Source organism: Devosia sp., assembly GCF_028290625.1.
In the GTDB taxonomy this organism is placed as follows: Bacteria; Pseudomonadota; Alphaproteobacteria; order Rhizobiales; family Devosiaceae; genus Devosia.
Window position 1 is genome coordinate 1 of sequence record NZ_JAQGJM010000025.1, and the last position, 56454, is coordinate 56454.

At 62.9% G+C, this 56454-nt stretch carries 55 protein-coding genes (1 of these 55 only partly in view); 32 read left to right on the forward strand and 23 right to left on the reverse strand.

Annotated features, from left to right (window positions below; all coding sequences use genetic code 11):
- The first annotated feature begins 648 nt into the window (after positions 1-648).
- Positions 649-2130 carry a DEAD/DEAH box helicase gene (locus JWR51_RS13880; protein ID WP_299748546.1) on the forward strand — a complete coding sequence of 494 codons (1482 nt, stop codon included), beginning with the start codon at positions 649-651 and terminating at the stop codon, positions 2128-2130.
- Positions 2131-2193: 63 nt separating this feature from the next.
- Positions 2194-3087, forward strand: coding sequence for a 2-dehydropantoate 2-reductase (locus JWR51_RS13885; protein WP_299748383.1), 894 nt, complete (start codon positions 2194-2196; stop codon positions 3085-3087).
- A gap of 173 nt (positions 3088-3260) precedes the next feature.
- Here the strand turns inward: JWR51_RS13885 and JWR51_RS13890 are convergent, their stop codons facing one another.
- Positions 3261-4676: a trehalose-6-phosphate synthase gene (locus JWR51_RS13890; RefSeq protein ID WP_299748385.1), complete on the reverse strand. Its 1416-nt coding sequence runs from the start codon at positions 4674-4676 to the stop codon at positions 3261-3263.
- 18 nt (positions 4677-4694) lie between these two features.
- Positions 4695-5477: a trehalose-phosphatase gene (gene otsB, locus JWR51_RS13895; RefSeq protein ID WP_299748387.1), complete on the reverse strand. Its 783-nt coding sequence runs from the start codon at positions 5475-5477 to the stop codon at positions 4695-4697.
- A 181-nt stretch (positions 5478-5658) separates the two neighbouring features.
- Between otsB and JWR51_RS13900 the strand changes: the two genes are divergently transcribed.
- The gene (locus tag JWR51_RS13900; protein ID WP_299748390.1) at positions 5659-5793 is read left to right on the forward strand and encodes a hypothetical protein; all 135 of its coding nucleotides are present in this window, start codon (positions 5659-5661) and stop codon (positions 5791-5793) included.
- A 324-nt stretch (positions 5794-6117) separates the two neighbouring features.
- Here the strand turns inward: JWR51_RS13900 and JWR51_RS13905 are convergent, their stop codons facing one another.
- The 5 genes from JWR51_RS13905 to JWR51_RS13925 form a co-directional block, all read right to left on the reverse strand.
- Positions 6118-6741, reverse strand: a complete 624-nt coding sequence (locus JWR51_RS13905) for a nucleoside deaminase (RefSeq protein ID WP_299748393.1) — start codon at positions 6739-6741, stop codon at positions 6118-6120.
- Positions 6742-6789: 48 nt separating this feature from the next.
- Complete coding sequence (locus JWR51_RS13910; protein WP_299748396.1) at positions 6790-7581, reverse strand: META domain-containing protein; 792 nt, start codon at positions 7579-7581, stop codon at positions 6790-6792.
- Positions 7582-7687: 106 nt separating this feature from the next.
- Positions 7688-8179, reverse strand: coding sequence for an ureidoglycolate lyase (locus JWR51_RS13915; protein ID WP_299748398.1), 492 nt, complete (start codon positions 8177-8179; stop codon positions 7688-7690).
- Positions 8176-9009: a bifunctional allantoicase/(S)-ureidoglycine aminohydrolase gene (locus tag JWR51_RS13920; protein ID WP_299748401.1), complete on the reverse strand. Its 834-nt coding sequence runs from the start codon at positions 9007-9009 to the stop codon at positions 8176-8178. The genes JWR51_RS13915 and JWR51_RS13920 overlap by 4 nt, the downstream gene beginning before the upstream one ends.
- Before the next feature lie 68 nt (positions 9010-9077).
- Entirely contained in the window at positions 9078-9410 is a 333-nt protein-coding gene (locus JWR51_RS13925) for a metalloregulator ArsR/SmtB family transcription factor (RefSeq protein WP_299748404.1), read from the reverse strand.
- A gap of 51 nt (positions 9411-9461) precedes the next feature.
- On the opposite strand from JWR51_RS13925, the gene JWR51_RS13930 reads away from it, so the two are divergent.
- Together JWR51_RS13930 and JWR51_RS13935 are read left to right on the forward strand one after the other, a co-directional pair.
- The gene (locus tag JWR51_RS13930; RefSeq protein ID WP_299748407.1) at positions 9462-9914 is read left to right on the forward strand and encodes an SRPBCC family protein; all 453 of its coding nucleotides are present in this window, start codon (positions 9462-9464) and stop codon (positions 9912-9914) included.
- 67 nt (positions 9915-9981) lie between these two features.
- Entirely contained in the window at positions 9982-10131 is a 150-nt protein-coding gene (locus tag JWR51_RS13935; protein WP_299748410.1) for a hypothetical protein, read from the forward strand.
- Positions 10132-10191: 60 nt separating this feature from the next.
- Here the strand turns inward: JWR51_RS13935 and puuE are convergent, their stop codons facing one another.
- Positions 10192-11607, reverse strand: coding sequence for an allantoinase PuuE (gene puuE / locus JWR51_RS13940; protein WP_299748413.1), 1416 nt, complete (start codon positions 11605-11607; stop codon positions 10192-10194).
- A 162-nt stretch (positions 11608-11769) separates the two neighbouring features.
- On the opposite strand from puuE, the gene uraH reads away from it, so the two are divergent.
- The 12 genes from uraH (at position 11770) to JWR51_RS14000 (ending at position 27506) form a co-directional block, all read left to right on the forward strand.
- Positions 11770-12126 carry a hydroxyisourate hydrolase gene (uraH, locus tag JWR51_RS13945; RefSeq protein WP_299748415.1) on the forward strand — a complete coding sequence of 119 codons (357 nt, stop codon included), beginning with the start codon at positions 11770-11772 and terminating at the stop codon, positions 12124-12126.
- The gene (gene xdhA, locus JWR51_RS13950; protein ID WP_299748418.1) at positions 12127-13584 is read left to right on the forward strand and encodes a xanthine dehydrogenase small subunit; all 1458 of its coding nucleotides are present in this window, start codon (positions 12127-12129) and stop codon (positions 13582-13584) included.
- A gap of 205 nt (positions 13585-13789) precedes the next feature.
- Complete coding sequence (gene xdhB / locus JWR51_RS13955) at positions 13790-16117, forward strand: xanthine dehydrogenase molybdopterin binding subunit (RefSeq protein ID WP_299748420.1); 2328 nt, start codon at positions 13790-13792, stop codon at positions 16115-16117.
- Positions 16118-16274: 157 nt separating this feature from the next.
- A complete protein-coding gene (gene xdhC / locus JWR51_RS13960) occupies positions 16275-17138 on the forward strand; it encodes a xanthine dehydrogenase accessory protein XdhC (RefSeq protein WP_299748423.1) in 864 nt (287 codons plus the stop codon).
- The gene (locus tag JWR51_RS13965) at positions 17128-18672 is read left to right on the forward strand and encodes an ABC transporter ATP-binding protein (protein WP_299748426.1); all 1545 of its coding nucleotides are present in this window, start codon (positions 17128-17130) and stop codon (positions 18670-18672) included. The genes xdhC and JWR51_RS13965 overlap by 11 nt, the downstream gene beginning before the upstream one ends.
- Positions 18656-19735 carry an ABC transporter permease gene (locus JWR51_RS13970; RefSeq protein WP_299748429.1) on the forward strand — a complete coding sequence of 360 codons (1080 nt, stop codon included), beginning with the start codon at positions 18656-18658 and terminating at the stop codon, positions 19733-19735. The genes JWR51_RS13965 and JWR51_RS13970 overlap by 17 nt, the downstream gene beginning before the upstream one ends.
- Positions 19732-20658 (forward strand): ABC transporter permease, encoded by a 927-nt coding sequence (locus tag JWR51_RS13975; protein ID WP_299748432.1) that lies wholly within the window; start codon positions 19732-19734, stop codon positions 20656-20658. Before JWR51_RS13970 ends, JWR51_RS13975 begins: the two co-directional genes overlap by 4 nt.
- A gap of 50 nt (positions 20659-20708) precedes the next feature.
- Positions 20709-21791, forward strand: coding sequence for a BMP family ABC transporter substrate-binding protein (locus JWR51_RS13980; protein ID WP_299748436.1), 1083 nt, complete (start codon positions 20709-20711; stop codon positions 21789-21791).
- A 206-nt stretch (positions 21792-21997) separates the two neighbouring features.
- Positions 21998-23224, forward strand: coding sequence for a urate hydroxylase PuuD (locus tag JWR51_RS13985; RefSeq protein ID WP_299748439.1), 1227 nt, complete (start codon positions 21998-22000; stop codon positions 23222-23224).
- A complete protein-coding gene (guaD, locus tag JWR51_RS13990) occupies positions 23221-24522 on the forward strand; it encodes a guanine deaminase (protein WP_299748441.1) in 1302 nt (433 codons plus the stop codon). Before JWR51_RS13985 ends, guaD begins: the two co-directional genes overlap by 4 nt.
- Positions 24523-24574: 52 nt before the next feature.
- The gene (locus JWR51_RS13995) at positions 24575-26743 is read left to right on the forward strand and encodes a malate synthase G (RefSeq protein WP_299748444.1); all 2169 of its coding nucleotides are present in this window, start codon (positions 24575-24577) and stop codon (positions 26741-26743) included.
- Between the two features lie 40 nt (positions 26744-26783).
- Positions 26784-27506, forward strand: coding sequence for a DUF930 domain-containing protein (locus JWR51_RS14000; protein WP_299748446.1), 723 nt, complete (start codon positions 26784-26786; stop codon positions 27504-27506).
- Here the strand turns inward: JWR51_RS14000 and JWR51_RS14005 are convergent.
- Positions 27503-29140 (reverse strand): CocE/NonD family hydrolase, encoded by a 1638-nt coding sequence (locus JWR51_RS14005; RefSeq protein WP_299748449.1) that lies wholly within the window; start codon positions 29138-29140, stop codon positions 27503-27505. The two genes, JWR51_RS14000 and JWR51_RS14005, sit on opposite strands and share 4 nt — an antisense overlap.
- Positions 29141-29143: 3 nt before the next feature.
- Entirely contained in the window at positions 29144-30853 is a 1710-nt protein-coding gene (gene ade, locus JWR51_RS14010) for an adenine deaminase (RefSeq protein ID WP_299748452.1), read from the reverse strand.
- Between the two features lie 119 nt (positions 30854-30972).
- Here ade and JWR51_RS14015 point away from each other — a divergent pair, with 119 nt between their 5' ends.
- Together JWR51_RS14015 and JWR51_RS14020 are read left to right on the forward strand one after the other, a co-directional pair.
- Entirely contained in the window at positions 30973-31131 is a 159-nt protein-coding gene (locus JWR51_RS14015; protein WP_299748455.1) for a hypothetical protein, read from the forward strand.
- A gap of 6 nt (positions 31132-31137) precedes the next feature.
- The gene (locus JWR51_RS14020) at positions 31138-32136 is read left to right on the forward strand and encodes a DNA topoisomerase IB (protein ID WP_299748458.1); all 999 of its coding nucleotides are present in this window, start codon (positions 31138-31140) and stop codon (positions 32134-32136) included.
- Here the strand turns inward: JWR51_RS14020 and JWR51_RS14025 are convergent.
- Both JWR51_RS14025 and JWR51_RS14030 read right to left on the reverse strand, forming a co-directional pair.
- Positions 32133-34370, reverse strand: coding sequence for an EAL domain-containing protein (locus JWR51_RS14025; RefSeq protein ID WP_299748461.1), 2238 nt, complete (start codon positions 34368-34370; stop codon positions 32133-32135). The two genes, JWR51_RS14020 and JWR51_RS14025, sit on opposite strands and share 4 nt — an antisense overlap.
- Positions 34371-34466: 96 nt before the next feature.
- Positions 34467-35696: an ROK family transcriptional regulator gene (locus JWR51_RS14030; RefSeq protein ID WP_299748463.1), complete on the reverse strand. Its 1230-nt coding sequence runs from the start codon at positions 35694-35696 to the stop codon at positions 34467-34469.
- 335 nt (positions 35697-36031) lie between these two features.
- On the opposite strand from JWR51_RS14030, the gene JWR51_RS14035 reads away from it, so the two are divergent.
- The 6 genes from JWR51_RS14035 to JWR51_RS14060 all read left to right on the forward strand — a co-directional run bounded on the left by JWR51_RS14035 (position 36032) and on the right by JWR51_RS14060 (position 41519).
- Entirely contained in the window at positions 36032-37024 is a 993-nt protein-coding gene (locus JWR51_RS14035) for a substrate-binding domain-containing protein (RefSeq protein ID WP_299748549.1), read from the forward strand.
- 87 nt (positions 37025-37111) lie between these two features.
- Complete coding sequence (locus JWR51_RS14040) at positions 37112-38188, forward strand: ABC transporter permease (protein ID WP_299748466.1); 1077 nt, start codon at positions 37112-37114, stop codon at positions 38186-38188.
- A complete protein-coding gene (locus JWR51_RS14045; RefSeq protein WP_299748469.1) occupies positions 38185-39003 on the forward strand; it encodes an ATP-binding cassette domain-containing protein in 819 nt (272 codons plus the stop codon). The genes JWR51_RS14040 and JWR51_RS14045 overlap by 4 nt, the downstream gene beginning before the upstream one ends.
- Positions 39004-39125: 122 nt before the next feature.
- Positions 39126-40172 (forward strand): NAD(P)-dependent alcohol dehydrogenase, encoded by a 1047-nt coding sequence (locus JWR51_RS14050; protein ID WP_299748472.1) that lies wholly within the window; start codon positions 39126-39128, stop codon positions 40170-40172.
- Entirely contained in the window at positions 40173-40958 is a 786-nt protein-coding gene (locus tag JWR51_RS14055; RefSeq protein ID WP_299748475.1) for an SDR family oxidoreductase, read from the forward strand.
- 63 nt (positions 40959-41021) lie between these two features.
- Positions 41022-41519, forward strand: coding sequence for an MgtC/SapB family protein (locus tag JWR51_RS14060; protein ID WP_299748477.1), 498 nt, complete (start codon positions 41022-41024; stop codon positions 41517-41519).
- A gap of 272 nt (positions 41520-41791) precedes the next feature.
- Here the strand turns inward: JWR51_RS14060 and JWR51_RS14065 are convergent, their stop codons facing one another.
- On the reverse strand, positions 41792-42232 hold the full coding sequence (locus JWR51_RS14065) for a response regulator (protein WP_299748480.1): 441 nt from the start codon (positions 42230-42232) through the stop codon (positions 41792-41794).
- A gap of 268 nt (positions 42233-42500) precedes the next feature.
- On the opposite strand from JWR51_RS14065, the gene JWR51_RS14070 reads away from it, so the two are divergent.
- Positions 42501-44228 (forward strand): hypothetical protein, encoded by a 1728-nt coding sequence (locus JWR51_RS14070; RefSeq protein ID WP_299748483.1) that lies wholly within the window; start codon positions 42501-42503, stop codon positions 44226-44228.
- Here the strand turns inward: JWR51_RS14070 and JWR51_RS14075 are convergent.
- The 4 genes from JWR51_RS14075 to JWR51_RS14090 form a co-directional block, all read right to left on the reverse strand.
- Positions 44225-44554: a multidrug efflux SMR transporter gene (locus JWR51_RS14075; protein ID WP_299748486.1), complete on the reverse strand. Its 330-nt coding sequence runs from the start codon at positions 44552-44554 to the stop codon at positions 44225-44227. The two genes, JWR51_RS14070 and JWR51_RS14075, sit on opposite strands and share 4 nt — an antisense overlap.
- Positions 44554-45855 carry a UDP-N-acetylmuramoyl-L-alanine--D-glutamate ligase gene (gene murD, locus JWR51_RS14080; RefSeq protein ID WP_299748489.1) on the reverse strand — a complete coding sequence of 434 codons (1302 nt, stop codon included), beginning with the start codon at positions 45853-45855 and terminating at the stop codon, positions 44554-44556. The genes JWR51_RS14075 and murD overlap by 1 nt, the downstream gene beginning before the upstream one ends.
- Positions 45845-47173, reverse strand: a complete 1329-nt coding sequence (locus JWR51_RS14085; RefSeq protein ID WP_299748491.1) for a hypothetical protein — start codon at positions 47171-47173, stop codon at positions 45845-45847. Before JWR51_RS14085 ends, murD begins: the two co-directional genes overlap by 11 nt.
- 90 nt (positions 47174-47263) lie before the next feature.
- Positions 47264-48154: a metallophosphoesterase gene (locus JWR51_RS14090; RefSeq protein WP_299748494.1), complete on the reverse strand. Its 891-nt coding sequence runs from the start codon at positions 48152-48154 to the stop codon at positions 47264-47266.
- 110 nt (positions 48155-48264) lie between these two features.
- Here JWR51_RS14090 and JWR51_RS14095 point away from each other — a divergent pair, with 110 nt between their 5' ends.
- On the forward strand, positions 48265-48738 hold the full coding sequence (locus JWR51_RS14095) for an NUDIX domain-containing protein (protein ID WP_299748496.1): 474 nt from the start codon (positions 48265-48267) through the stop codon (positions 48736-48738).
- Between the two features lie 9 nt (positions 48739-48747).
- On the opposite strand, the gene JWR51_RS14100 is transcribed toward JWR51_RS14095, so the two are convergent.
- Together JWR51_RS14100 and JWR51_RS14105 are read right to left on the reverse strand one after the other, a co-directional pair.
- Positions 48748-49707 carry a glutathione S-transferase family protein gene (locus tag JWR51_RS14100; protein ID WP_299748499.1) on the reverse strand — a complete coding sequence of 320 codons (960 nt, stop codon included), beginning with the start codon at positions 49705-49707 and terminating at the stop codon, positions 48748-48750.
- Positions 49708-49878: 171 nt separating this feature from the next.
- Positions 49879-50040: a hypothetical protein gene (locus JWR51_RS14105; protein ID WP_299748502.1), complete on the reverse strand. Its 162-nt coding sequence runs from the start codon at positions 50038-50040 to the stop codon at positions 49879-49881.
- Between the two features lie 20 nt (positions 50041-50060).
- Between JWR51_RS14105 and JWR51_RS14110 the strand changes: the two genes are divergently transcribed.
- From JWR51_RS14110 to JWR51_RS14120, 3 genes are all read left to right on the forward strand, one after another.
- Positions 50061-50612 (forward strand): N-acetyltransferase, encoded by a 552-nt coding sequence (locus tag JWR51_RS14110; protein ID WP_299748505.1) that lies wholly within the window; start codon positions 50061-50063, stop codon positions 50610-50612.
- A gap of 101 nt (positions 50613-50713) precedes the next feature.
- Positions 50714-51340: a CoA pyrophosphatase gene (locus tag JWR51_RS14115; RefSeq protein ID WP_299748508.1), complete on the forward strand. Its 627-nt coding sequence runs from the start codon at positions 50714-50716 to the stop codon at positions 51338-51340.
- Complete coding sequence (locus tag JWR51_RS14120; RefSeq protein ID WP_299748511.1) at positions 51337-52533, forward strand: CCA tRNA nucleotidyltransferase; 1197 nt, start codon at positions 51337-51339, stop codon at positions 52531-52533. The genes JWR51_RS14115 and JWR51_RS14120 overlap by 4 nt, the downstream gene beginning before the upstream one ends.
- On the opposite strand, the gene JWR51_RS14125 is transcribed toward JWR51_RS14120, so the two are convergent.
- Genes JWR51_RS14125 through JWR51_RS14140 form a run of 4 tightly spaced genes read right to left on the reverse strand, consistent with a single transcriptional unit; the run spans position 52534 to position 55306 of the window.
- Positions 52534-52728 carry a DUF1059 domain-containing protein gene (locus JWR51_RS14125; protein ID WP_299748514.1) on the reverse strand — a complete coding sequence of 65 codons (195 nt, stop codon included), beginning with the start codon at positions 52726-52728 and terminating at the stop codon, positions 52534-52536.
- A 58-nt stretch (positions 52729-52786) separates the two neighbouring features.
- Positions 52787-53962 (reverse strand): AAA family ATPase, encoded by a 1176-nt coding sequence (locus JWR51_RS14130; RefSeq protein WP_299748517.1) that lies wholly within the window; start codon positions 53960-53962, stop codon positions 52787-52789.
- 1 nt (position 53963) lies between these two features.
- Positions 53964-54839, reverse strand: a complete 876-nt coding sequence (hemF, locus tag JWR51_RS14135) for an oxygen-dependent coproporphyrinogen oxidase (protein WP_299748520.1) — start codon at positions 54837-54839, stop codon at positions 53964-53966.
- Complete coding sequence (locus JWR51_RS14140; RefSeq protein ID WP_299748523.1) at positions 54836-55306, reverse strand: TrmH family RNA methyltransferase; 471 nt, start codon at positions 55304-55306, stop codon at positions 54836-54838. Before JWR51_RS14140 ends, hemF begins: the two co-directional genes overlap by 4 nt.
- Before the next feature lie 242 nt (positions 55307-55548).
- Here JWR51_RS14140 and petA point away from each other — a divergent pair, with 242 nt between their 5' ends.
- Together petA and JWR51_RS14150 are read left to right on the forward strand one after the other, a co-directional pair.
- The gene (petA, locus tag JWR51_RS14145) at positions 55549-56073 is read left to right on the forward strand and encodes a ubiquinol-cytochrome c reductase iron-sulfur subunit (RefSeq protein WP_299748526.1); all 525 of its coding nucleotides are present in this window, start codon (positions 55549-55551) and stop codon (positions 56071-56073) included.
- Positions 56074-56084: 11 nt separating this feature from the next.
- Positions 56085-56454, forward strand: the start of a protein-coding gene (locus JWR51_RS14150; RefSeq protein WP_299748529.1) for a cytochrome b N-terminal domain-containing protein. The gene runs 881 nt beyond the window's last position; the window shows 370 of its 1251 coding nt (coding positions 1-370); the start codon lies at positions 56085-56087; the stop codon falls past the right edge of the window.

Genomic DNA, 56454 nt, shown 5'->3' on the forward strand with positions numbered 1-56454 from the left:
ATATCTCCACAATGGCTGCGGGTTCGCGACGAACGGCCGTGGGGAGTTTGGTGGGAGGGGAATGCGGTCGCGCGATCCCTGGGCCAGCGCGACGTTCGTCATCCCACTCAAAGGATGGCCACGTTCGAGCGGCCAGAAACCCCATCGCATGCGGCGAGACGTTGTCTCGCTTACTACCAAAACCCATGAGGCACGTCTCGCCGCATGCCGCAGTCCTTGTAAAACCGTGAGCCCGTCGGGCCGTGCGGGCGTTTTAACGTGCCCAAACCCTCTCCACGCACACCTCCCATGCGCCGCCCGATCTCGATTAGACTTGCTATTTCAACCGTCTTCCCTCATATCAGCCGCATCGTCACCGGCGCATGGGACCATAATGGGTCCCGATGGCACCACGAATTTGTGACGGACTTCTCTTCTTATCGACCTAAGCGGTGAGCGGCGAAGTCAACCTGAAGCATGCTTCAGGCTTGAGCCAGCACCCGCGCGATATCTCCCTTTTTATCGCCGATGCCCCTGTTGTAACCGCCACCGGCTCAGCCGCTGGCGTTCTGTGCGCTGCTTTGGTTCTGCGCGCAGGACACGCGTCATGTGACGCACGAACCGAAAGAATTCATTTTGTCCGATTTTATCTCCCTCGGCCTGCCGTCAATGCTCACCGATAGCCTCACGGCAAACGGCTTCACCGAGCCTACCAAGATCCAGTTGCAGGCCATTCCGCATTTGCTGGCCGGCAAGGATCTCATGGGCATTGCCCAAACCGGCTCCGGCAAGACCGCAGCCTTCGGCCTGCCGATCCTGGCTGGCCTCCTCACCCTCACCGGCCGTCCGCGGCCGATGACGACCCGTGCCCTCATTCTCGCCCCGACCCGCGAACTGGCCGTCCAGATCGACGAAGCCATCCGCAAGTTCGCCGGCTCCAAGATGGGCCTGTCGACCGTGCTCGTGCTCGGCGGCGTGTCGCGCTACCATCAGGTGCAGCGCATCGCCAAGGGCGTCGACGTCGTCGTTGCGACCCCCGGCCGCCTCAAGGATTTGATGGACGACGGCAAGATCAAGCTCGGCGAAACCCGCTGGCTGGTGCTCGACGAAGCCGACCGCATGCTCGACATGGGCTTCATCGCCCCGGTGCGCCACATCGTCAAGGCGATCGGCATGAAGCGCCAGACCATGCTGTTCTCGGCCACCATGGCCCCCGAAGTTGCCGATCTCGCCAAGACCCTTTTGAGCGATCCGGTCCGCGTCGATGCGCAGGTTGCCGGCTCCACCGTGGTCAAGATCGACCAGCGTGTTATCCTCTCCGGTGCCAAGGCCAAGCGTGGCGTGCTCAACGAGCTGCTGGCCGACGAGAAGGAAGGCATGGAGCGCGTGATCATTTTCGCTCGCACCAAGCACGGCGCCGATCGTGTCGCCAAGAACCTCGAGATCGATGGTCACAAGGCCTCGGCCATCCACGGCAACAAGTCCCAGAACGCCCGTCAGGGCGCGCTCAAGGGCTTTGCGTCGGGTGACGTGCGCATTCTGGTTGCCACCGATATCGCAGCGCGCGGCATCGACGTGCCCGGCATCACCCATGTGGTGAACTACGAGCTGCCCGACGATCCGGAAAACTATGTCCACCGCATCGGCCGGACCGGCCGGAACGGGGCTTCGGGCATTGCCATCACCCTGTGTGACGGCACCGAGCGCGGCAAGCTGCGCGACGTGGAACGCCTGATCCGCCGCACCTTGCCCTATACGGGTGACCTCAGCCTCGCCAACAGCACCGGCGTGGTCGAGGCACCGCGTTCGGCCTACAAGCCGGCATCGGGCCGCCCGGGCCCGCGCAATGCACGCAACCCCAAGGCTGCGCCGCAGGCCGACCGCCGCGCGCCGGCCGAGCGTCGTCCGTTCGCCGAATTCGGCAAGGAAGCTCCGCCGAAGCCAGCGCGCACGCGTCCTGCCGCCGAGGCGCCGCGCGCTCCGCTGCCTGATTCTCAGGTCAATCGCGTTCGCCGCGACATGGAAACTGGCAAGCCTCTCGGCGCCAAGCCGGCCGCCAAGCCGAAGCAGCGCTGGGGCAAGACCCAGAAGGACGCGGCCCGCGACAATGGCCGGTCCAACGCCGATCGCCAGCGCGGTCGCGTAGCGTAAGTTATCCTCATCGACTATGGAGGGCGGCATAATAGCCGCCCTTTTTGTTTTCGGAGAAGCGTGATGACGTCGATTGCGGTGATCGGACCCGGTGCCATCGGTGGTGCGCTGGCAGCTTGGTTGGCGCAAGGTTCGGGCTTCGACATTACCCTGTGCGCTCGCACGCCCCTCGGTGACCTGCGCGTCGAGACGCCCAGCGACGGTACGATCACTGCGTCACCGCTGGTGTTGACTGATCCGGCCAGTGCGAAGCCGGTTGACTGGGTGCTGGTGTGCACCAAGACCTACGATGTCGACTCGATAAAGCCGTGGCTCGATCACCTGGTCGGCAGCCAGACGCGGGTCGCCATTGTCCAGAACGGCGTCGAGCACGTCAAATTGTTCGCCCATCTCGTGGCACCGGAGCGGATCGTGCCGGTGATGATCAACCTGCCGGCGGCCCGCACTGCACCGGGCCGGATCGTCCAGCACCGGGAGGGTGTCATCGCTGTTCCCGCCGGGCGCGATGGTGAGGATTTTGTGGCGCTGTTCGCCAAGACGAAGATCAGGGCGGTGGCCGATCCCGATTTCGTCTCGCAGATCTGGGTCAAGCTGGCCGGCAATTGCGCGGCGATCGTTCCTAGCCTGACCTTGCGGGCCACGGGACCGGTTTGGGGCGAAGGGCTGGAAGCCATCGTGCGCGGATTGGTTGAGGAATGCGCCGCTGTAGGCCGCGCCGAGGGCGCCCAAATTCCCTCCAGCATAGTCGAAGAGGTGCTCGAGCGCTTCCGCACTATGCCCGAGGGGGCATCGGGCGGTTCTCTTCATGCCGACCGGCTGGCAGGGAACCCAATGGAAATCGATGCCCGCAACGGCGTCATCGTCCGGCTTGGCCGCCAGCGTGGCATCCCGACCCCGATGAACGCATTGCTGGTGACTTTGCTCGGGGCCTCGGGCAGTCCGTGGGTGACGGCGTAGGGATTAGGCAGCGATATGCCACACCCACCGGCCTTCCCGCGGGCTGGACCCGCGGGCCTCTCATCGCTTGTGCCGTGTGGAGAGTGGCCCGCGGGTCAAGCCCGCGGGAAGGGCGGTGGTCCATCCTCTCCCTATCTCCCTTCCGGGAAGGGCCGTTTGGTTTTGTGTGCAGCCTAGCCCACCGAAGCCAGATACAAAACATCCCGCAACGGTCCGTTGCCTTGCTGCGTATCCGGGCTCAATCGCGCCAGATAGCTGTTGGCCCAATTGTCCACGCTGTAGAGCCGCGCCGCGTCCATCAGCGCATGCCAGCGCTCCTGGCGCTCATCCAGCCCCATCTCCAGCGCCAGCCGCAAGGCTTCCGCCGTCTCGTCGGTGTCGAACGGATTGACCAGCAGCGCATCGGGGAAAATCTCGGCCGCGCCGGCGAAGCGCGACAGCACCAGTACGCCGGGATCGGCCGGGTTCTGCGAGGCGACATATTCATGTGCCACCAGGTTCATGCCATCGCGCAAAGGCGTCACCAGTCCAACCCGCGCCAGCCGATACAGGCCCGCGAGACTCGGTTGCCCATAGGCGCGTTTGACATAGGTCAGCGGCGCCCAGTCCGGTTCGGCAAAGCGCCCCATGACGTGACCGCACATGGCGTCCAGCGTGTCGCTGGTTTCCTGGTATTCCTTGATGCTGTCGCGCGACGGCGGCGCCACCTGCAGCAGATGAACCAGCCGGCGGAACTGCGGATTGTTAGCCAACAGCTTCTCATAGGCCTCGACGCGCTGCGGCAGGCCCTTGGAATAATCCAGCCGGTCGACCCCCAGGATCAGCCGCTGATCGTCCATCGCGCGCTGCATGCGCTTGATCATCTTGTTCGCCGCCGGGCTGGTGGACAGCTTGGCAAAAGCGTCGGGGTCCGAACCGATCGGGAAGACCGCGATTTCGGTCTGCGAGAAATCCACCGCCTCGAGCGGCCCATCCGACAACGACGACGGCGATTGGTGATCGGCAAAATCGTTGAACGCCGCCACGTCGCGCTGCGCCTGCAGGCCGACCAAGTTATAGCGCGACAGGTCGCGCATCAGTTCATTGTGGTGCGGAATGGCATAAAGCGCATCGGTGGTGGGGAAGGGGATGTGGAGGTAAAAACCGATCCGGTTGCGGGCGCCGAGATGGCGCAATTCGGTCGCCAGCGGGATCAGGTGATAATCATGCACCCAGATCACGTCGTCGGGCTGCAAATGCGGCAACAGCGCCTTGGCGAACTGGGTATTGACCCGTCGATAGGCCTCATACCAAGGCGCCTCGATGGTGGCGAGGTCCAGCCGCAGGTGAAAACTCGGCCACAGGATCGAATTGGAAAACCCCGCATAGTAGCCGCGGTGGTCCTCCTTGGTCAGGTCCAGCTTGCCGACACTGAGCCCGTCGATATCCTCGAATACGGCATCAGCCGACGGTTTTTCCGTCAGCTTGCCGGACCAGCCAAACCAGAAGCCTTCGCGTTCGGCCAAGGTCTTGCGCAGGGCGACGGCCAAGCCCCCCGCCGCCGGGTCGCGTCCCGGCGTGCGGTTCGAAACGATGATCAGCCTACTCATGCTTGCCCCCAAGCGAACCTAATGCATCTGTTCTTCGGCGAGCCGGTCACGTTCGGCGATGTCGCCAAGCCCGCGCAGCAGCGCCAGCACCGAGGCGACGTTGGCTATGCGCATCCGTGCGGAGGTCTCGCCATCACCCAGTTTGATGCCGACGCCACCCAGTTCCTGGGCGGCGATGAAGCCGTCCTCGTCGGTGGTATCGTCGCCAATAAAGATCGGCGTGCGGCCAATAAACGGCTCCTCGGTCATGAAGGCGCGCAGCGCCGAGCCCTTGCTCACGCCACGCGGACGGGCCTCGAACACCATTTTGCCGGGTACCAGGGTGAACTCGGGAACGCCGCCAATGGCTTCTTCCATCGCCACGCGGCACATGGCTTCAAGCTCGGGCGCCTGGCGGAAATGCAGCGCCACCGCGCCATCCTTGGCTTCCATCAGCAGGCCCGAATGGGCCATCACCAGCGGCTCGACCGCATGGGCGATTTCCTCGGCGCCAATGGTGGACGCAGCGTCAGGCCCCTCCACCGTGCCATCGGCTCGGCGGCGCTGGGTGCCATGCGCGCCCGCCACCGGCAGGATCAGCGGCGACAGGTATCGGTCGATGTCGTCGATTTCGCGCCCGGTCAGCACCGCAAAGGCGCTGTCGAGTTCGCGGGCAGCGCGTTCCAGCGCCTGGGGCAGGGTATCGGGGACGTCGATTTCGTCGGGGGTATCGGCGATTTCCACCAGCGTGCCGTCGAAGTCGGTGAAAATTGCCAGGCGGGTGGCCGCAATATGGGCTGCGGCGTGATTGATCTCGGACATGGACTGGGCCTTTGGTTAGCCGAACTCTGCACGCTCAACGTTCCAGCAGCGCAATGGTTCGGCTATGGCAGCCATGCGCCAGGCGGGAAGAGATGAACGAAAGATAAATGCGGCATTCGAGGGCCATTCAAATGGCGGGCGCTATCAAGGCGCCAACACCGCAATTCGAGACCGAAATCAAATGCCGCCGATGCTGTTCACCGCCCTGATCGGGCTGATCTTCAACCTGTTCTTCGCCGGCGTCCTGCCGGAGCAGAGCCAGGCTGGCGCCTTCAAGCTGAAGACCGCCATCAGCATCGACGTCGCTAACCGCTAAACTGGGGGATATCCAAATGACACAAGTTTTTCTCACCGTCCTGTTCGTCCTGGCCATGAGCATGCTGACCTTCGCCGCCTCGCTCGCCGAAAGCCCTGGCAATGCCTTGACCGCGCCGATCACGCTGCATGAATGACGATCACGCTGCACGGCTGAAGTATTCGGCTTTTAGCTATGCATCCCCACCCACCGCACTTCCCGCGGACTTGATCCGCGGGCCACTGGCCGCTTGTGCCATGCCGATAGAGGCCCGCGGATCAAGTCCGCGGGAAGGATAGTGGAAGGGCAGGCTCAGCTAAACGGTTACTGCAAAACACGGCTTGTTTATGCGAGCGGAATGCCCTTGCTTCCCTTGTCCTGCTGATAGGCGGCGGACAGGTCGGCATAAAGCGCATTGAGATCATCGACGCGGGCCACCAGTTCCTCCTTGTGACCCCGATCCAGGCTGGCAATCATCTGCACGATATTATGGCTGGTCCAATATTGATTGGTCCGGTTGTAGAGCGGGCGATCCGGCGGAACCGCGTCGGTCTCGGGGTCAGCCACCGCGTAGACCGCCTTCAAGATCTGGATGTCATACGGGATCGCGAAGCTGTCGCGGCTGTCCTCGTGGCTGAACAAATAGTAGAAGTTGTCGAACCCCGACCAGGTGATCCCCGACAGGCACAGCGAGCAGGGCTCGTGCGTGGCGAGGAACAGACAGTCCTTCACCTCGGGCCGTTTATCCCCGGGCAGTTCAAAGAAGCGCTTAATGGCATGCATTTCGCCATGCCAGAGGGGGTTTTCGATTTCGTTGTTTGTTTCCGCCACCACCACCGACAGGTCGGATTTATGCAGGATCGCGGCGCCAAACAGCTTGTTGCCGCGCGCCACGCCCTTGCGAGTCACCGGCGCTATATCGGTTTCGATGACGTCGAGCAGGCGCGAAATCAGTTCAGGCCTATCCATGCGGTCCCCTTGTGCCATGCACAGGTTAGCAAGACCGCTCCGGTTTGCCTATTGCCGCATCAGCCGCACCAGCGGGTTGCCATCGACATCGAGCAGGTAGAGCGTGTGGTCGGCCAGCTCATAGCTGGAGGTGGCTTCCAGCGCGGCGAAATAGTCGGCCTCCTGCTGCATCACCGGCAAATCGCAGGCCATGCGGGTGCCCGCAACGGGGCCGAAACGCAATGCGGGCCCGTCGAACATGGCCTCGGTGAAATAGCTGTTGCAACCGCCATTGCCACCGGCGCGGCGATCGGGCGCGATGGAGAGCGACACCTCGGTGGCTTCATGCACCGCATGGCCATTGATATTGCGGACCTGCCAGATGGTGTCGAACAAAGCTGCGGTGACTTCGAGTTCGCCAATGGCCGGCACCGGTTCGGGCTCGGGCGATGGCGGCGGTGGATCGAAATTGACCAGGATCATCGTGGGCAGCGGCAGCGCCGGATCGACCGGCACGGGAGTGCGGTTGCGGAACAGCGGCACGCCGCCGGACCGAATTTCGGCTATCAGGCCATAGGCCTGGTCATCCTGGATGGCATCGCTGCGCAAGTCGAGCACGAATTGCAGCGGCACCTGGCCGGGCGCCTCGATCAGCGCTGTGGCGCCGATGGCATGCGGCGCGCCATTGGCGTCGAGCGAGACCAGCGTGACGGTCAGGTCGGCGTCAGGGGGCAGGGCGATGCGCTCGCGATAGGTGACTTCGCCGGTGAAGGTGATCTGGTCGACCGCCAAGGCTGGCCCCAGCGAGAGGGCCGTAGCCAGTAGTATCGCGCCAACCGTCCAGATTTTACGCGAAAACATCGCTCACTCCTGCCGCCGTCCGTCGTCAGAGAACGCATAAACTAGAGTAAAGTGCCCAGATTTTCGAGAGACGCGGCCGAATATTCGCGGGGCAAGGTAAAGACGCTCAGGCGTGCCGGACCAGATAGGGCGTGGCAAAACTGTGTTCTTCGAGGTTATTGCCATCGCCGCCGCGATCAATAACGATGAAATCGGAAGCCGCTCCCAGCGGCGTCAAAACTCCGTGCCACGTATTCATTGCGATATTGACGCCCTGGCCCGGCACCGTGAGAAACGCCCGTGGCGTCGTTGGCACACCGGACAAATCCTCTGCCACAACGACCAAGAATGGGCGATCCGACAGCGGATAAAATGCCTGGCTGCCGAGCGGATGGCGTTCGACCAGCTTCAGGGTCAGCGGCAATTCATAAGGCTGGCCGCGAAAGATCGAGATCAGCGGTCGCGCATGCACCCCGCCAAGCTCGACCCGGGCGAGATCGTGATAGCGCTCGGTCATGCCGCCATTGATCGGATAGTGGTTGGCGCCCGCCATTTCGATGACCTGTCCGAATGGCGAAAACGCCTCGGCGGTCAGCGGCTCGATCAGGATGGTGCTCACTTGAGGACGCCGCCCAGCTTCATGTGGCGGTTGACGTCCTTATAGAGCAGGTAGCGGAACCGGCCCGGCCCGCCCGCGTAACAGGCCTGCGGGCAGAAGGCGCGCAGCCACATGAAATCGCCGGCCTCGACTTCGACCCAGTCGCGATTGAGCCGATAGACCGCCTTGCCTTCCAGCACATAGAGCCCGTGCTCCATGACATGGGTTTCCTCGAACGGGATCGAGGCGCCCGGCTCCAGGGTCACGATATTGACGTGCATGTCGTGGCGCAGATCCTGCGGATCGACGAAACGGGTTGTGCCCCAAGTGTTGGCCGTATCGGGCATCCAGATGATCGGCTCGTCCTGCTCGTTGGCGACGAAGGCGGGCGGGGTCTCGATGCCCTCGACCGCCTCATAGCGCTTGCGCACCCAATGAAACCGCACCGGCTCAGTACCCTTGTTGAACAGCGTCCAGACGCAACTGGGCGGCAGGAAAGCGTAACCGCCGGGCTTGAGCAGATGCGCCTTGCCGTCGATCGTCAGGTTGGCTTGCCCGGTGACCACGAACAGTACGCCTTCGGCAGTCTTGTCCGGCTCCGGCTGCGCACTGCCCCCACCAGGAAAAACCTCCATGATGTATTGCGAGAAGGTCTCGGAAAATCCCGACATCGGCCGGGCGATGACCCAGGCCCGGGTCTCGGTCCAATGCGGCAGATAGCTGGTGACGATATCGCGCATGACGCCATGCGGAATGACCGCATAGGCCTCGGTGAACACGGCGCGCCCTGCATGCAGGGCAGTCTGCGGTGGAAGGCCGGCGCTGGGGGAGGCGTAGGGAGGGTTGGCCATTAGCTCTTCGGGGTCCAGGAATCTTGCCCCAACACTAGAACCTTCAATGGCTTGAGGCCAAGACAGAATTAGTCCGCTGGCGTCTCCACCAAGCGCTTGAGCTTGCTCAACATGGAACTCGCATAGGCGGCATAAGGGCCGATCCAGCGCTCGTGAATGGCGTGGATCGGTAGCGCGTCGAGATGGTTCCAGCGCTCGCGGCCCCGGCGTTCCGCCACGATCAGCCCGGCCTCTTCCAGTACCTTAAGATGCTGCATCACGGTGCAGCGGTCCAGCTCCGGCATCAGCTCGCATAGCATCCCGGTGGTGCGCGGTTCGCTCTTGAGCAGATCGAGCAGATGGCGGCGCGAGCGATGGCTCAGTGCCTTGAAAATCGCATCGTTTTCGTCTTCGGTTGACATGTTATAAATCTATAACATATGCTAGTTGCAGTCAAGCAAGAGGAGATGACAATGGCCTATGAATTCAGCGTAAGCGGCCGCATCGCCAAGCCGGTTTCCGAGGTGTTCGAGGCGGTGGCCGATCCCAAGCAGCTATCAGGTTACTTCACTACCGCCGGTGCAGTCGGGCGGCTGGAAACCGGCGCTACGGTCACTTGGGACTTCGCCGATTTCCCCGGCGCCTTCCCGGTGACGATCGAGCGCGTGGTCAAAGACAAGGAAATCGTGCTGCATTGGGATGCAGCGTCGGATGGCGGGCCGGCCTACCAGACCACTGTCACCATGAGTTTCGAGGCGCTGGACGACGGGCGTACCCTGGTGCGCATTTCGGAAGCCGGCTGGCACGAAAACGCCGCCTCGCTCAAAGCCTCCTTCGGCAATTGCGAAGGCTGGACCGGCATGTTGTGCGCGCTCAAAATCTACATCGAGCACGGCATCAATCTGCGCGATGGATTCTACAAATAACGGAGTGACGCGTTAAGTACCCGTTAGCGTTACCGAATCCGTAAGATTTGGCTGGCATGATAAAGGCATGTATGAGTACCAGACCCATCATGAGTTCGCGCCGCACGGCTGGGTGAAACACCACCTGCCATGGCTCGCCATCTTTGCCTTCGTCTTCGGCCTGATCCAGGACGGGGACGAACACGAAGCCAAGGACAGCGACGCGTTTTTCGGCTGAGGCCGCCGAGGCCTCAGCTGCCACCTCGGCTCGCGCCGGGATGAGTGCGCGTGGGCGTAACTACCCCAATAAACCCTCTACCCGCAGCAATGCGATCCGTTCCACCTGCGCACAGGCCGTGGCAAACTCCTCCTCCGCATCATTGCTCAGCCGCGTCTCGAACGCCGCCAGTATCGACGCCTTGGTGTTGTCCTTGACCGCGATGATGAACGGGAAGCCGAATTTCTCCACATAGGCGGTGTTGAGCCGGGTAAATGCCTCGCGCTCGTCGTCGGTCAGCGCATCCAGCCCCGCCGAAGCCTGTTCGGCGGCAGAGGCCTCGGTCAGCCGCTTGGCGGCGGCCAGCTTGCTGGCCAAATCCGGATGGGCGCGCAGTACAGCGAAGCGTTCCTCGATGCTGGCCATGCGGAACTGCGTGCGCAGCGCAAAATGCAGGCCGATGGCGGTGTCGTTGGATGGCCCCAGCTCACCGCTCCAGGCGCGCTCGGCGATCCAGTGCGAATGCTCGAAGATCGAGCCGAACTTGTTCACGAACTCAGCTTTTTCGAGCTGCGAGGGGATCAGCGTCGGCGCCTGATACGGATGCTCCCTGGCCCAGTGGCGCGCGATATCGATGCGAGTGGGCACCCACACCTTGTCGTGGCCGGCAATGTAATCGAGGAATTTCTGCAGCCCCATGACGCGGCCCGGCTGCCCGACCAGGCGGCAATGCAGCCCGATCGACATCATCTTCGGGCTGCCCGCCTTGCCCTCGGCATAGAGGCAATCGAAACTGTCCTTGAGGAACTGGAAATATTCCTCGCCATTGTCGAAGCCCGACGCGGTGACGAAGCGCATGTCGTTAGCACTGAGCGTATAGGGGATGATCAGTTGTGGGCGGCCCTGATGGACACGCCAATAGGGCAGGTCATCGTCATAGGTGTCCGACACATATTCGAAGCCGCCTTCCTCCGACACCAGGTCGACGGTGTTCAGCGAACAGCGGCCCGTATACCAGCCGGTGGGCCGCGATCCCGTGGCGATAGTGTGCAGCCGGACCGCCTCGGCGATCTGCTCGCGCTCCACTTCGGGCGGCATGTCCTTGTGCTCGACCCATTTATAGCCGTGGCTGGCAATCTCCCAGCCGGCCTCCTGCATGGCCGCTAACTGGTTGGGCGCACGCATCAGCGCCGTGGCGACGCCATAAATGGTCAGCGGCAGGTTCCGCTCGGTGAACAGCCGGTGCAGCCGCCAAAATCCGGCGCGGGCCCCGTATTCGTACATCGACTCGATGTTCCAGTGCCGCAGCCCTGGCCAGGGCGCCGCCCCCACCACATCGGCCAGGAACGCCTCGGACCCCGAATCGCCATGCAGGATATTGTTTTCCCCGCCCTCTTCGTAGTTCAGCACGAATTGCACGGCCACATGGGCGCCGTCGGGCCAGTTGGCCTGCGGTGGGTTAGGACCATAGCCGACCATGTCGCGGGGATAACGCATTTTTTGTCTCGCTTGCAGTTCGCTCCGAGTCTACCCGTTGCGGCCGCCACGGCAAGATGCACAAAAATGGACCATCTGGTAAAAATTAGGCGAAATCCCTCTTGGCCTGCTCGCCAATTGCGATAGTCTCGCAGTTCGGGGACCACAGACGGAAAGCAGCGAATGGCGGGTTCAGGACGCCTGACGACACACGTACTCGATACCATGCATGGCAAGCCGGCCCGCGGCATGCGGCTGGATTTGCTGTTCGTGCATGGGGATCACACCCACCACATCAGCGAAGGCTATACCAATGCCGATGGCCGCGTGGACCAGCCCTTGCTGGACGCGGACCAGTTCCAACATGGCATTTACGAAATCCATTTCCATGTCGGCCAGTATTTTGAGCGCCTTGGCGTCGAGCTGGAGAATCCATTCCTCGACGTGGTGCCAGTGCGCTTCGAAATCAGCGCCGACAGCCACTATCATGTGCCGCTGCTGGTCAGCCCCTTCGCCTATTCGACATACAGGGGCAGCTAGATGGTCGCGATCAGCCACGCCGTCCGCTTCATCCTCAATGACGAGGAAATCGCGCTCACCGATGTGGCCGCGGACGCGACGCTGCTCGATTATCTGCGCCTGACAAAACGCCTGCGCGGCTCCAAGGAAGGCTGCGCCGAGGGCGATTGTGGGGCCTGCACCGTGCTGGTCGGCCGCCTGATGGGCGACGAAATCATCTACGACTCGGTCACCGCCTGCATCCGCTTCGTCGGCAGCCTGCACGGCACCCATGTGGTCACTGTCGAGCATCTGGCCGCAAAGGACGGCACGTTGCATCCGGTGCAGCAGGCCATGGTCGACCATCACGGCAGCCAATGCGGCTTCTGCACGCCGGGCTTCGTCATGAGCCTCTATGGCCTCTGGATGCGCGATCCCAATCCGACTCAGCCCGCCATCGAAAAGGCCCTGCAGGGCAATCTCTGCCGCTGCACCGGCTATGCCCCCATCATCCGCGCCGCCAAGGCGATCTCGTCCTATGGCGCGCCCGAGGCCGATCCGCTGCGCGCCGAACGCATCGCGCTCAAGGCCCGCATAACCGCGCTGAACGATGGCTCGCGCGTCGAAATCGGCGACAGCATCATCATTCCCGCCAGCCTCGACGATTTCGCCACCGTCTATGAAGTCAATCCCAAGGCGACCATCGTCGCTGGCTCGACCGATGTGGGGCTCTGGGTCACCAAATTCATGCGCGATATCAGCCCGGTGATCTTCATCGGCAATCTGCAGGAGCTCAAGCGCATCGCCGAAAACGACAGTGAGCTGCGCTATTATGCCGGCGTGTCCTACTCCGAGGCCATGCCGACGCTGACGACGTATTTCCCGCAACTCGCCGAACTATGGGACCGCATTGCTGGCGAGCAGATCCGCAATATGGGCACCATCGGCGGCAATATCGCCAATGGCTCGCCCATCGGCGATACCCCGCCGCCCTTGATTGCGCTCGGCGCCAAGCTGCATTTGCGGCGTGGCGAGCACCGCCGCGAGATCAAGCTCGAGGACTATTTCCTCGCCTATGGCAAGCAGGACCGCCAACCGGGCGAGTTCGTCGAAAGCGTCACCATTCCGCATTTGCCGGCCGGCGAACAATTCGCCACCTACAAGATCTCCAAGCGTCGCGAGGAGGACATTTCTGCCCTCTGCGGCGCCTTCCGCGTCTTCGTCAACGATACCGGAACCGTCGGCATGGTCCGCATCGCCTTTGGCGGCATGGCGGCAACGCCCAAGCGCGCCAAGGCCGTCGAAGCCGCGCTCGTCGGGAAGCCCTGGACGCTGGACACGATCGACGCCGCCATTGCGGCCTTCGCCGAAGACTACCAGCCCATTTCCGATATGCGGGCCAGCGCCGAATACCGCTTCACCGTCGCGCAAAACCTGCTGCGTCGGTTCTTCCTCGAAACCACCGGCCAGGGCACGCGGCTAACGCGCGAGGTGGCATGATGGTGGTGTTGAACAAACCTTTCAGTCGTCACCCTTCTCCCCTTGCGGGAGAAGGTGCCCGAAGGGCGGATGAGGGGTTTCTTTCTTCCGCCGCGGAAACATGGGCGAGCGCAGTACCCCTCACCCTGACTTTTCTGCTGAACGCAGAAAAGTCGGTCCCTCTCCCGCAAGGGGAGAGGGGAGGTCCGGAGGCGGGGAATTTCCCATGAACAAGCACCCAACCATCGCCCGTTCGACGCTCCACTCCTCCAGCCGCCACGACAGCGGCCCCAAACACGTCGCCGGTGTCGCCGAATACATCGACGATATCGTCGAGCCCGAAGGCACCATGCATGCCTATCTGGCGCTCTCCACCAGGGCCCATGCCGAAATCGTCGCCATCGACTACACGGCGGTCAAATCCGCTCCCGGCGTCATCGGCGTGCTGACCGCCGATGATATCCTGGGCGAAAACGACGTCAGCCCCAGCCACCAGCATGACGAGCCGATCTTCGCCATCGGCAAAGTTCATTTCTGGGGCCAGCCTATCTTTGCGGTGATTGCCGAGACCCGCGATCTCGCCCGCCGCGCCGCCCACTTGGCCAAGGTCGAATACCGCGACCTGCCGCACGCTATCGATGTACGCGCCGCGCAGGCCGCCGGCGGCAAGCTGGTCACCGAGCCGCTTAAGCTGGAACGCGGCGATGTCGAAGCCGGTCTCGCTTCGTCTCCGCGCCGCCTCAAGGGCAGCGTCGTCATCGGCGGGCAGGACCACTTCTATCTCGAAGGCCAGATCGCCCTCGCCATCCCCGGCGAGGACGAGGATGTGACCGTGTTTTCGTCCACCCAGCATCCCAGCGAAGTCCAGCTCATGGTCGCGCACGCGCTGGGCATTCACCAGCATGCTGTGACGGTCAATGTGCGCCGCATGGGCGGTGGTTTTGGCGGCAAGGAAACCCAGGGCAACCTGTTTGCCGCCGTCGCCGCCATCGCTGCCAAAAAGTGGCACCGCGCCTGCAAAATCCGCCCCGATCGGGACGATGACATGACCGCTACCGGCAAGCGCCACGATTTCGTGGTCGATTACGATGTCGGCTTCGATGACCACGGTAGAATCCACGCGGTCGACGCCATCTACGGCGCCCGCGCCGGCTTCTCGTCCGACCTCAGCGGCCCTGTCACCGATCGCGCTCTGTTCCATTGCGACAATGCCTATTGGTATCCCGCGGTCCGCGCCGTCTCGCAGCCGCTCTATACCAACACGGTCTCCAACACCGCGTTTCGCGGCTTCGGCGGCCCGCAGGGCATGATGGCGGCCGAGCGCTGGATCGAGAATATCGCCTACACTCTCGGCAAGGATCCGCTCGAGATCCGCAAGGCCAATTTCTACGGCACCGACACCAACAATATCACGCCCTATCACCAGACCATCGGCGACAACATCGTCCACCGTATCGTCGATGAGTTGGAAACCTCGTCCGATTATCAGGCCCGCCGCCAGGCCGTGCTGGCCTTCAACGCGGCCAGTGCCGTCCTCAAAAAGGGCATCGCGCTGACGCCGGTCAAGTTCGGCATTTCCTTCACCGCCACCTGGTTCAACCAGGCCGGCGCGCTGGTGCATGTCTATCGCGATGGCTCGATCCATCTGAGCCATGGCGGCACCGAAATGGGGCAGGGGCTTTATATCAAGGTGGCGCAGGTGCTGGCCGATGCCTTCGGCGTCGGGCTCGACGCCGTCAAGATCATGGCGACGACGACCGGCAAGGTGCCCAACACATCCGCCACCGCCGCCTCGTCCGGCTCCGATCTCAACGGCATGGCGGCCTATGACGCCGCCCGCCAGATCAAGGAACGGCTGGTCGTCCACGCCGCCAAACTCTACCAGTGCGACGAAGCCGAAGTGCTTTGGGTGCCGGGCGGCATCCAGGCCGGCGATCAATTCGTGCCGTTCGACGAACTGGTGGCTTCGGCCTATCTCAACCGCGTCCAGCTCTCCGCCGCCGGCTTCTACCAGACGCCGACAATCCACTGGGACCGCGCGACTGGCCGCGGCCATCCGTTCTACTATTTCGCCTATGGGGCATCGGTTTCGGAGGTCACCATCGATACGCTGACCGGCGAATACATCGTCGATCGCGTCGATATCCTGCACGATGTCGGCAAGTCGCTGAACCCGGCTATCGATATCGGCCAGGTCGAAGGCGGCTTCATCCAGGGCATGGGCTGGCTCACCACCGAGGAGCTGGTGTGGGACGACAAGGGCCAATTGCGCACCAAGGCGCCCTCGACCTACAAAATCCCCGTCGCCTCGGACGTGCCACCGATTTTCACCGTCAAACTGGCCGAATGGTCGATCAATGCCGAGCCCACCATCGGCCGCTCCAAAGCGGTCGGCGAGCCACCCCTGATGCTGGCGATGAGCGTGGTCGAGGCGCTGTCGATGGCGGTGGCATCGGTTGCCGAATATAAAATTGCACCAAACCTCGATACGCCGGTGACGCCCGAGCGGGTGTTGATGGGATGCGAGAGATTGAAGCGGGAGGCGAGGGGTTGAGCTTGGCGCTTGCTGCCTCACCCCCACCTAACCTCCCCCTGATAGGGGGAGGAACACCATCGTTTGCTTGTCGCGATCTGGTTCCAACCACAGTCCGGCTCCTTCCCCTGTCAGGGGGAGGTTGGGTGGGGGGGCTGGCTATGCGCGAGGCCACCTCATGACTCTCCGCACCCCAACCCTCACCACCTTTCTCACCCAAAACCCCGACGCGATCGCCGCCGAGCTCACCTCCGTCCGTGGCTCGTCGCCCCGCGAGCAGGGCACCTTCATGCTGGTGGGCCGCACCACCATTTTCGGCACCATCGGCGGTGGCGCGCTCGAATACATGGTCATCGACCACGCCCGCCGCCTGATCGCCAATGGCCAGGCGACCGACGCGATGGACGTCCCCCTCGGCCCCGAAATCGGCCAATGCTGCGGCGGCCGCGTCGGCGTCAGCCTGCGCTATGCCGATGTCGCTTTGCGCGAAGAGCTTGCCGAGCGCATTGCCGCCGAAGACGAAGCCCAGACCCACGTCTATATCTTCGGCGCCGGCAATGTCGGCGGTGCACTTGCCCGTATGCTGGCGCTGCTGCCGGTCCATGCTCATGTGGTCGATACCCGCAGCGACGAACTCATTGGTCTGCCGGAAAACGTCGATGCCCGCGCCGTGCCGATGCCCGAAGCCGTGGTCCGCAATGCCCCCCAGGGCAGCGCCTACGTCATCCTCACCCACGACCATGCGCTCGATTTCATGATCGCCTTCGAAGCCCTCCAGCGCCTAGATAGTCCCTATGTCGGCATGGTCGGTTCGCGCACCAAACGGGCGCGGTTTGCCTCCTGGTATCGGGCCGAAGGCGGCGACGAGGCCGCACTGGAGCGACTGGTCCTGCCCATCGGTAACCATGGGCTTGGGGATAAACGACCCGAGGTGATTGCGGCACTGGCGGCGGCAGAAATTATGGTCCACATTGGCCGCCGGGAAGCTCGATCTGTGCAGGCGCAAGGCACCAGGAAACTGGGAGCCATACATGGACGCTAGTATGCCGCATCGGCTTGAACTCATCGGCATCACCAAGCGTTTCCCCGGCGTCCTCGCCAACGACAATGTCAGCTTTTCGGTCAAGCCCGGCGAAATCCACGCTCTCCTGGGTGAAAATGGCGCCGGCAAATCCACCCTGGTCAAGATGATCTACGGCATCATGCAGCCCGATGCCGGCGAGATCGTCTGGGACGGGCAGCGCACCGTCGTCGCCAATCCCAAGGCCGCCCGCGCGCTCGGCATCGGCATGGTGTTCCAGCATTTCTCGCTGTTCGAAGCCCTGACCGTGCTGGAAAACATCGCGCTGGGCATGGATGCCAAAATCCCCGCCCGCGAGCTCGAAGCGCGCATCCGCGCCGTGATGACCCAATATGGGCTGCTGCTCGATCCGCATCGCACCGTCGCGACCCTGTCGGTGGGCGAACGCCAGCGTATCGAGATCGTGCGCGCACTGCTGCTCGATCCCAAACTGCTGATCATGGACGAGCCCACTTCGGTGCTGACCCCGCAGGAAGTCGAGCAATTGTTCGACGTGCTGCGCAAGCTTGCGGCGGGCGGCTGTTCCATCCTCTACATTTCCCACAAGCTGCATGAAATCAAAGCCTTGTGCGACACCGCGACGATCCTGCGCGGCGGCAAGCTGGTCGATACCTGCGATCCGAAAGCCGAAACCTCGCGCTCCATGGCCGAGAAGATGATCGGCGCTGGCCTCAAGGACATCGTGCGTGCGCCGGGGCGGACCATGGGCCTGCCCAAGCTCGTGGTTTCCCGGCTTTCGACCAAAAAATCGGGTCATTTCGACGTGCCGGTCGATAGCGTCAGCTTTGTCGTCAAAGCCGGCGAAATCTTCGGCATTGCGGGGGTGGCGGGCAATGGCCAGAACGCGCTGCTCGATGCGCTCTCCGGCGAAATTCTCGGCGAGGACAAGGATGCCATCACTATCGACGGCTTTCCACTCGGCCTGCTCGATACCACCGGCCGCCGCCGCCATGGTCTCTGTGCCGTGCCCGAGGAGCGCAACGGCCACGCCGCGGTGGGCGATTTCACGCTTTCCGACAACTCCATCCTGACCGCCCGCAACCGGCTCGGCATGGTGGTGCTCGGGCTGATCAATTCCGGGGCAGCCAAGACCTATACGGGCAAGGTGATCACCGATTTCGCGGTTAAGGCGCTGGGCCCCAGCTCCACCGCCGGCTCGCTCTCGGGCGGCAATCTGCAAAAGTACATCATGGGCCGCGAAATCCTGCAGCGTCCCACCGTGCTGGTGGTCAGCCAGCCGACGTGGGGCGTCGATGCCGGCGCCGCGGCCGCCATCCACCAGGCGCTGGTCGATCTGGCGGCCGAAGGCTCGGCCATCGTCGTCATCAGCCAGGATCTCGATGAGCTGTTGGCGCTGTGCGATACGCTGGCGGTGATCAATGCCGGGCAATTGTCCGATGCCCAAAAGGTCGGTGAGATATCGGTGGAAGAGATTGGCCTGCTGATGGGTGGCGTGCACGGAACGAGCGAGGCGCGTGATGCAATTCCGGCTTGAGAAGCGCGCCGAACCCAGCCGCTTCATGCTCTATGCCACGCCGGTCGGCGCGGTGATCCTGACCATGATTGTGGGCGCCATCATCTTCTCACTGATCGGCTATGACGGCATCGGCGCGGTGCGCGAAGTGTTCCTGACCCCGCTGACTAACGCCTATAAATGGCAGGATCTCGGCATCAAGGCTGCGCCGTTGATCATCATAGGCACCGGCCTGTCCATCGCCTACCGCGCCAACGTCTGGAACATCGGCGCTGAGGGGCAATATGTGGTTGGCGCGCTCGCCGGCACCTGGGTGGCGCTCGCCACCTATACGATGAGCGGGCCGTGGATTCTGCCGTTGATGATCCTGGCCGGTGTGGTCGGTGGTGCGCTTTATGCGGCTATCCCCGCGCTGCTCAAGACGCGGCTCAACGTCAATGAAATCCTGACCAGCCTGATGCTGACCTACGCGTCGATCCAGTTGATCTACTACCTGATCCGCGCCCAGTGGAAGGACCCGATGGGGATCGGCTTTCCGCAGACGCGCCGGTTCGCCGAGTCAGCCCAGCTGCCCACCGTCATCCCCCATACCATCGTGCATCTGGGCGTGCCGATCGCCATCGTGGTGGCGCTAGTGGCGTGGTTCATCATGTCGCGCTCAGTGTTCGGCTATCGCATGCGCGTCGTCGGCGCCGCGCCCCACGCCGCGCGCTATGGCGGGTTCAGCGAAAACAAGACCATCTGGCTGGCCATGCTGGTCAGCGGCGGGCTGGCGGGCCTCGCCGGCGTGCTCGAAGTCGCCGGCCCGTTCCAGCGCATGGTGCCAGGCTTTGCCACCGGCTATGGCTTCACCGCCATCATCGTGGCCTTTCTCGGCCGGCTCAATCCGCTCGGCGTGATTTTTGCCGGCATTGTGCTGGCCATCACCTTCGTCGGCGGCGAAGTGGCGCAAACCACCATCAAGCTGCCCGATGCCGCCACCGGCATTTTCCAGGCCATGGTGCTGTTCTTCCTACTCGCGGGCGACCTGTTGGTCCGCTACCGCATCCGCCGCGTCGTCACGACGCCCGCCGGAGCCGCATGATGGAGATGCTCATCCCCATCATCGTCACCCTGGTCGGCGCAGCGACACCCATCCTGATCGCGGCGCTTGGTGAACTGGTTGCCGAGAAAAGCGGCGTGCTTAACCTTGGCGTCGAAGGCATGATGCTGGTCGGCGCCATCGCAGGGTTCGTGGCGCAGTTCTATACCGGCAATCCCTATTTGGCCCTGCTCTGCGGCGCTTTTGCCGGCGCGGCGGTATCGCTGATCTTCGCCTTCCTCACGCTCAGCCTCTCTGCCAACCAGACCGCAACCGGCCTGGCTCTGACGATTTTCGGCACCGGCCTGTCGGCCCTTGCCGGCGCGCCCTACTCGGCCAAACCCATCGCGCTGATGCAGCCGCTGTTCCCGGACATGCTCGCCCGCGACCCATTCTGGCGGGTATTCTTCGGCTATTCGTTCCCGGTCTATTTCTCCTTCATCATGGTGGCCGCCATCTGGTGGTTCCTCAAGCGCACCCGCTCCGGGCTGATCCTGCGCGCTGTCGGCGAGAACGATCATTCGGCCCATTCCATCGGCTATTCGGTGACCGGCGTGCGCTATGCTGCGGTCGTTTTCGGTGGCGCCATGGCGGGCATTGCCGGGGCCTGCTTCCCGCTGCTGCTCACCCCGCAATGGGCCGAAAGCATGACTGCCGGCCGTGGCTGGATCGCCGTGGCTTTGGTGGTGTTCGCCTCGTGGCGGCCGCTTCGCCTGCTGGCCGGCGCGTATCTCTTCGGCCTCGTCATGACCATGGAGCTTTACGCCAAGGCCGGCGGCGGCGTGCTGGCGGTCATTCCGTCCGAGCTGTGGGCTGCTTTGCCCTACCTCGCCACCATCGTCGTGCTGGTGCTGATTTCGATCCGGCGCGATGCTTCCACCAATGCTCCGGCCTGCCTCGGCAAGCCGTTCATGCCTACCAATTGAGAGGTCTCAATGCCTTTCGATCACCAAGAAAAGTCAATCAGGAGAGACACATGACCCTATCCCGCCGCGACATTCTCAAGATCGGTGGTGCCGCCGCCGCCCTGCCATTGCTCGGAGGCACTGCCTTCGCCCAGGAGAAGCTCAAGGTCGGCTTCATCTATGTCGGCACCATCAACGACAATGGCTATAACTATGGCCACAACCAGGGCCGCATCTTCCTGCAGGACGCCCTCGGCGATGCCGTCGAAACCACCTACGTGGAAAACGTGCCCGAAGGCCCCGATTGCGAGCGCGTGCTGCGCGAACTGGCCCAGCAGGGCAACAAGCTGATTTTCGCCACCAGCTTCGGCTTTGGCGATGCGGTGATCAAGGTGGCCGCCGAGTTCCCGGACGTCGCCTTCGAGCACGCCACCGGCTACATGAAGGCGGACAATGTCGGCCTCTACAATGCGCGCTTCTATGAAGGCCGCGCCGTCTGCGGCACCATCGCGGGCCACCTCTCCAAAACCGGCAAGGCCGCCTATATCGGCTCCTTCCCGATCCCCGAAGTCGTCATGGGCATCAATGCGCTGGCGCTGTCCGGCCGTCGCATCAATCCGGCCTTCACCGTCAAGCCGGTCTATATCTCGACCTGGAATGACCCGGCCAAGGAAGGCGATGCGGCCCGTGCATTGATCGACCAGGGCGTCGATATCATCGCCCAGCACACCGACGGCCCGGCGGCACTGCAGGTTGCGCAGGAACGCGGCATTGTCGGCGGCTTCGGCCAGGGTGCCGATATGAGCGCCTTCGCTCCCGAAGCCCAGTTGACCGCGATCATCGACCACTGGGGTCCACACTACGTCAATTCCGCCAAGGCGGTGATTGCCGGCACCTGGACCGCGGGCGACACGTGGGAAGGCCTCAAGGAGGAGGTCGTCCAGATGGGCGCCTACAACAAGAAGATCCCGGCCGACGTCGTTGCCGATGCTGAAAAGATTCGCACCGGCCAGATCGATGGCTCGTTCAAGATCTTCACCGGCCCGATCAAGGACAATACCGGCGCCGAACGCGTCGCCGCTGGCGTCGCAATGACCGATGCCGAGCTGCTGAGCATGGACTGGTACGTCGAAGGCGTCGAACAGCCGGTGTAATCGCTTCGCTATAGATCACCAGGGCTAAGGTGGTCCCCTTCTCCCCTTGTGAGAGAAGGTGCCCGAAGGGCAGATGAGGGGTTCTGCGTTTCCTGATGCCGCAAGGCATGGGGCGGCTCAGAACCCCTCACCCTGATTGCCCTGCTGAACGCAGGGCAATCTGTCCCTCTCCCACAAGGGGCGAGGGGAAGGACGGAGACTGAGCGATGGGCGATTTCGTCATTTTCTATGAGTGGCTGAGCTTTGCGGTGCGGTGGACCCATGTCATCACCGCCATCGCCTGGATCGGCTCGTCATTCTATTTCATCGCGCTCGATCTGGGTCTGCGCAAGACCCCCAGCCTGCCGCCTTTGGCACATGGCGAGGAGTGGCAGGTGCATGGCGGCGGCTTCTACCACATCCAGAAATACCTGGTCGCGCCGGACTTTTTGCCCGAACACCTGACCTGGTTCAAATGGGAAAGCTACGCCACCTGGCTCTCCGGTTTTTGCCTGCTGGCGCTGATTTACTATGTCGGCGCAGACATTTACCTGATCGACCGCAACGTGCTGGACGTGCCGCAATGGGCGGGCATCCTGATCTCCATCGGCTCGATCCTGCTTGGCTGGATCGTCTATAGTCGGCTGTGCAAATCCCCGATCGGGCAAAGCCAGAATGGACTGATGCTGGTGCTGTTCGCCATCCTGACGGCGATGGCTTGGGGCTATACGCAGCTGTTCACCGGCCGCGCCGCCATGCTGCATATGGGCGTGTTCACCGCCACCATCATGGCGGCGAACGTTGCGATGATCATCATCCCGAACCAGACTATCGTCGTGGCGGATTTGAAGGCCGGCCGGGTGCCCGATGCCAAATACGGCAAGATCGCCAAGCAGCGCAGCCTGCACAACAATTACCTGACGCTGCCGGTGATCTTCTTCATGCTGTCGAGCCACTATCCGCTGGCCTTCGCCACGCAGTGGAACTGGATCATCGCCAGCCTGATCTTCCTCGTCGGCGTGGTGATCCGGCACTATTTCAACACGCGCCATGCACGTAAGGGTAATCCGCACTGGACGTGGCTGGCGGCCGTGGTGCTATTCCTGCTGATCGCCTGGCTGTCGAGCGGGCCAAAACTGCCCGGCTCGGCGGGTGATCTGGTCGCGTCGCGCGCCGCTGAACCGTTCATGGCCGCCGCCCATTTCGAGGAAGCGAGCCTGACGGTGCAGACGCGCTGCGCCATGTGCCACACGGCAGAACCGGCCTGGGACGGGATTTATGAGGCGCCCAAGAACGTCATCCTTGACAATGACGTCGCCATTGCCAACCACGCCGAGCAGATCGTCATCCAGGCCGGTTATGCGCATGCCATGCCGCCGGGCAATGTCAGCGAAATCACACCCGAGGAACGCGCTCTGCTGGTGGAGTGGTATCGCGAAGGCTCGGCGCTATGACGCGGACGATCCTGCGCGGGCGGGTGCTGACTTTCCTGTCCGAGCCGCAAGGGCTCGATGACGCGGCAAGTTACCGCTACCTCGAGGACGGCGCCGTGGTGATTGCCGACGGCAAGATCGTCGCGCTTGAGGACTTTTCTGCCATCGAGATCGGCGATGCGCAGGTGATTGACCATCGTCCTCACCTGATCCTGCCGGGCTTCATCGATACGCATCTGCACTATGTGCAGAGCCAGATGATCGCCTCCTATGCGGGGTCCCTGCTGGAATGGCTCAACACCTACACCTTTGTGGAAGAACAGAAATTCAGCCAGCAGGGCCATGCCGGCTCGGTCGCCTCCGCGTTCTACGACGAATTGATCCGCAACGGCACCACGACGGCGGTGGCCTATTGCTCCAGCCATCCCAGAAGCGTCGATGCCTATTTCGCCGAGGCCGAAAAGCGCAACATGCTGATGGTCGGCGGTAAGGTGATGATGGATCGCAATGCGCCCGAAGCACTCTGCGACACCGCCCAATCGAGTTATGACGACACCAAGGCCCTGATCGAGCGCTGGCATGGTCGCGGCCGCGGGCTCTACGCCATCTCGCCGCGCTTCGCCATCACTTCGACGCCCGAGCAGATGGAGATGGCCCGCGCCCTCGTGGCGGAGCATCCCGAGTGCTACGTGCAGACCCATCTCAGCGAGAACGACGCCGAGATCAAGTTCTCGATGGAGCTTTATCCAGATGCCGTGGACTATACTGGCATCTACGAGGATTACGGCATACTGGGTCCCAAGACCCTGATCGGGCACTGCATCCATCTCAACCATCGTGAGACCCGGGTACTGGCCGAGACCAAATCGGTCGCCGTATTCTGTCCGACCTCGAACCTGTTCCTGGGCAGCGGGCTGTTCGACCGGGAACGGTTGATGATGGCCGGCGTGCGAATTGGGATCGCGACCGATATCGGCGGCGGCACCAGCTATTCGATGCTGCGCACGCTGGACGAGGGCTACAAGATTTCGCAATTGCGCGGGCAGCGACTGACCCCGTTCAACTCGTTCTACATGATGACCCTGGGCAATGCGCGGGCGCTGTCGCTCGAAGGCACTATCGGCACCATCGCGCCCGGCTGTGCGGCGGATTTGGTGGTACTAAATGCTAACGCAACGCCAGCAATGGCGCTCCGAATGCTAACCGTAAGTGCGCTTTACGAAGAGCTGTTCCTGCTGCAGACGCTCGGGGATGACCGATCGATCGCGGAGGTCTATGTGGCTGGTGCAAGGGCGAAGTCTACTTTAGGCGGGTTGTGACACTTCCGCGCATGACTTAAGTCTCCTCAGTCCGCACAAAAAGGAAGCAGAAATGAGCGATTACCTGATGAAAGCCGGCCTTTCGGTTCACCCCCTATTGGTCGATTTCGTCGAAAAGGAAGCGCTCCCCGGTCTCTCGGTAACGGCCGAACAATTCTGGACCGGCTTTGCGGCGCTGCTGGCCGAGCATGGCCCAACCAATGCGGCATTGCTTGCTAAGCGGGACGACCTGCAGGGCAAGATCGACGACTGGCACCGCCGCTACGGGCCGGTCGCCAACAATCCGCAGGGCTATGAATTCTTCCTGCGCGATATCGGCTATCTGGTTGCAGAACCAGCAGATTTTACTATCGAGACCACGGGGCTGGATGCGGAAATCACTGCTCTGTGCGGTCCGCAACTGGTGGTGCCGGTGAGCAATGCCCGCTACGCGCTCAACGCCGCCAATGCGCGCTGGGGCAGCCTCTACGACGCTTTCTACGGCACCGATGTCATCAGCCGCGAGGGCGATCTAGCGGTCTACGCGGGCTTCAATGCCGCGCGCGGGCAGGCGGTCGTTGCCAAGGCGGCGGAATTCCTCGATGCGGCATTTCCGCTGGAAACCGGCAGCCATCGCGATGTTACCGGCTATCACGTCGAGAAGGATGGCGAGCGGCGGCACTTCGTGGTCGACACGAGTGCGGGCCGTACACGACTCAAGGACCCGGAGGCCTTCGCCGGCTATGGCGGCACGCAAGACAAGGGTGAACTCGTGTTGCGCCACAATGGCTTACACGTGGTCTTGGTGATCGAGCCGGGTAGCGTCATCGGCGCCACCCACAAGGCGGGCCTCAGCGATATTATCGTCGAAGCGGCGCTGACCACGATCCAGGACTGCGAAGACTCGGTCGCCGCCGTCGATGCCGACGACAAGGTCGGCGTTTATCGCAACTGGCTGGGCCTGATGAACGGCACGCTAAGCGATACGTTCGAGAAGGGCGGCAAGACCGTTACGCGCACGCTCAAGGCCGACCGCGACTACAAGGACGTCAACGGTAAACCCTTGATACTCAAGGGCCGTTCGTTGCTTCTGGTGCGCAACGTCGGGCATTTGATGACCACCGACGCGGTGCGCGATACTGCCGGCAAGCCGATCGGCGAAGGCCTGATGGATGCGGCCGTCACTGTGCTCTGCGCCATGCACGACAAGCTCAACAGCCGCACCGGCGCTGTCTATATCGTCAAGCCGAAGATGCACGGGCCCGAGGAAGTCGCCTTCGCCTGCGCGATATTCGGCTCGGTCGAGAAGATGCTCGGGCTCAAGCCCCTGACGGTCAAAATCGGCATCATGGACGAGGAACGGCGCACCTCCGCGAATCTAAAGGCCGCGATCCACGCGGCGCGCGAACGGGTGTTTTTTATCAATACGGGTTTTCTCGACCGCACTGGCGACGAAATCCACACCTCGATGGAAGCCGGCCCAGTGCTGCGCAAGGACGAGATCAAGTCTGAGCGCTGGATCCAGGCGTACGAAGACCGCAACGTGCTGATCGGGCTGGCCTGCGGCCTCAGCGGCCGGGCGCAGATCGGCAAGGGCATGTGGGCGCGGCCTGACGACATGGCCGCAATGATGAGCGCCAAGATCGGCCACCCCAATGCCGGCGCCAACACCGCCTGGGTGCCGTCCCCAACCGCCGCGACCCTGCATGCGCTGCACTATCATCAGGTCGACGTGTTCAAGGCGCAGCAGCGCCGCCATGACGAGGCAACGCCGAGCCTCGCTGAACTGTTCTCCATGCCGATCCAGGTGCCGTTCTCGCTCAGCCGCGATGAAATCACCCGCGAACTGGAAAACAATGCCCAGGGCATTCTGGGTTATGTGGTGCGCTGGGTGCAGCAGGGCATCGGCTGCTCCAAGGTGCCGGATATCAACGATGTCGGACTGATGGAAGACCGTGCTACCTGCCGGATTTCCTCGCAGGCCGTGGCCAACTGGCTGCGCCACGGGCTGGTGAGCAAGGATGAGGTGATCGCCACCTTCGAGCGCATGGCCTCGGTGGTAGACGAGCAGAATGCCGGTGATCCTATCTATCGCTCGATGGCGGAGAATTTCCAGTCGGTGGCCTTCAACGCGGCGCTGGACCTGGCGCTGCGCGGCGCCGACCAGCCCGCAGGGTATACGGAGCCAATCCTGCATGAGCGCCGCCGCATGGTGAAGGCCCGCGAGGCTGCGCGGAGCTGAGCTGCCTTAAAAGCGCTGCAACCGGGACTATCGATGCGGCATGGCTTCGCGCATTGCCGAGATGAGACTACCGCTACCCAGGTTCGACGGGCGCCTGCCCGCCGGGGCGGAGCTGGTCGCCTCGGCATTGCTGCATGCCATGTTGCTGGCCTTGCTGTTGCATCAGGCCAGGGCGTTGCCCGACGCGCCACCCGAGCACAGCATTGCGATCGATCTCGTCACCGCGGAGCAATATGCGGCAGCCACCGCGTTGCCGGCGATCGTGACCGCCCCGGCCAGCAAGGCAAGCGTGGCTCGGCCGCCGCCCGAGGCTGCGCCGGTCGCGCCCCCATCGCCAGCGCCGTCAACTGGCGTGCCGCCTTCAGGCATGGTGCATCCAACGCAGTTGCTCGGTGCGGGCGTCCTGGCGGAGCCGGCGAGCAAGGAAGTTCGCGAAACGCTGCCGCTCCTCGGCGGAGATGAGCGAAAAGTCCAACTGTGCAATATCGAGGCGCTGGCGCAGATTCATGCCGCCGATCCCAAGCTGGACCCTGATGTCCTCGTCGCTTACGCGATGGCCGACATGGATGTCAGCGCCACTAGCGTCACCGCGGACGGCGGGGCATTTCGCAGCCAAAAGCAATGGTACGGCTTCAAGTTCCGCTGTGCGGTTGCGGCCGATCTGAAGTCGGTCACCGACTTCTCGTTTGCGATTGGCGAGCCGATCCCCAAAAGCGAATGGGAAAGCCACGATCTCACCGCCGAAGATCAGGAGATGGATTAGCGGATGTCGAAGGCCGGCAGTGCGATAGCCGTTGGGCGCTGGGGATCGTGGAAAATCTCGATGTCGTTGGCGACCAGCGTCGTCGCCGTGCCAACCGGCTCGTCGGTCCCCAGATTGCGGGCATAGCGCGGATGCGCCCCCGAGGAGACCTGCAAACGCAGGCGGTGGCCGACAAGGAAGGCATGGGCGGTGGCATGCAGCGTGAAGTTCAGCCGCCAGGTGCCATCGGTCTCTACGGGCGTTGCCGGCGTTACGCGGATCAGGCCATCGCAGATATTGGTCGAAACGCCGTCCGACGACACGTCGCAGAGCCGGAGGAAAAAATCCACATTGGGCACGCTGGCGCGGGCGTAGAGCGTGATGCTGGTTTGCCCGATGATCGTCAGTGGCGCGTCGAGCGGCTCGGAGGTGTAGCTGAGCACGTCCGCCCGGCTTTCGCGGCTGACATTGTCGACTGGACCGGCTCCGGTAAAGGCGAACATGGCGCCGCCGATATTGGGCGTCGGATCGGCCGGATCATAGACATAGCGGTCGGGTTCGCTCGCCGTCTGTCGTGATAACGCCAGGACGCCGCCGGGATGCAGGTGCCAAGTTTGCTGCGTCGCCGGCCCAGGCGGAAAGGCATCATAATCGCGCCATTCATCCAGCCCCGAAATGTGGATGCGTACCGGCTTTTCGCGCAGATCGGCGCTATCGCCCAGCAGCTTGGCGCGCATCCACAGCAGGGTCTCGCGCAAGTTGTCGCGCTGCAATTCGTCCGAGATATGTGTCCAGGTGCCCACGGTGAGGAACGGCTGGTGGCCGACATCGACGAGGCGCTGATAGTCGGACAGCAATTGGTCGACCATGAAATCATACCAGCCGGACATGAAATGTACCGGGGGCGTAGTGGCGGTCAGGCGGTGGCGATGGTCGATCGCCTCCCAGAACACATCATTGCCGATGGATTCCTTGAACCAGCGGCGCCAGAACGGCACCAGCTTGCCGACCGCCGCAATGTCGGCCTCGACCAGCGGCAGCACCATCGACGCCTTGGCGGTCTTGCGCTCGACGCCGCCGGAAAACATGGTGCCGGCCATCTTGAGCGGCCGCTCGCGCAACCCGTCGATCACCTGCAGCCAGGAGAGCCAGAGCCCGAGATGAAACGCCCCGGCGGGGAACACTACCGAACGAAAATCGGCGCTGGTGACCTTGGTCGCCATGGCTGCAATCGGGGGCAGGGCGTCGCAAATGGCCCATTGCGCATAACCCAGATAGCTGGGGCCGGACAGGCCGAGGCGGCCGTCATACCAAGGCTGATCCTTGATCCAAGCCAGCGTCGTCAACCCGTCGGCGCGCTCATTGACCAGTGGATCGAATTCACCACCGGATTTTTCGGTGCCGCGACAGGCCTGCAGCACCACGTTGAAACCGCGCTCGGCATAGGCTTCGGCAATGCCGCCAAAACCCCGGCGGCCATAAGGTAGGCGCATCAGGATGGTGGGGTGCTTGTCCTTGGTGCGCGGGGCGAAATGATCGGTCATCAGGATGATGCCGTCGTCCATGGTCAGCGCGATATTGCGATGCTTCTTCACGCCGTTGAGGCGCGGCGGCAGGTTGTCGATATAGGCCAGATAGAGGCTTTGCAGGCTCATGGATCAGTCCACGAAGTCGAACTTATCGACATCGAACAGCCCGCGATCGGTCATCTTGAGATGCGGGATGACCGGCAGTGCGAGGAACGCCACCTGCAGGAATGGCTCGGGCAGCACGCAGCCCAGCGACTTGGCCGCGTCGCGCAACAGATGCAGGGCATGGGAGACGGTCTCGAACGGTTCCAGACTCATCAGGCCCGCCAGGGGTAAAGCAAGTTCGGCGGTGATCTTGCCGTCTTCGGCGACGACGAAGCCGCCGCCCAGTTCGATCAGGCGGTTCACCGCCAGCGCCATGTCCGCGTCACTGGCGCCGACGACGGTGATGTTGTGGCTGTCATGGCCGACGCTGGAAGCGATGGCGCCGCGCTTGAGGCCAAAGCCCGTGACGAAACTGCGCCCGATATTGCCATTGCGGCCATGACGCTCGATGACCGCCACCTTGATGACGTCGGCGGCAAGGTCGGGTTGCAAGCCCAGCTCGGTGACGGCGAGCGTGGCGCTTTCGCGGAAGGTCAGGATCAGGCCGGGCTTGACGCCGATCACCGTTGTGCGGTTTTGGCCCGGGTTGGCCGGAGTGACGAAGGTCTCGGGTGTCACCGGCGTCGCCCTCATCGAGGACAGGCCGACCGGCGCGACAGGCTGGCGGGCGGCAAAGAGTTCGGGGCGAACCAGCCGGCCAGCGGCGATCACATCCGAAACGCGGCAATCCTCAAGGCTGTCGAGCAAAGCGATATCGGCACGCCATCCGGGCGCAACGAGCCCACGATCACGCAGGCCGAAAATGCGGGCCGCCGAGTGGGAGGCGGCGCGATAAACGTGGTGCAGTGGCCGCCCCATGGCGATCAGGCGGCGGATCGAGCTATCGAGATGGCCTTCCTCGGCGATATCGAGCGGGTTGCGGTCATCAGTGCACAGGGCCACGAAGCTGGACGTGTTCTCGTCGAGGATTTCGGCCAAGGCATTGAGGTCCTTGGACACCGAGCCTTCGCGGATCAGGATGGCCATGCCCTTGGCGAGCTTTTCGCGCGCTTCGGCGGCAGTCGTCGCCTCATGATCAGTGCGGATGGCGGCGGCCAGGTAGCCGTTGAGCGCCTGGCCCAGCAGCAGCGGCGCGTGGCCATCGATATGGCCGTCCTGGAAGGCCACCAGCTTGGCGATGATGCCCGGATCGGCATTGAGCACGCCGGGAAAGTTCATCATCTCGGCCAGGCCGATCACCTTGGGATGGGTGCGGAATGGCTCCAGATCGGCGATTTCCAGCGCAGCGCCGGACGTCTCGAAGGCGGTGGCCGGCACGCAGGAGGATAGGTTCACCCGCACGTCCATCACGGTCTGTTCGGCGCAGTAGAGGAAATAGCTTATGCCCTCGGCGCCCAGCACATTGGCGATTTCATGCGGGTCGCAGATCGCCGTGGTGACGCCATGCGGCAACACGCAGCGGTCGAATTCAAAGGGCGTGACCAAGGACGATTCGATGTGCAGATGCGTATCGATGAAGCCCGGAACCGCGAAGCGACCGCCGCCGTCGATGGTCACCTTGCCGTGATACTCGGAATGGGTGCCGACGATGCGGTCATCGACAATGGCGATGTCGGTGGTGATCACTGCCCCGGTGATCACATCGAGCAGGCGCACGTTCTTGATCACCAAGTCCGCCTCGGCCTTGCCTTGGCCGGCCATGATCATGCGGGTGAGTGCGGCGGAAGTGGTCATGAATGGCCTTCGTGTTGCGTGCTTGAACGTCGGCTGGCCCACCTTTGCCGTCAAGCCCTTAGCTGGAACCGCGACGGCTTGCGCACGTTGAGGACGATCGTTCAATACGGGAGTCCAGCATGGAAACCTACGATCCGCACAAGAATACGACAGACGTGCGTCAGGCCAGCCCGCGCAAGATGAATTTGCGGGTGCTGGTATACTCGCTGGTCGGGGTCGTGGTGCTGCTCGGCATTGTCTATGCCATCTATACCGGCACGCAGCCGAACCCGACGTAGGCCGCGATGGTCCGACTGGTCAAAGTGGGTCGCGAGGATCTGACGATCTCGCGGCGGCGCAAGGGCAAGGGGTTTTCCTATCTGGGGGCAGACGGCGCGGTCATTGCCGACGCCGAAGACAGAGCCCGCATTCGCTCGCTCGGCATTCCCCCCGCTTGGAACGAGGTCCACATCGCGGTGCATCCGCGGGCGCATATCCAGGCGCTGGGCACCGACGAGGCGGGCAGGGTGCAATATATCTATCACCCCGATTGGGAGGCCAAGCGCACCGGCAAGAAGCAGGCGCGGCTGGCCCTGCTGACCTCGGCCTTGCCCCGGCTGCGGCGCAAGGTGCAGGCCGATCTCGGCGCAGAAGCCGGCTCGAAGGCACTCGCCTTGGCCATCGCGGTCGATCTGATCGATCGTACGGCGATGCGGGTGGGGCGGGAAAAATACCTGGCCACCAGCGGCACGCGCGGGGCAGGGACGTTGTTTTCCCGCGATATCCGCGTCGATGGTGACGAGGTCTGCATGGCGTTCGACGCCAAGGGCGGCAAGCGCGCCGATTATTGCGTCACCGATGCGGTGCTGGCTGATGCCGTCAACCGGATCAAGACCCTGAGCGGCAAGCGGTTGCTGGTCTATCGCAATTCAGAAGGCAAAATCCGGCCGATCATGACCAGCGCGATCAACGCCTATCTGCGCGACTTGGCGGGTGTCGATATCTCCGCCAAGGATTTTCGCACCCTGCATGCCAGCGCCATGGCGGGCGAGGCCTTGGCCCGCCTGGAAACCGGAACCTCGATGTCGGCACGCCGCCGGCAGATGGCGCAGGTGACGCGCGAGATTGCGGACGTGCTGCGCAACACGCCGATGATCTGCCGCAAATCCTATATCGCGCCCTGCCTGTTCAAGCTGTTCGATGAGGGTAAGCTGCAATCCCTCTGGCAAGCGGCGGGACGCGGCAAGACTGGGCTGCGGCAGCGCGAACAGCGGCTGCGGACGGTGCTGGCGGCCATGGCCTAGGCCGCCTCTGTCCGCCCTTTGCGGTCGAGCGCGTTGGCGGGATCGGCGAAGATTTCTTCGATCTTGGCCGGCAGCACTGCAGCGGAGAACAGGAAGCCCTGCAATGTGTTGCAGCCCATCGCGCCCAGCATATCGGCCTGCTCGGTGGTTTCGACGCCTTCGGCAGTGACGCGGATATCCATGGCGTGAGCCAGGGTGACGATCGCCTGGGTGATCGCCACGGAGACGTGGCCGGGCTCCAATTGGTTGACGAAAGAGCGATCGATCTTGATGCGATCGACGGGATAGCGTTTGAGATAGCTCAGCGACGAATAGCCGGTGCCGAAATCGTCGAGCGCGATATGGATGCCCGAGGCCCGCAAGGTCCGCAAATTCTGGGCGGAGATGTGCTCGTCATCGAGCAGGATGCTTTCGGTGATTTCCAGTTCCAGGTCGGTGGGGCGCATGCCTGTCTGGCGCAGGACCTCGAACACCAGCATGGCAAACTTCGGATTACGCAATTGGGTGGGCGAGATATTGACGGCGATATCGCGTCCCGGTGACTTGGCGCCGAGCTCGCAGGCCCGGCGCAGCACGAATTCGCCCAGCACTTCGATCAGGCCGGTACTTTCCGCCACTGGAATGAACCGGGCCGGCGAGATCTGGCCAAACTTGGGGTGGTGCCAGCGGGCCAGGGCTTCGGCGCCGGCGACCCTGCGGCTCTGCTGGTCGACCAGGGGCTGGAACACCACCGAGAGCTGGTCGGTCTGTTTCAGCGCGTCGCGCAGTTCGGCCTCGATGGTGTGCTGCAATTGCAGCAGCTCGTTCATGTGCTCCTGATAGACCACGGCGCGGTTGCGGCCGGCCGACTTGGCCTCATAGAGCGCGATATCGGCCTTGCGGATCAATTCATGCGGTTCGGCGCCGCCACCGGTGGCGTGCACGATGCCGATGCTGACACCGACGAAGGCCTTGAAATGGTTGAGCTCGAAGGCCTGACCGATGGAGTCGATGATCCGGCTGGATAGCGCGATGGCATCGATTTGCCGCTCGCGCGATACCGAAAGAATGCCGAATTCGTCGCCACCGAGCCGAGCGATCAGCATATCGTCGCCCACCGTGGCGCGCAGGCGCTGGCCGACGCAGCGGATCAGGTCGTCGCCGGCCTGGTGCCCCAGCGTGTCGTTGATCTGCTTGAAACGATCGAGATCGAGCATCAAGAGGCTCAGATAGGCCCCCGCGGTCTGCCGCTCCGTCAGGGTTTGCGCCAGCCTGGCGTCGAAACTGCTGCGGTTGGGCAGGCCGGTTAGCCGGTCATGCGCGGCCTGATATTCGGCATGAATGCGGCCCGCTTCGAGTGCCGAGGACGAGCGTCGCAACTGGTGCAGCAGCAGGAACACCACAATCACGGCGATGAGGAAGGCAAAGCCGAAGGCCGGTGCGGTGTGGCGCAGCAGTGTCTGGCCCGGCCGGTCGCGCGTCCACTCGAAAAAGGCGATGAACCGTCCCGCGCTGTTGAGCAGAGGGTAGATGGCCTTGCCTGGATCGCTACTCTCGGTCAGCGAAAAGCGGGCATTTTCAAACAGATACTCGTCGGACAGGCGCTCCGCGAAGGCGCGGTCGAGAAACAGAATATCCGCCAGCAGCGGCTCGCTGCCGGGCTCCTGCAGCAGTTGGCGGCTATCGGAAACGATGGGTATGACGCTGACGACGGCCGGCATGCCGTCGACGACGACGAATTCGGCGGTCGCGGGTGGGGCGCTATCGCGCCCCTGGTTGTAACGGGTCATGCCGCCCGCCGCGATCAGTTGCCGCAGACGCATGGCGAGCGGGCCAACGGCGTCGGCGACCTGGCCATAATGGTCGAGCGGCGCGGCGGCGCCGTTTTCCATCAGATAGATCGGCTGGTTACCGGCATCGAGCACGACGGAACGGTTGTGGCCGAAAAAGTCATACATCCAGACGCCAAGATTGGTATCGACCCAGTCCAGATCGGGCGCCAGCTTGGTAGCAAGCAGGGCATCGTCCCAGATGGCGACGCTTTCCTGGTCGTGGCTGATCTGCTGGCGCTGGGCCGACAGCACATGCGCAACCATCCTGGTCTGCCGTTCCAGGGCCCGCTCATCGATATTGGCGGTCGACCACAGGGTGAATCCCAGCACCGCCGCGGCCGTCACCACCATCGTCAAGACGACGGGCAGCAGCACGCTTGTGGAAAACTGCCAGCGGTGCGCGGTCGTCGGTTGGGATTGCATCAAGCAGCCGGTGTGAGCCCTTAAGCACAAGCCCTAACGCAGGCACACTTGCAGACTGGTTACCAAGCCGGCGATTTCGGCGATAAAGCGCTGGCGTCAGCCGTTTTCCTTGAACAGGACCTCGCGGTCCTGGGTGAAGTTGGCCAGCAGGGGGATCGCGGCTCCACCCATGGCGCGCGCGCCGCTGCCCAAGGCCCCTTCGACCAGCGTGAAGGCAGACAAACCCTGGCGATTGACCCGGTCCAGCGCCATGCGGGTCCGCTCGATGATGGACTGGCGGACACTGACGGGAAATGCTCCGTCCACCACCACGGTTTCCACATCGATCACCGCGATCGCGGCGACGATGGCATAGGCCAGGCTTTCGGCAACCTCATCGATCCAGTCATCGAGCACCGGACCCAGATGCGGGCCCCAATCGTCGGGCGATTGCCAGAGCAGATCGGCGCTACGGCCCTGTTCGATCAATTTGCGTTCAAGCACATAGATCGAGGCGACGTTCATCAACTGGCGCGAGCGCTCGGGGGAGCCCGCATAGGCCGGCATGGAGCCGAGCGCCCCGGCATTGCGGGTGCGTCCGGGGAACAGGTGGCCATCGAGCACCAGCCCGCCGCCGATGAAAGAGCCAATGTAAACATAGAGATAATCGATATAATCGGCGCCGTTGCCAAACATCAATTCGGCCGCGCAGGCCGCGGTGATGTCGTTGGAGAAATACACCGGCCAGGCACAGATCCGCGCTAGGTCGGCGCGGATGTCCACGGTCTTCCAGGCCTCGATGTCCTCGAGCGGCGCGCCGATTTCCTCAGCCCAGGTCCACATTTCATAAGGGGCCGCGATGCCAAGCCCAGCGATGCGCGCGATGGTGTCAGCTGGAAGGTCGGCCTGCAATTGCGCCAGTCCCGCAATGGCGAAATCGCGCACGCTTTGCGGCGTCGGATAGGCATAGATTTGGTGCAGTTTGGCCTGCACCTCGCCGACGAAATTGATCAGGTAAAGATCGACGCTGCGCCTGCCGATCTTCAGCCCGAAGGCAAAGGCGCCATCGGGATTGAGCGAATAGGGCACCGAGGGTTGCCCGACGCGGCCGCGCTGGGCGTCGCCGCGCGTCAGCAGGCCATCGGCCTCCAACTGGTTCATGATGATGGAAATGGTCTGCGGCGACAGCCCGGTCATGCGGGCAATGTCGGCCTTGGGCAGCTTGCCGTGCCGCCGGATCAGCGACAGCACCAGGCGCTCGTTGTACAGGCGCACGCCGCTCTGGTTCGTGCCCCGGCTCAAGCCGTCCGAACGTTTCTGGCCAATTTTGGCGCGCGCAGACGACACCATCTCCTCCTTTGGCACCAAGCCTTTAGCTGCCCGCCATTGGCGGCAAATCGTGCCAAAATGCAACTGGCGCGATCAGGTTGATGTCTCCTCCATGGTATAAATCAGACCTTCGCCGCCGTGCTGTCAATTAATAAATCCACTGGATTAACTTATTGACAGGCGGCGGGCGATTTGCTGATGATGGGCGCATGGCAGCGGAGGATGAGCACATCATCGCCGCGAGCCGGATGCGAACGCACCAATGCAGGTCAACTGCGGGCGTTCGCTCGAGGAACCCTTTGGGAGGAAAAATCATGCATAGTTTCTTTAAGGTCGCGGCCGCTGGGGCGGTGATGCTCGGTCTGATGGCCGGCACCGCGGCATATGCCCAGGACAAGCCCGTCGTGGGGCTGATCACCAAGACGGAAGGCAACCCGTTCTTCGTCAAGATGCGCGAGGGCGCGCAGGCCAAGGCCGACGAGCTCGGTATTGATCTGCGCACCTTCGCCGGCAAGTTCGACGGCGACAACGACAGCCAGATTGCCGCGATCGAGAACCTGATCTCCTCGGGGGCCAAGGGCTTTGCCATCGTGCCATCGGATTCCAGCGCCATCGTGCCGACAATCCAGCAGGCGCGCGATGCGGGTCTCCTGGTCATCGTGCTCGACACGCCGCTCGATCCGATCGACGCCGCCGACGCGACGTTTGCCACCGATAACCGCAAGGCCGGCGAGCTGATCGGCTCCTGGGCCAAGGGCACGCTGGGCGACAAGGCTGCTGACGCCAAGATCGCCTTCCTCGATCTGGCGGTGAACCAGCCGACCGTGGACTATTTGCGCGACCAAGGCTTCATGGCCGGCTTCGGCATCGATGTGAAAGATCCCAATAAGTACGGGGACGAAGACGACGCGCGCATCTGCGGTCATGAAATGACTGCGGGTGCGGCGGACGGCGGGCGTACCGCAATGGAAACGCTGCTGCAGAAATGCCCGGATGTGAATGTGGTTTACACAATCAATGAGGAGGCTGCGGCTGGTGCCTATGAAGCGCTGAAGGCAGTTGGCAAGGATGATGGTTCGATACTTGTCGTCTCGGTCGATGGCGGCTGCCCCGGCGTCGCCAACGTCAAGGCCGGCGTGATCGGCGCCACCAGCCAGCAATATCCACTGAAAATGGCCGCCATGGCGATGGAAGCGATCAAGAAGTTCGCCGACACCGGTGAAAAGCCGGCGGCAACCCCCGGCCTCGACTTCTTCGACACCGGCGCCGCGCTGGTGACCGACAAGCCAGTAACCGGGGTGGAGTCGATCGACACCGCCAAGGGCGCCGAGCTCTGCTGGGGCTAAGCCAAGCCTACACGATCTGCCTCCCTCCCCGCAGCGGGGAGGGAGTGCATCGCGAGCGGACACTGAATAACCCTGGGAGGGGATCGTATGAGCGATGACGCGACGGGGACGTCGACTGCCGAAAAAGGCCTGGCGGGTGTCGAGCAGGGCGTAGCGAGTTTCGAGGAAGACTCGCCCAGCCCGATCCGCCGGTTGCAGGCCTTTTTGCATGCCTACCCGACGGCTATTCCCTTCATCGTGCTCATTGTGGGCATTGCCATCTTCTCGGTGGCGGCGGGCCCCAAATTCTTCGCGCCGTTCAACCTGTCGCTGGTGCTGCAGCAGGTGACCATCATCGGTGTGCTCGGCATCGCGCAGACGCTGATCATCCTGACCGCCGGTATTGATCTGTCGGTCGGTGCCATCATGATCCTGTCATCCATCGTGATGGGGCGGCTGTCGGTGGTGGCGGGCGTCCCGGTGGAAGCCAGCTTCGTGCTCGGCATCGGCACCGGCATTTTGTGCGGATTTATCAACGGCGTACTGGTCGCCCTCGTCAAGCTGCCGCCCTTCATCGTGACGCTGGGCACTTGGTCGATCTACGGCGCCATGGTGATTTTCATCTCCAATTCCGAGACCATCCGCAGCCAGGACATCGCGGCGGTAGCGCCGATGCTGCAATGGATGGGCGCGCGCGTGCCGATCGGCGGCGGGGCGGTGCTGACGGCCGGCTCGATGCTGATGATCCTGATCGCGGCAGCGATCTGGTACATCCTCAACCGCACCGCGTTCGGGCGCCATATCTACGCCACCGGTGACGATCCCGAAGCCGCGCGGCTGGCGGGTATCAACACGAAAATGACGCTGATCGGGGTGTATACGCTGGCCGGTTTCATCTGCGCCATTGCCAGTTGGGTGCTGATCGGCCGCGTCGGCGCGGTCTCCCCGCTCGGCAGCCAGACGGCGAACCTTGACTCCATCACCGCCGTGGTGATCGGCGGCACCTCGCTGTTCGGCGGGCGCGGTTCGATCGTCGGCACGCTGCTGGGTGCGTTGATCGTGGGCATGTTCCGCAACGGCCTGGCGCTCGCGGGTGTCGATGTGCTGTGGCAGGAATTCGCCGTCGGCGCGCTCATCATCCTCGCGGTCACCATCGATCAGTGGATCAGGAAGATTTCAGCATGAGCCTCGATCAAACGGCCGCAAATCTCACCGCGACACCTATCGCCGGGCCACAGCCGATCCTGTCGGCGACTGGATTGCAAAAGCGCTACGGCAAGGTGGTGGCGCTGGACAATGCCGATTTTGAGCTGATGCCGGGGGAGATCCTTGCCGTCATCGGCGACAATGGCGCCGGTAAATCCACCCTGATCAAGGCGCTGTGCGGCGCGGTGATCCCCGATGCCGGTGTCATCAAACTTGATGGCTCGCCCATCAGCTTCAAGTCGCCGATGGAAGCACGGTTGGCCGGGATCGAGACGGTCTATCAGAACCTGGCGCTGTCGCCGGCCTTGTCGATCGCCGACAATCTGTTTCTCGGCCGCGAAATGCGCAAGCCCGGGCCACTGGGCAACATCTTCCGGCTGCTCGACCGCTCCGGCATGAACCGCATGGCGCGCGAAAAGCTCAGCGAGCTCGGGCTGATGACCATCCAGAACATCAACCAGTCGGTGGAAACCCTCTCCGGCGGCCAACGCCAGGGCGTCGCTGTGGCGCGGGCTGCGGCATTCGGATCACGCGTGGTGATCATGGACGAGCCCACTGCGGCTTTGGGCGTCAAGGAGAGCCGCCGCGTGCTGGAGCTGATGCTCGACGTCAAGCGGCGCGGCCTGCCGATCGTGCTGATCTCGCACAACATGCCGCACGTGTTCGAGGTCGCGGACCGCATTCACATCCACCGATTGGGCAAGCGGATCGCTGTGATCAATCCAAAAAATCATACCATGTCCGACGCCGTCGCCATCATGACCGGCGCCATGCCGCCCCCGGCGGCCAGCTAGCGCGACTTTTCTGCGCTTCCGGTGCTCACGTACTCAATGTACGCTGCGCTCCGGTTCTCGAAAAATCACGCTATCTGACTCGCCGGCATCTCTTGCGAGATCGTAAAATAATAGGAATTCCAATGACTAAAGTGCGCGCCCTTGTCCTCGAACGCCAGCATGAGCTGGCCATGCGGGAGATCGACCTGCCGATGGAGGTCGGGCCCGGCATGGTCAAGATCGCCATCCACACTGTGGGTGTCTGCGGTTCGGACGTGCACTACTATACTCACGGCAAGATTGGCCCCTTCGTCGTCAATGCGCCCATGGTGCTGGGACACGAGGCGGCCGGAACTATCGTCGACGTCGGCGCCGGCGTGACCCATCTCAAGGTGGGCGATCGCGTCTGCATGGAGCCGGGCATTCCCGATCCCAATTCGCGTGCCAGCCGGCTGGGAATGTACAATATCGATCCGGCCGTCAGCTTCTGGGCGACGCCGCCGATCCATGGCGTGCTGACGCCCGAAGTGGTGCATCCGGCCAATTACACCTTCAAGCTGCCCGACAATGTGAGCTTTGCCGAAGGCGCCATGGTTGAGCCATTCGCCGTGGGCATGCAGGCGGCGACCAAAGCGCGGATCACGCCCGGCGATACCGCCGTCGTGCTCGGCGCCGGACCCATCGGCACCATGGTGGCGATTGCGGCGCTGGCCGGGGGCTGCGCGCGGGTCATCGTCGCCGATCTGGCGCAGCCCAAGCTGGATATCGCGGCGCGCTATCAGGGCGTCATCCCGGTCAATATCCGCGACAAGAACATCGTCGACGAGGTCAAGCGGCTGACCGAGGGCTGGGGTGCCGATGTGGTGTTCGAGTGCTCGGGCTCGCCTCACGCGTGGAAGACCATTATGGACCTGCCGCGACCAGGCGGCACCATCGTGGTCGTCGGCCTGCCGGTCGATCCGGTGGCCGTCGATATCGCGGCCGCCTCTACCAAGGAGCTGCGGATCGAGAACGTGTTCCGCTATGCCCACCAATATGACCGGGCGATTGCGCTGTTCGCCTCGGGAAAGGTGGATTTGAAGCCGCTGATCTCGGCGACCTTCGACTTCGAGGATTCGATCGCGGCGTTCGACCGGGCCGTAGAAGCCCGTCCGACCGACGTGAAATTGCAAATCAAGGTAGCGAAGTAAATGGATCTGGGGTTGCGCGACAAAGTCGCCATCATCACGGGCGGCACAGTGGGTATCGGGCTGGCGGTTGCCGAAGGGCTGGCGGCGGAGGGTGTCAACCTCGTGCTGGTCGGGCGCGACAAGACACGCGCTGACGACGAAGCGGCGCGGGTGGCCAGTGCCTACGGCATTATCGCCACGGCGATTGGTGCTGATGTGGCGACGGCCGAAGGCTGCGAGGCGGTGATCGCCGGCACGAAGAAGGCCTTTGGCGGCGCCGATATCCTGATCAACAATGCCGGCACCGGCTCCAACGAAACCATCCAGGACGCCGATGACGCCAAGTGGCAATATTATTGGGACCTGCACGTCATGGCCGCGGTGCGGTTGGCGCGGGGCGTGGTGCCGATGATGAAGCAGCGCGGCGGTGGCTCCGTGATCCACAATGCTTCGATCTGCGCGGTGCAGCCGCTGTGGTACGAGCCGATCTACAATACCACCAAGGCTGCCTTGATGATGTTTTCCAAGACCTTGGCCAATGAGGTCGTGGGCGACAACATCCGCGTCAACACCATCAATCCGGGCCTGATCCGCACACCCGACTGGGTCAAGACCGCCAAGCAGATCGCTGGCGAGGGTGGTTTTGAGGCCTATCTGCAGGGCGTGGCCGATGAGGCCGGCGGCATGAAGCGCTTTGGCTCCCCCGAGGAATTGGCGAATTTCTTCGTGTTCCTCTGCTCCGACAAGGCCAGCTACTCGACCGGCAGCACCTATTTCGTCGATGGCGGCTGGCTCAAGACCGTCTGATCGCCGGAACCTTGCCCGGCAAATCGTGTTGACGCTCGAAGCGTCAGCACGAGGATAGTGGTAATGGATGTCGGCAATGAATTCGGTTTGGTCGAGACGTATCTACCCCAGCACATCATCGCCATAAGGCTGTTCAAGGCGGCCATTTTTGGCGCTATGATCGGGCTTGAACGCGAGCTCAACACCGGCGGTGCCGGCCTGCGCACCCATATCCTCATCGCGGTGGCCGGCGCGCTGTTCACCATCCTGGCGTTCGAGATTTTTCATACCCTGGAAGGTAGAGAAACACCGGCCGATCCGATCCGCGCTGTCGAGGCGGTGACCGCCGGCATCGCATTTCTCGGCGCGGGCGCCATTTTCCGCAGTGGCGGCAGCGTGCAGGGTCTGACAACGGGAGCGGGATGTGGCTGGCGGGCGCGGTCGGGATTGCCACTGCGCTCGGCTACTACGTCGTGGCGTTCGGGGTGGCGCTATTCGCCGTATTGGTGCTGGCGATGCTGCGCGTCCTGGCGCATGGCGTTATCTCGGGCGAGCAAGACAAGCCGAAGAAATAGACGTTGAAGGGCGCGGGGAGAAATGAAAAACTCCGGCAACGGCGCTGAGGGCTAGCGCGCTGCCGATTTCATTTCTCCCCTCGTGCGGACGCGACCGGGAGGAGTCGCGCCGCGCTCCCGTGAGCGGCCCCTTGGGAGGCCGCCACACCTCGCGATCCGGTGGGCGGATCAAGCGAGGAAGAAGTGGTGGAGAGGATACTTGGGAATGCAGGGGCCGGGCCGAGGCCCGATCTTGCAGCATCACTCCCCACCGAGGCATGTAACCTGTGGACGCAGGGACTACATGCCAACCGCATCGAGGCGCTGACTGCGCGCCCAGAAACTGACGATATTGGCCGCCTCGCGCCGATAGGCATCGCGTTCGGCGTGACGGGTGAAAACCGCGTCGGCGCCGGCGTCGTGCAGGTCGGCGATGTGCTGCCGGTCCGGCCGTTGCGCCATGACGACAACCGGAATGTCGTTGCCGATCACCGGGGCCAGCAGGGCCACGAATTCCAGATTGGCGGCGCTATGGGCCTTGAGATCTATGATCACCAGGCTCGGCCAGGTGGCCGGTGTCGCCAGCGATGGGAACAGCCGGGCGATGGCATCGGTCGCGTTGGCGAAGGTTACGATTCTCGGCGCGCCGTGGGCCAGCAGCATGCGGGTGAGCAGATGCGCCGAATGCGCATCGTCATCGACAAGCGCATAATAGGGCGTGTTATCCACAACCGTGTTCATTCAAATCCTCGTGCCGCCGCATCTGGCGAGGTTGGCATGACAAAGGCAAAATCACCCGCCGCTCGTGCGGAGAGTGCTGGCCGGATTGGGGTCTAAAAAGGGACTTCAGCGGGGCCTAGCCGCAGAAATTCTATGTCGCATCACTTGCAGCGACACCCGCCCTATGATCCGGATCCGGGCGCTCTGACTAGGGAAAGTAAGGTTACCCGCAGGTAACTCGACTTGCGTTTTACATGTAAAGCAGCAGTAATGCGGCAGGAGGTCCGCTGTGCCTGCTGCCACCCCAGATCGTCAGACCGTGCTTGCCGCGCTGGACCGCGTTCTCGGCTGGCCCGAGATCGGGCGTTCGCCGCAGCTTGGCCGGTTTCTCGACTATATCGTGCGGCAGACGCTGGATGGCGACGAGCAGGCGATCAAGGCCTATTCCATCGCCGTGGATGTGTTCGGCCGCGCTGCCGATTTCGACCCGCAGGTCGATCCCATCGTGCGTGTGCAGGCCCGGCGGTTGCGCGGCCTGCTGGAGCAATACTATGCCTCGGCGGGCATTGCCGATGCGGTGCGCATTACCCTGCCGGTGGGGCGCTATGTGCCGGTGTTCGAGGCTATCGGGGCCGACGAAGGCGTGGAGATCGAGACCTCGGACGTAGTGACGCCGGTGGCGCCGGCCGCTCGGCCGCGCGGCCACATCACGCTGTCCTGGTTCAGCCTGCTGATCATCACCCTTGGCATTGCGGCACTAGCCTATGCGCTATCCACTTGGGAGCCCCGGCGGGAGCATTCGAGCGTGGCGGCGCTACGCGGACCAAGCATAACCATTGTCGAATTCCAGGACCTGTCCGGCGGCGGCAGCAGGCCAGTCGTGGCGGGCCTTGCGCTGGAACTGGTGACGGACCTCAATGCCTTCGAAGACATCGATGCGCGTTACGGCGGCGGCGAATCCGTGGCGGTGCCTGTGGCCGCCGCGCCCAGCGATTTCGTGCTGACCGGCATCGTCCGCCGGGCGGACCAAGCGGTACAATATAGCGCCATTCTGACCGAAACGGCCTCGGGCGCGGTAGTCTGGAGCCGCACGATCCCCGTCAGCGAGCAGCGGTCGATACAGCCGGAAGCGCTGGACGAGATATCGCAAGCGCTGAGCCTGGTGCTCGGCAGTCCGCGCGGTCCCCTGCATTTGCCCGCGCGCAAGGCGCTCAGTGGGGGAATGCCGGCCGATGGCGTGCCCACGCTCTATCTGTGCCACGTGCTGTTCGACCTCTACCGGGAAGCCAGTACCGCGGCCAGCGGTGCTATCGCCGCGACGTGCTTTGCCGGCTTGTCCGAGACCGATCGGCAGGAGCCCTTGGCGCTCGCCGCGCAGGCCAGTCTGATCAGTGAAGGCATGGTGGGTGCCGGTGCACCGGTGCTCGAAACGGCCGATCGAATGCGTATCGCCCAGGTCAGTCTCGAACGGGCGACGGCGCTGGCACCACTTAGCGGTTTCGTCTGGGAACAACAGGGGCGTTGGTTCGAATTGCAAGGCCAGTTCCAACCGGCCGGCGCCGCCTATGCGTCCTCGATCCAGCTCAATCCCGCCAATGCCGATGCGCTGGCGGCGGCGGCGCGGCTGATGGCTCTGCAGGGCAGTCTGAGTGAGGCAGAACCGCTGGCCGCCAGGGCTGTGTCGGGGCCTGTGCCCCCGTCGTGGTATTTCGCGGTGCCCACATTGCAGGCGCTGCGCGACGAGCACTTCGCCATGGCCATTTCCAATGCCCAGACCTATGCGATGGCTGACCCGGAACTGGGTTCGGTGCTGGCGGTGGTGGCCGCATCGGCGGCCGGCAATGCCGGGGTGGTCAACCGTTACCTGCCGCAAGTGCTGGAAGTCGCCGCGTTTCGCGCCTCCGGTATCCTGCCGCGGCTGCGCGAGCGGATCGGCGATTTGGTTTTGCTGGAAGAGATCGGCAATGGCTTGGCCACGGCTGGAGTGCCGCAGCCCGCGCTCAGCAATCCGTTTTAGTGCATCGCAGAATTGGAGAACAGATTAATCACCAGCACGCCGGCCAGAATCAGGCCCATGCCGATCAGCGCTGGCGCATCGAGCGTCTGTTTATAGACGATGAAGGCGATAATCGAGATCAGCACGATGCCGACGCCCGACCAGATCGCATAGGCAATTCCGACCGGAATGGTCTGTAGGGCCAGCGAAAAGAAATAGAACGTGAACCCGTAGCCGACGACGACCACAAGCGTGGGAATGAGCTGGGTGAAACCCTGCGAGGCGCGCAGGAACGAGGTGGCAATCACTTCGCCGATGATGGCCATAACGAGGAATGCGACGCCCATCAGAGCGTGCCTGGGGCGAAAATGCTCTCGGCCAGGGCGACGAACATCTTGCCGCGTTCCTCGAAATTCTTGAACTGGTTGTAGGACGGCGCGCCCGGCGACAGGATGACGGCGTCGAACTGGTCGCGGTGTTGATAAAGGTTATGCATGGCGGTTTCGAGGTCCGGCTGTTCCAGCACCACGATCTGCGGTGCGGCTTCGCGCGTGGCTTGCGCAAGCCGTTCACCCGTAACCGGCAGACACGTCACCACCGTGACGCCGTAGCCGGTCAGCAGCGTTGCCAGTTCGGCATAATCCTGCTGCCGCTCGTGGCCGCCGGCGATCAGGGCAAGGCGCTGGCCCTTATAGGCGGCGAGAGCCGCCTTGGTGGCCTCGGGCGTGGTCGAGATCGAGTCGTTGACGAAGGTGATGCCGCCAAAGCGGTGCTCTTCGAGCCGATGGGGCAGGGGCCTGAAGGCCACGATTCCGTCGACGACGCCCTGCAATGTCGCGCCCGCCGCCAGGGCGATCTGGGCGGCGAGGCGGGCATTGTCGAGGTTGTGGCTGCCCTTGAGGCGCGAGCCGACCGCCGTTTTGTCGATGGCCACCAGCTCGTCCCGCGTCAGCTCGCGCAGCAGGCGCCGATGGTCGCGCACCGCCTGGGCGACCACGGCATTGCCCTTGGCCCCAGCGCCCAAGGCGACCGCGAAGCTACCATCGCGATCGATCAGATGCAGCTTGTCGTGGAAATAGCGTTCGACCGAGCCATGCCAGTCGACATGCTCGGGATAAAGATTGGTCAGCGCCGCGATGTCGGGGAGGAAGTTCATGTCGGCGGTCTGGTAGCTCGACAATTCGAAGATCACCACCGGGTGGCGATCGGCGATTTCAAGCGGCGCGAGGCCGACATTGCCGGCCAGCCCCGCATCGATGTTGGAGCGGGTCAGCATCAGATGGACCAGCGTCGCGGTGGTCGATTTGCCCTTGGTGCCGGTGATGGCGATAACGGTGCGCCCGTCCCGATAGGCGCCGCCCCACAGGTTGAGGTTCGAAGTCACCGGAATGCCGGCATCCTGCGCCAGGGCGAAGAACGGCTTATAGCGCGACACGCCCGGGCTTTTGACGATCAGGCCGAAGCGGTGCGCCGCGAGAGCCGCTTTCAGGTCCTCGGGAGCGATGACCTCGGCGTCCTCAATGTCGGCTTCGCCACTATCGACGGTGACGAAGACCTTGAGGTCCGGCTGGCGGGCCTTGAGGAAGGCGCGCGTCGATTTGGCCTCTCGGCCGGCGCCATAGAGCAGGATGGGCTCTTCAAACCGCATAGGCGGCAACCTTGGCGGCCAGATCGGGCGGAATGTGGTGGCTGTGGCTGTCGATCAGGCAATCGGCCAGGGCGGCCTGCAGCGCCGGCTCGCCATATTGGGCAAACAGGTCCGCCTTGATCGCCTTGACCACCGCGTCCTGGTGCCAATCGGCATGGCGCGTCAGCGAATAGAAGCACGCCGCGGCCTCAAGAATTTCCCCGACGCATTCCCAGGGCTTTTGCCCAGCGAGGCCCGACAGTTCGCGGAACGAGGCTTCGTTGGCAAGGTTCTCCAAGAGGTTCTGCCCGAAGATCGCCAACAGGCGATCCTTGGCCATGAACGGCGCGAAAATCAGGAACACGAAATGGCATTTCGGGCATTCGCCGCACCACAGCGGGCCATCATGCCCCGCCAGCCGGAAATTGCGGTTGCAGCTCGAAAACACGTGGTCGAACTTGGTTTCGCGGGTGAAGAAGGACGCAATCCGCGCTTCCGAGTAGGGGCGCAACAGCGAGAAATATTGCAGCGTGCCGCCTGTCGCATTGGCCAGTACGTCGGCGATCAACCGTTCGAAATCGAGCGACTTGGAATATTGGTGATTGGTCTCGCGGCCATCGAACACCACATTGCCCTCGCTGGCCGAGCGCTCGTTAGACAGCACGATGCGATTGTAGCCGAACAGCACGGCGCAGAGCGCGCCGATCATCGAGTTAATCGCCGTCGAGGGCACGTGGCCATTGTAATAACCCGGCTCCTTACCGAGGCGGATCATCTCCTTGTCGAGCGTGCGGGTCACATAGATCGGCGGTTTGCCGATCTTGTCGACCGAGGTTAGGATCGGCCCCTTGGGATTGACGGCGAAGGGTGTGAATTCGACGCCAACATGGCTCAGCAAATCGACGCTGACCAGCGAATCCTTGCCGCCGCCGATGGGCAACAAGGCGCGATCAGGCAGGGGGAACGCCGGCAGGGTCTCGGTGTCGTGCGGTGCCGAAACGCTCAGCCGACCGAAGCGCATCAGGTTGTTGCGCGCGTAGAATTCGCCCAGGCCGTTCTCATACACATCGATGACGAAGGCGCGTTCGGCCTCGGTCAGCGGAATATTGGGCGTGCAGATCTCCAGCGGTGCGGTCAACTTGAAATAGCTGACGCCGAGCACGATCGCCGTCAGGTCGAGCAATTTGCGGAAGGCCGGGCTTTCCGCAGCCGTCGCATCGGCGCCGTGCGGCAGCTCCAGCACTTCGACGAAACGCTTGTCGTGCAGGCCATAGTTGAACTGGGCAATCCCGGTAGTGGCGTCGAATTGCGGGCTCTCGATGAGGAATTGTGCGTTCAAGCCGGGGTTACTGCCTTGAATGATGGGCCGCGAAGCAGCGGTGTCATCCTCTATATAGGAATTGCAAACGCAGCGGGAGTGCGGCGGAGATCAGGAAATCCGCATCTGCATACGCATGACGATATCGTGGCCCAGCCGCTGGAAGCCAAATTCGCGCATGGTGCAGGTCCAGGCATTGCCTGCTTTCTCGATGCGGAACAGATTGTAGCGGGCCGGATCGTCCAGCGTGCCGCCCTGCGCGGCGCTGGCCGCCGCGACGCCGACCACCGGCACTTCATGGCCCTTGCCGGAAATGGAGTGGATCGAGGAGCGGTGCGTGTGGCCGTGCAGGATCAGCTCGGCCCCGTGCTCGGCGATGACCTTGCGGAATAGCTTGTGGCCCTTGAGCCCGAAGGAGGGGTGCTGCAGTTCCGCATTTGGCGGGTGGTGGATCATGACGACGCGGAACATGCCTGCCTCGCCCAGCGCGGTCAGGATGCGTGCCAGCCGCTCGGCCTGGTTCTCGTCAAACCGCCCGATGGCAAGGAAGGGCCGCGTCGGCACGGCGCTGGAGCAGGAGACGATCGCCATGTCGCCAATCCGGCGCACGAAGGGAAAGGCCGAAGCGTCCAGCGTTTCGCCCTTCATGTAATCGCCCCAGATTTCTTGGGCCGATTCCAGTGCGCCGGGCACATAGGCGTCGTGATTGCCGGGGCAGACCGCGACCTTGGCGCTGGGACCCAGCGCCTCGAGCCAGCGACCGGCGCGCTCGATTTCGAAGCGTAGCGCCAGATTGACCAGATCGCCCGTCACGGCAGTAAAATCGACACTCTGCGCTTGCATATGGCCAACCAGGCTCGCCAGCGTCTCGCTGTTCAGCTCTTCATTGCGACGCATTTTCCAGTTGAGATAGCCGGTCAGCCGTTTTCCCAGTAGATCGCGGAAGGCAACCTCGGGCATGGGCGACAAATGCAGGTCTGAAATATGGGCAAGAGTGATCATTGCGGGCGTAATGCCAGAAGGCTGGCGCCAAGAAAATGGTCATTTCGCGCCAGCGTCAATTTTGTGGAAGCTAAACCTCTGCTACGCATGAGGGAGATCGGGAGCAGACCATGCAGATGAATCGCTGGCAGACCATGCGGGCCGCGCTCTTCCTGAACCTCAAGGGCGCAGTTCACCGCATGACGCTGGGTGCTCGGGTCATGCTGATCGATGCCGATAAAGTCTTGTTGATCCGCCATACCTATGTGCCCGGCTGGCAATTTCCCGGCGGCGGCGTCGATCCGGGCGAGACCATCGAGTCGGCGGCGCGGCGCGAATTGCTGGAAGAAACCGGCTACAAGGCTACGGGCTCGCTTGAGCTGTTCGGCATCTATCACAACAAAATCGCGACCAATCGCGATCACGTGGCTCTCTATGTGGGACGTCAATTCGAGCAACAATTCGAGTTCCGGCCCAATCGTGAGATCGCGGAGGCGGCCTGGTTCGACAAGGCCGCGCTCCCTGAAAAGATCACCCCCGCCACATCCCAGCGCATCGACGAGGTTTTTGACCAGGCCCCGCGCCGGGACGTGTGGGGCTACTAGACAGGTAACTTACGAGAGGAACGGCAGTTCCGGTCCGATCGGAATGATGCGGGTCGGGTTGATGCCAGTGTGGCTCCAATAGTAGTGCGTGCGGATATGGTCGAGATCGACCGTTTCCTTGACGCCGGGCACCTCGTAGAGCGCCTTGAGATAGTGCGAGATGTTCTTGTAATCGGCGATACGCTGGCGATTGCACTTGAAGTGGCCGACATAGACCGCGTCGAACCGTACCAATGTGGTGAACAAGCGCCAATCGGCTTCGGTGATGGTGTCGCCGGTGAGATAGGCGGTTTCGCCCAGCAGGCCTTCGACCCAGTCGAGCGCATCGAACACCTTGGCGACGGCCTCGTCATAAGCGGCCTGGCTGGTGGCAAAGCCGGCCTTGTAGACGCCATTGTTGATGTCGTCATAGATGCGGGCATTGATCGGCTCGATCGTGGCGCGCAGCTCTTCGGGGTAATAATCGTCGGTATTGCCGGTCAATTCGTTGAAGGCCGAATTGAACATGCGGATGATTTCCGAGCTCTCGTTGGAGACGATGGTGCCCCGCTGCTTGTCCCACAGCACCGGCACGGTTACGCGGCCGGTGTAGTGAGGATCAGCCTGCGTATAGACCTGCCACAGCGTGTCCTTGCCGAATAGCGCGTCGCCGGTTGAGCCTTCGTCCTTGTTGAAGCTCCAGCCGGTTTCGTCGGGCATTTTGGGCGAGACGATGGAGACCGATATCAGGCTTTCGAGATTCTTGAGCTTGCGGAAGATCAACGTCCGATGCGCCCAGGGGCAGGCCAGCGATACATACAGGTGGTAACGCCCGGCTTCGGCGGGGAAGCCGCCTTCGCCCGAGGGGCCGGCGCTGCCGTCGGCGGTGATCCAGTTGCGGTAGCCCGACTGGCCGCGCACGAACTTGCCGCCGGTCTTTTTGGTGTCGTACCATTCGGTCGACCAGTTTCCGTCAATCAATTGTCCCATGATCGGGCACCTTTCGTCGTCTTATTGTCCGAATTGCAGCGCCTGCTGGCTCGGATGGGTTGCAGCACTTGTGGCACAGATAAGCGATCGAGCACGCGTCGATAATGTCATGTGGCGGCAACGCAGCGTTGTCAGTTTGGCGCATAGCCAGCGCGTGGATTCGAAAAACTTTTAGCGATGCGGACGTTTTTGTTTACGTGGGGTCATCATGGTGCTAATGCGGAAATCAGGCGTGGAGGCGCCCAGGATGGTAAAGGTTTTGCTGGTGACACGACGACCCTGATGGGTCCTTGAACGGCGCTCTTTTTGAGCTGCCGAATTGTCCTTTTGCATGCCATTTCTGGATCAGTCTCATGACCGTTGTTCCCCTGCCTTCGGCTGCGGCCGCTGCTGTGCCTTTCCCTGGTGTGCTGACCGTTCGCCCCGCGACGCCTGCCGATGATGCGTTCATCGACGATTTGCAGGCGATTGCCTTTGGTCCCGGCCGTTTCGCCCGCACGGCCTTCCGGGTGCGCGAGCGGTTCCCGATCGATACCAGCCTGTCGCTGGTTGCCGAAGTCGATGGTATTGCCTGCGGTTCGGTCTGGATGACCCCGATCAGCGTTGGCGGCCTCAATGGCTATCTGCTGGGCCCGCTGGCGACGCATCCCAATTTCCGCAAACGCGGTGCTGGCAAGCTGCTGGCGCTCGAGGTGAGCAAGCGGGCACTGGCGCGTGGCGAGGGTTCGTTCGTGCTGCTGGTTGGCGATCAGGATTATTATTGCCCGCTGGGTTGGGAAATCACCACGCCCGGCGCCATCCAGTTCCCTGGCCCGGTCGATGTCACCCGCGTGCTGCTGCTCGCCGAGGACAAGAGTCTCGCCACCTCGCTCAGCGGATCGATCGCCGCATTCAAGCCGGTTTGAGATAAGATACTTGAGGTTTGACAACCCTGCATTCTCTCCAGAGGATGCAGGGTTCATATTTGTCGCCTAAAGTCGTCTCGAAGAATCCATTTGGGTGCGCCGTGTCTGTTGACGACGCTATTATCGATCGCATTGCCTCGCGTCTCCTCTCCGCGCCGCCAGCCTTGGCGGAAGCGCGCAATCTGGTGCCCGACTGGACGCCGCCACAGCCGTTCGACCGGCCCCCGGTGGCCGCCGCGGTGCTGATCGCCATCGTGGCGCGGCCCGAAGGGCACACGGTGCTGTACACTGAGCGATCGCCGGACCTGCGCTCGCATTCGGGGCAGGTGGCATTTCCCGGCGGCAAGATCGACCCCGAAGACGTCGATGCCGCCGATGCAGCCTTGCGCGAAGCCCATGAGGAAGTGGGCATGGAACGGGCCGATGCCACGGTGCTGGGCTATATGCCGACCTATTATACTGGCACCAATTACCTGATCACTCCCGTGGTGGCGACGGTCACCCCCAGCCGCCCCTTCGTGCCCAATCCGGGCGAGGTGCACTCGGTGTTTGAAGTGCCGCTAGCGCGCATTCTGAGTGCCGCAAGCTACGGGCATTTCCGTTTCGAACGCGGCGGCCAGCGCGGCCAGACCTGGCAGATCGACCATGACGGCCATCGCATCTGGGGCATTACCGCCAACCTGACCCGCCTGTTCCGCGATCTGGCCTATGACGAGGCCGCAGCATGAGTGCGCTGGCCACCGCAGAAGCGCGACTGCGCGAAGCGGCCTGGCTCAAGCGCGCCGAGACGCAGGCTATATTCGCCGTACTCGACGGTGCGGCCGGACGGACCCGGGTTGTCGGCGGCGTAGTGCGAGATACGCTGCTGGATCGTCACCGCGAGAATCCGGACATCGATTTTGCCACTGAGTTGTTGCCCACTGAAGTGATCGACCGCGCCAAAGCCGCCGGCATCGCCTCCTATCCCACCGGCATCGATCACGGCACCATCACGCTGCGTTTGGGCGAGGTCGTAGCCGAAGTGACCACCCTGCGGCGCGATGTCGAGACCGACGGCCGCCATGCCCAGGTCGCCTTCGGCACCGACTGGACCGAGGACGCGCAACGGCGCGACTTCACCCTCAATGCGCTGTATGCCGAGCCATCGGGCGCCCTGTTCGATCCGCTGGCCGGGTTGGATGATTGCCTGGCCGGACATGTGCGGTTCATTGGCGAGGCGGCCCAGCGCATCGCCGAGGATGGCCTGCGGGTGTTGCGGTTCTTCCGTTTTTCCGCCAGCCACGGCGGCGAGACTTACGATCCTGCGGGACTAGCGGCCTGCGCGACGGCGGTCGGGCGTCTCGGTCATCTGTCGGCCGAACGCGTCGGCGCCGAGATGACCCGCATGTTGTCCCTGCCGCAGGTCGCCGCCACGCTGCGTGCCATGACCCGCATCGGCCTGGAGCCGATCGATGAGGACACGTTGGCGCTGCTCAAGACCTATGAGCGGCAGGCCGGAAGGCCGCAATTTCACGCCAGGTTGGCACTGATTCTGGAGCATCAGCAGGCCGACGCGCTGCAACACCGCTGGCGCCTGTCCAATGCCGATATCGATGCGGCGCAGGCGATCAAGACCACCAGCGAGTTACTGCGTGCTTTCAAGGTCAACGAAGCGGTTTATCGCCACGCCGACCATCTGCGCGAAGCCATCGATGTGGCGGCGGTTTTGGCTGGGTGGGGGGAGGCGGGCAAGGTCGCCATCACCGAGCAGGTCGACGCCATTGAGCCGCCAAAATTCCCTGTCGGTGGCAAGGATTTGCTCGCGCTGGGCATGCGCCCCGGTCCCGATCTGGGCAATGTCCTCGACCGGCTGGAACGCCAATGGGTCGAGAGTGGCTTCACCCTCGACCGGCCGGCGCTACTGGAATTGGCTAAGGCCTGATCAGTGCCTGACAGGCTTGTCGTTGGTATCGACGATGCGTTCCTTGATCCGCTCGATCATGTCGGGACGGATTTCGGTTTCCCCGTGCAGATTGCGCAGGTTTTCCACCGCGCGGCGCACCACTTCGGCTTCGTTGTCGGCTTCGGTATGCCAAGTCGAACCGGGGATCAGTGTGCCAGAATCAAAACGCTTCATTGCATCCTCCTAGATTTGGATTGCGCAGACCAAACGTCTCGTGGCGGGGAGAGTTCCGCTATTCGTCAGCAAACTGGCCGATCTGGTTGAGGCCTTCAAGCCAGGTTCCGCCATCGTCGCGCACCACTTCGCGGGCGATGACGCCGCTTTCGGCGGCGATAGCGTCGGCAAGATCGCGAGCGTGCGTCACCACCCAGATCTGGCTGCGCTCCGCCGCCTTGACGATCAGCCGCGCCAGCATCGGCAGCAGATTTGGGTGCAGGCTGTTCTCGGGCTCGTTCAGGGCGATGAAGGGTGGCAGCCGATAGGAGAGCAACGCCCCTGCCAAAGCGAGAAACTGCAGTGTCCCATCAGAAAGTTCATGCGGCGCAAACACCCGCTTGGGCATCTCGGCATATCGCATGCCGAACGTGGCGAACTCGCCCACTTCGGGAATGACCAGTTCGGCGCCCGGAAAGGCGTCTTCGATAGCTCTGTCGAGGTCGATCCGATCGCCGCGAATATGGTGCAGCGTCGCGAGGACGGCGCCCAGATTGCTGCCATCCGAAGCAAGCGACGGTGCGGTGACGGCTCGCGATGGACGGCGCAGTGCCGACTCAGCATCGGTGCGGAAACTGTGAAAAAATCGCCAGGCAATGAGCTGGTCCCGCACCAGCGCAATTTCCGATCGTCCCGAGAGTGCTGCCAGGGCCGTCTCGCTGGCGAGCAGGTCGTCATTGGCGAGTTCGCGCCGTCCAGTGGCGTCGCGCGCCCAAGCGACGCCGGCCTTGCGCTCCATCAGGTTCACGGCCTTGCCGCGCTGTTGCCAGTCGAGGCTTTCCGCCTTGACCTGCGCCTCGTTGGGAAAGGCTGCCGCGACTATCTTGATGGGGAAGCCCAGCTCGAGCTGATAGGTCGGATCAAAGCTGCCATCACCAAGGTCGGCAAAGCTGGCGGCCAGCCTTAGTTTTTTGTCCTCGCCCTTGCGATAGCCGTCGGTGCGGTACATGGGGTCGAATTCGCCATCGGGCGACAGGTTCTTGCCTCCGGCCCAGAAGATCGAGCCGAGGCCGCCTTCGCGGGCAATCTCGTCAGCCAGTGTACCGCGCGCCGCTGCCTGCAGCAGCTCCAACGAACGGTAAAGGTTGGTTTTGCCGACGCCGTTGCCACCCACCAGCACCGTCAATTGCCGCACCGGGAACCGGATTTTGCGGATCGAGCGATAGCCGATGATTTCAACGGCGGAGAGCGTCATGTCACGGCCAGCGGACTTCAGGTGGCATGGAGGAGAGGATCGAGTTCACATTGCCTCCGGTCTTGAGCCCAAACGTGGTGCCGCGATCATAGAGCAGGTTGAACTCGACGTAACGGCCGCGTCGCACCAGTTGTTCATGGCGATCAGCTTCGGTCCATGGGGTTTCGAAATTGCGGCGGACCAGTTCAGGATAAATACCGAGAAAGGCTTCGCCCACCGCCTTGGTGAAGTCGAAATCGGCGTTCCAGTTACCCGAATTGTGGTGATCATAGAAAATGCCGCCGGTGCCGCGATGCTCGTTGCGGTGGGGCAGGAAGAAATATTCGTCGCACCATTCCTTATAGCGTTGGTAGTCGACGCCGGGCCGATCGACACAGGCCGCCCGCATCGCCGCGTGGAAGTCGGCCGTATCGGGGTCGTCCTGCGTCCGGCGCCGCTCGAGCACCGGCGTCAGGTCGGCGCCGCCGCCGAACCACTGCTTGCCGGTGACGATCATACGCGTGTTCATATGCACCGCCGGCACATGCGGGTTCCAGGGATGCACGATCAGCGAAATGCCCGAGCTCCAGAACTGCGCGCCTTCCTCGGTACCCGGCATCTGCTTGGCGAAATCGGCTGAGAATTCGCCGTGGACTGTGGAGATATGGACCCCCGCCTTTTCGAAGACGCGGCCATGCAACATGCTCATTTCGCCGCCGCCGCCCGCCGCGCGGTCCCAGGGGGTCCGCTCGAATGCGCCCGGCGCGCGATCGCTATGAGGCCCCTGAACATCGGCTTCGATGGCTTCGAAGCTGGCGCAGATGCGGTCGCGCAGGGCGCGGAACCAGGCCTGCGCGGTGAGCTTCTTGGTGTCCATGTCTTGGTCTGTCGTGGTCATTTTAGGTCTGAAAATCCATCGGTCTGGCGTTTGGCTTCGCCCACAATGAGGGTTGCCGCAAGCGCGACGTTGATCGAACGCAGGTTTTCGCGCATCGGGATACGCACCCGCAGGTCGCAGATTTCGGCCACGGCATTAGGCACTCCGGCGCTTTCGCGCCCCACCATGATGATGTCGTCGCCGCGATAATCGGCCGCATAGGCGGACTGGGTGGCCTTGGTAGTCAGCAGCACCAGGCGGCGGCCCGCCGCCCGGCGCCACTCGTCGAACGCCGCAAAACCGGTATGTTCGACGACAATGGCCTGGTCGAGATAATCGAGGCCAGCGCGACGCAGGGTCTTGGCCGAGAAAATAAAGCCGGTCGGATGGATGACATGCACGCTCACCCCGATACAGGCGCCAAGCCGGATCAGCGTGCCGGTATTTTGAGCGATATCGGGTTGATAGAGGGCCAGATCGACCGGCATCGGCATGCCTTCTTGCTGGTGCGGGGAAGGGCGCCGAGGCGCTTGCCGCTGGGGAAATTGGGTATAGTGTCGCACTTGTCTCATGTCACTGCCCGGCGCTCTGGACAAGTGCTTGTGACAGTGCAAAAAGAACCGCAACTGACGTGGCCGCTTGAGGGCGGATGGCGACCGATTCCGCGTATGCGCGTGCGGACCCGCCGACTGCCGGCGCGTCTTAGGTGTATCGGACGGGGATCGTAACCTTGGCTACGCAAGCAGAACATCACGGGACACGGCGAGACTTTATCTTTGTCGCCACCGCTGCGGTTGGGGGCGTTGGCGTTGTCGCCACGGTCTGGCCGCTGATCAATCAACTCAATCCGGATGCCTCGACGCTGGCGCTGGCCAGCATCGAATTCGATCTGTCCGCGATCGAAGAGGGCCAGTCGGTTACCATCCTGTGGCGCGGGCTTCCCGTGTTCGTGCGTCACCGCACGCAGAAGGAAATCGACGAGGCCAAGGCCGTTCCGATGGCCGACCTCAAGGATCCCGAGACCGACGAACAGCGCACCAAGCCCGGCCACGAACAGTGGCTGATCATGATCGCCAACTGCACTCACCTCGGCTGCGTGCCGGTGGGTGAGTCGGGCGAGTATGATGGCTGGTTCTGCCCTTGCCACGGCTCGGTCTACGATACTGCGGGCCGTATCCGCAAAGGGCCGGCGCCCAAGAATCTGGTGCTGCCGCCTTATGACTTCATCAGCGATACGCTGGTCCAGATCGGTTAATGGGGGCTCCGATGTCAGAACATTCGACGTATACGCCCGGGACCGGCATCGAGAAGTGGCTCGATGAACGTCTGCCGATCATCAGGTTCTCCAAAGAGCACCTGATGGACTTCCCGACGCCCAAGAACCTCAACTACTGGTGGACCTTCGGGGCGATCCTGGCGATCATGCTGGTGGTGCAGATCGTCACCGGCGTCATCCTCGCCATGCACTATACCCCCAATGTCGCCCTGGCCTTCGACTCGGTCGAGCATATCAAGCGCGACGTCAATGGCGGTCGCATCATCCAGGCCGTCCATTCGGTCGGCGCCTCGATGTTCTTCGCCGCCGTCTATGTCCACATCTTCCGCGGCATGTATTTCGGCTCCTACAAGGCGCCCC

What these genes read in the sequence shown, in the direction of transcription:
- JWR51_RS13995 (WP_299748444.1), top strand. Translation starts at nt 24,575, where the DNA reads ATGAGCGATTACCTGATGAAAGCCGGCCTTTCGGTTCACCCCCTATTG.
- JWR51_RS14140 (WP_299748523.1), bottom strand. Translation starts at nt 55,306, where the DNA reads ATGCCGGTCGATCTGGCCCTCTATCAACCCGATATCGCTCAAAATACC.
- guaD (WP_299748441.1), top strand. Translation starts at nt 23,221, where the DNA reads ATGACGCGGACGATCCTGCGCGGGCGGGTGCTGACTTTCCTGTCCGAG.
- hemF (WP_299748520.1), bottom strand. Translation starts at nt 54,839, where the DNA reads ATGACCACGACAGACCAAGACATGGACACCAAGAAGCTCACCGCGCAG.
- otsB (WP_299748387.1), bottom strand. Translation starts at nt 5,477, where the DNA reads ATGTCCGAGATCAATCACGCCGCAGCCCATATTGCGGCCACCCGCCTG.
- JWR51_RS13885 (WP_299748383.1), top strand. Translation starts at nt 2,194, where the DNA reads ATGACGTCGATTGCGGTGATCGGACCCGGTGCCATCGGTGGTGCGCTG.
- JWR51_RS14000 (WP_299748446.1), top strand. Translation starts at nt 26,784, where the DNA reads ATGGCTTCGCGCATTGCCGAGATGAGACTACCGCTACCCAGGTTCGAC.
- JWR51_RS13890 (WP_299748385.1), bottom strand. Translation starts at nt 4,676, where the DNA reads ATGAGTAGGCTGATCATCGTTTCGAACCGCACGCCGGGACGCGACCCG.
- ade (WP_299748452.1), bottom strand. Translation starts at nt 30,853, where the DNA reads ATGACCACTTCCGCCGCACTCACCCGCATGATCATGGCCGGCCAAGGC.
- JWR51_RS14125 (WP_299748514.1), bottom strand. Translation starts at nt 52,728, where the DNA reads ATGAAGCGTTTTGATTCTGGCACACTGATCCCCGGTTCGACTTGGCAT.
- JWR51_RS13965 (WP_299748426.1), top strand. Translation starts at nt 17,128, where the DNA reads ATGGACGCTAGTATGCCGCATCGGCTTGAACTCATCGGCATCACCAAG.
- JWR51_RS13905 (WP_299748393.1), bottom strand. Translation starts at nt 6,741, where the DNA reads ATGGATAGGCCTGAACTGATTTCGCGCCTGCTCGACGTCATCGAAACC.
- puuE (WP_299748413.1), bottom strand. Translation starts at nt 11,607, where the DNA reads ATGCGTTATCCCCGCGACATGGTCGGCTATGGTCCTAACCCACCGCAG.
- JWR51_RS13910 (WP_299748396.1), bottom strand. Translation starts at nt 7,581, where the DNA reads ATGTTTTCGCGTAAAATCTGGACGGTTGGCGCGATACTACTGGCTACG.
- JWR51_RS13985 (WP_299748439.1), top strand. Translation starts at nt 21,998, where the DNA reads ATGGGCGATTTCGTCATTTTCTATGAGTGGCTGAGCTTTGCGGTGCGG.
- JWR51_RS13975 (WP_299748432.1), top strand. Translation starts at nt 19,732, where the DNA reads ATGATGGAGATGCTCATCCCCATCATCGTCACCCTGGTCGGCGCAGCG.
- JWR51_RS14005 (WP_299748449.1), bottom strand. Translation starts at nt 29,140, where the DNA reads ATGAGCCTGCAAAGCCTCTATCTGGCCTATATCGACAACCTGCCGCCG.
- xdhA (WP_299748418.1), top strand. Translation starts at nt 12,127, where the DNA reads ATGGTCGCGATCAGCCACGCCGTCCGCTTCATCCTCAATGACGAGGAA.
- JWR51_RS14060 (WP_299748477.1), top strand. Translation starts at nt 41,022, where the DNA reads ATGGATGTCGGCAATGAATTCGGTTTGGTCGAGACGTATCTACCCCAG.
- xdhC (WP_299748423.1), top strand. Translation starts at nt 16,275, where the DNA reads ATGACTCTCCGCACCCCAACCCTCACCACCTTTCTCACCCAAAACCCC.
- JWR51_RS14035 (WP_299748549.1), top strand. Translation starts at nt 36,032, where the DNA reads ATGCTCGGTCTGATGGCCGGCACCGCGGCATATGCCCAGGACAAGCCC.
- JWR51_RS14055 (WP_299748475.1), top strand. Translation starts at nt 40,173, where the DNA reads ATGGATCTGGGGTTGCGCGACAAAGTCGCCATCATCACGGGCGGCACA.
- murD (WP_299748489.1), bottom strand. Translation starts at nt 45,855, where the DNA reads ATGCGGTTTGAAGAGCCCATCCTGCTCTATGGCGCCGGCCGAGAGGCC.
- JWR51_RS14090 (WP_299748494.1), bottom strand. Translation starts at nt 48,154, where the DNA reads ATGATCACTCTTGCCCATATTTCAGACCTGCATTTGTCGCCCATGCCC.
- JWR51_RS14065 (WP_299748480.1), bottom strand. Translation starts at nt 42,232, where the DNA reads ATGAACACGGTTGTGGATAACACGCCCTATTATGCGCTTGTCGATGAC.
- JWR51_RS14050 (WP_299748472.1), top strand. Translation starts at nt 39,126, where the DNA reads ATGACTAAAGTGCGCGCCCTTGTCCTCGAACGCCAGCATGAGCTGGCC.
- JWR51_RS14040 (WP_299748466.1), top strand. Translation starts at nt 37,112, where the DNA reads ATGAGCGATGACGCGACGGGGACGTCGACTGCCGAAAAAGGCCTGGCG.
- JWR51_RS14045 (WP_299748469.1), top strand. Translation starts at nt 38,185, where the DNA reads ATGAGCCTCGATCAAACGGCCGCAAATCTCACCGCGACACCTATCGCC.
- JWR51_RS14105 (WP_299748502.1), bottom strand. Translation starts at nt 50,040, where the DNA reads ATGCAAAAGGACAATTCGGCAGCTCAAAAAGAGCGCCGTTCAAGGACC.
- JWR51_RS13935 (WP_299748410.1), top strand. Translation starts at nt 9,982, where the DNA reads ATGTATGAGTACCAGACCCATCATGAGTTCGCGCCGCACGGCTGGGTG.
- JWR51_RS14025 (WP_299748461.1), bottom strand. Translation starts at nt 34,370, where the DNA reads ATGCAATCCCAACCGACGACCGCGCACCGCTGGCAGTTTTCCACAAGC.
- uraH (WP_299748415.1), top strand. Translation starts at nt 11,770, where the DNA reads ATGGCGGGTTCAGGACGCCTGACGACACACGTACTCGATACCATGCAT.
- JWR51_RS14015 (WP_299748455.1), top strand. Translation starts at nt 30,973, where the DNA reads ATGGAAACCTACGATCCGCACAAGAATACGACAGACGTGCGTCAGGCC.
- JWR51_RS14120 (WP_299748511.1), top strand. Translation starts at nt 51,337, where the DNA reads ATGAGTGCGCTGGCCACCGCAGAAGCGCGACTGCGCGAAGCGGCCTGG.
- JWR51_RS13900 (WP_299748390.1), top strand. Translation starts at nt 5,659, where the DNA reads ATGCCGCCGATGCTGTTCACCGCCCTGATCGGGCTGATCTTCAACCTG.
- JWR51_RS14100 (WP_299748499.1), bottom strand. Translation starts at nt 49,707, where the DNA reads ATGGGACAATTGATTGACGGAAACTGGTCGACCGAATGGTACGACACC.
- JWR51_RS13925 (WP_299748404.1), bottom strand. Translation starts at nt 9,410, where the DNA reads ATGTCAACCGAAGACGAAAACGATGCGATTTTCAAGGCACTGAGCCAT.
- JWR51_RS13930 (WP_299748407.1), top strand. Translation starts at nt 9,462, where the DNA reads ATGGCCTATGAATTCAGCGTAAGCGGCCGCATCGCCAAGCCGGTTTCC.
- JWR51_RS14110 (WP_299748505.1), top strand. Translation starts at nt 50,061, where the DNA reads ATGACCGTTGTTCCCCTGCCTTCGGCTGCGGCCGCTGCTGTGCCTTTC.
- JWR51_RS14095 (WP_299748496.1), top strand. Translation starts at nt 48,265, where the DNA reads ATGCAGATGAATCGCTGGCAGACCATGCGGGCCGCGCTCTTCCTGAAC.
- xdhB (WP_299748420.1), top strand. Translation starts at nt 13,790, where the DNA reads ATGAACAAGCACCCAACCATCGCCCGTTCGACGCTCCACTCCTCCAGC.
- JWR51_RS13920 (WP_299748401.1), bottom strand. Translation starts at nt 9,009, where the DNA reads ATGGCCAACCCTCCCTACGCCTCCCCCAGCGCCGGCCTTCCACCGCAG.
- JWR51_RS14075 (WP_299748486.1), bottom strand. Translation starts at nt 44,554, where the DNA reads ATGGGCGTCGCATTCCTCGTTATGGCCATCATCGGCGAAGTGATTGCC.
- JWR51_RS13980 (WP_299748436.1), top strand. Translation starts at nt 20,709, where the DNA reads ATGACCCTATCCCGCCGCGACATTCTCAAGATCGGTGGTGCCGCCGCC.
- JWR51_RS13880 (WP_299748546.1), top strand. Translation starts at nt 649, where the DNA reads ATGCTCACCGATAGCCTCACGGCAAACGGCTTCACCGAGCCTACCAAG.
- JWR51_RS13970 (WP_299748429.1), top strand. Translation starts at nt 18,656, where the DNA reads ATGCAATTCCGGCTTGAGAAGCGCGCCGAACCCAGCCGCTTCATGCTC.
- JWR51_RS14020 (WP_299748458.1), top strand. Translation starts at nt 31,138, where the DNA reads ATGGTCCGACTGGTCAAAGTGGGTCGCGAGGATCTGACGATCTCGCGG.
- JWR51_RS14130 (WP_299748517.1), bottom strand. Translation starts at nt 53,962, where the DNA reads ATGACGCTCTCCGCCGTTGAAATCATCGGCTATCGCTCGATCCGCAAA.